40 protein-coding genes (1 of these 40 only partly in view) are annotated in these 51092 nt (G+C 46.8%); 21 read left to right on the top strand and 19 right to left on the bottom strand.

What is annotated here, in order from left to right:
- Nucleotides 1–216: 216 nt before the first annotated feature.
- Nucleotides 217–1098, bottom strand: coding sequence for a helix-turn-helix domain-containing protein (locus QUA13_RS03725; protein ID WP_172184721.1), 882 nt, complete (start codon nt 1096–1098; stop codon nt 217–219).
- Nucleotides 1095–1889: a pseudouridine synthase gene (locus tag QUA13_RS03720; RefSeq protein WP_333196719.1), complete on the bottom strand. Its 795-nt coding sequence runs from the start codon at nt 1887–1889 to the stop codon at nt 1095–1097. The genes QUA13_RS03725 and QUA13_RS03720 overlap by 4 nt, the downstream gene beginning before the upstream one ends.
- Before the next feature lie 598 nt (nt 1890–2487).
- Here QUA13_RS03720 and QUA13_RS03715 point away from each other — a divergent pair.
- Nucleotides 2488–3279 (top strand): DUF2993 domain-containing protein, encoded by a 792-nt coding sequence (locus QUA13_RS03715; protein ID WP_333196718.1) that lies wholly within the window; start codon nt 2488–2490, stop codon nt 3277–3279.
- Nucleotides 3280–3424: 145 nt separating this feature from the next.
- On the opposite strand, the gene QUA13_RS03710 is transcribed toward QUA13_RS03715, so the two are convergent.
- From QUA13_RS03710 to QUA13_RS03700, 3 genes are all read right to left on the bottom strand, one after another.
- Nucleotides 3425–4342, bottom strand: coding sequence for a phosphatidate cytidylyltransferase (locus QUA13_RS03710; RefSeq protein ID WP_333196715.1), 918 nt, complete (start codon nt 4340–4342; stop codon nt 3425–3427).
- 262 nt (nt 4343–4604) lie between these two features.
- Nucleotides 4605–5198: a precorrin-6Y C5,15-methyltransferase subunit CbiT gene (gene cbiT / locus QUA13_RS03705; protein WP_333196713.1), complete on the bottom strand. Its 594-nt coding sequence runs from the start codon at nt 5196–5198 to the stop codon at nt 4605–4607.
- 95 nt (nt 5199–5293) lie between these two features.
- Complete coding sequence (locus tag QUA13_RS03700) at nt 5294–6862, bottom strand: aminotransferase class I/II-fold pyridoxal phosphate-dependent enzyme (RefSeq protein ID WP_333196710.1); 1569 nt, start codon at nt 6860–6862, stop codon at nt 5294–5296.
- A gap of 361 nt (nt 6863–7223) precedes the next feature.
- Here QUA13_RS03700 and QUA13_RS03695 point away from each other — a divergent pair, with 361 nt between their 5' ends.
- A complete protein-coding gene (locus tag QUA13_RS03695; protein WP_172184733.1) occupies nt 7224–7472 on the top strand; it encodes a gamma-aminobutyric acid A receptor, epsilon-like protein in 249 nt (82 codons plus the stop codon).
- A gap of 133 nt (nt 7473–7605) precedes the next feature.
- Here QUA13_RS03695 and QUA13_RS03690 read toward each other — a convergent pair whose 3' ends face one another.
- Nucleotides 7606–7962, bottom strand: coding sequence for a hypothetical protein (locus QUA13_RS03690; protein WP_333196709.1), 357 nt, complete (start codon nt 7960–7962; stop codon nt 7606–7608).
- A gap of 121 nt (nt 7963–8083) precedes the next feature.
- On the opposite strand from QUA13_RS03690, the gene ychF reads away from it, so the two are divergent.
- A complete protein-coding gene (ychF, locus tag QUA13_RS03685) occupies nt 8084–9175 on the top strand; it encodes a redox-regulated ATPase YchF (protein WP_333189592.1) in 1092 nt (363 codons plus the stop codon).
- A gap of 21 nt (nt 9176–9196) precedes the next feature.
- Nucleotides 9197–9562, top strand: a complete 366-nt coding sequence (locus tag QUA13_RS03680; protein WP_333196707.1) for a phage holin family protein — start codon at nt 9197–9199, stop codon at nt 9560–9562.
- A gap of 151 nt (nt 9563–9713) precedes the next feature.
- Here the strand turns inward: QUA13_RS03680 and QUA13_RS03675 are convergent, their stop codons facing one another.
- The 3 genes from QUA13_RS03675 to QUA13_RS03665 form a co-directional block, all read right to left on the bottom strand.
- Nucleotides 9714–10145, bottom strand: coding sequence for an NUDIX domain-containing protein (locus QUA13_RS03675; RefSeq protein WP_333196705.1), 432 nt, complete (start codon nt 10143–10145; stop codon nt 9714–9716).
- A gap of 195 nt (nt 10146–10340) precedes the next feature.
- Complete coding sequence (locus tag QUA13_RS03670; protein WP_333196703.1) at nt 10341–10793, bottom strand: DUF3531 family protein; 453 nt, start codon at nt 10791–10793, stop codon at nt 10341–10343.
- 15 nt (nt 10794–10808) lie between these two features.
- Entirely contained in the window at nt 10809–11825 is a 1017-nt protein-coding gene (locus tag QUA13_RS03665; RefSeq protein ID WP_333196702.1) for a Sll0314/Alr1548 family TPR repeat-containing protein, read from the bottom strand.
- 381 nt (nt 11826–12206) lie between these two features.
- Here QUA13_RS03665 and QUA13_RS03660 point away from each other — a divergent pair, with 381 nt between their 5' ends.
- The 3 genes from QUA13_RS03660 to QUA13_RS03650 all read left to right on the top strand — a co-directional run bounded on the left by QUA13_RS03660 (nt 12207) and on the right by QUA13_RS03650 (nt 14542).
- Nucleotides 12207–12878 (top strand): energy-coupling factor ABC transporter ATP-binding protein, encoded by a 672-nt coding sequence (locus QUA13_RS03660; RefSeq protein WP_333196700.1) that lies wholly within the window; start codon nt 12207–12209, stop codon nt 12876–12878.
- Nucleotides 12879–12987: 109 nt separating this feature from the next.
- Nucleotides 12988–13731 (top strand): 16S rRNA (guanine(527)-N(7))-methyltransferase RsmG, encoded by a 744-nt coding sequence (gene rsmG, locus QUA13_RS03655; protein WP_333196698.1) that lies wholly within the window; start codon nt 12988–12990, stop codon nt 13729–13731.
- Nucleotides 13732–13756: 25 nt separating this feature from the next.
- Nucleotides 13757–14542 (top strand): SDR family oxidoreductase, encoded by a 786-nt coding sequence (locus QUA13_RS03650; protein ID WP_333196697.1) that lies wholly within the window; start codon nt 13757–13759, stop codon nt 14540–14542.
- Between the two features lie 168 nt (nt 14543–14710).
- Here QUA13_RS03650 and QUA13_RS03645 read toward each other — a convergent pair whose 3' ends face one another.
- Both QUA13_RS03645 and QUA13_RS03640 read right to left on the bottom strand, forming a co-directional pair.
- Nucleotides 14711–15466 carry a Fe-Mn family superoxide dismutase gene (locus QUA13_RS03645; protein WP_333196695.1) on the bottom strand — a complete coding sequence of 252 codons (756 nt, stop codon included), beginning with the start codon at nt 15464–15466 and terminating at the stop codon, nt 14711–14713.
- A 214-nt stretch (nt 15467–15680) separates the two neighbouring features.
- Entirely contained in the window at nt 15681–16865 is a 1185-nt protein-coding gene (locus QUA13_RS03640; protein WP_445242674.1) for an aldo/keto reductase, read from the bottom strand.
- Between QUA13_RS03640 and QUA13_RS03635 the strand changes: the two genes are divergently transcribed.
- Complete coding sequence (locus tag QUA13_RS03635; RefSeq protein WP_333196694.1) at nt 16825–16989, top strand: hypothetical protein; 165 nt, start codon at nt 16825–16827, stop codon at nt 16987–16989. The genes QUA13_RS03640 and QUA13_RS03635 overlap by 41 nt on opposite strands.
- A gap of 177 nt (nt 16990–17166) precedes the next feature.
- On the opposite strand, the gene rpiA is transcribed toward QUA13_RS03635, so the two are convergent.
- Complete coding sequence (rpiA, locus tag QUA13_RS03630; RefSeq protein WP_333189599.1) at nt 17167–17883, bottom strand: ribose-5-phosphate isomerase RpiA; 717 nt, start codon at nt 17881–17883, stop codon at nt 17167–17169.
- A gap of 39 nt (nt 17884–17922) precedes the next feature.
- Here rpiA and QUA13_RS03625 point away from each other — a divergent pair, with 39 nt between their 5' ends.
- Nucleotides 17923–22371 (top strand): tetratricopeptide repeat protein, encoded by a 4449-nt coding sequence (locus QUA13_RS03625; protein WP_333196693.1) that lies wholly within the window; start codon nt 17923–17925, stop codon nt 22369–22371.
- A 316-nt stretch (nt 22372–22687) separates the two neighbouring features.
- Here the strand turns inward: QUA13_RS03625 and QUA13_RS03620 are convergent, their stop codons facing one another.
- On the bottom strand, nt 22688–26659 hold the full coding sequence (locus tag QUA13_RS03620) for a PAS domain S-box protein (RefSeq protein WP_333196691.1): 3972 nt from the start codon (nt 26657–26659) through the stop codon (nt 22688–22690).
- Nucleotides 26660–26955: 296 nt separating this feature from the next.
- On the opposite strand from QUA13_RS03620, the gene QUA13_RS03615 reads away from it, so the two are divergent.
- Nucleotides 26956–28143 (top strand): anion transporter, encoded by a 1188-nt coding sequence (locus QUA13_RS03615; RefSeq protein ID WP_333196689.1) that lies wholly within the window; start codon nt 26956–26958, stop codon nt 28141–28143.
- A 180-nt stretch (nt 28144–28323) separates the two neighbouring features.
- Here the strand turns inward: QUA13_RS03615 and QUA13_RS03610 are convergent, their stop codons facing one another.
- Entirely contained in the window at nt 28324–32025 is a 3702-nt protein-coding gene (locus QUA13_RS03610; protein WP_333196687.1) for an alpha-mannosidase, read from the bottom strand.
- A 182-nt stretch (nt 32026–32207) separates the two neighbouring features.
- Between QUA13_RS03610 and QUA13_RS03605 the strand changes: the two genes are divergently transcribed.
- The 5 genes from QUA13_RS03605 (at nt 32208) to QUA13_RS03585 (ending at nt 38105) form a co-directional block, all read left to right on the top strand.
- Nucleotides 32208–34193 (top strand): hypothetical protein, encoded by a 1986-nt coding sequence (locus QUA13_RS03605; RefSeq protein WP_333196684.1) that lies wholly within the window; start codon nt 32208–32210, stop codon nt 34191–34193.
- A gap of 78 nt (nt 34194–34271) precedes the next feature.
- Nucleotides 34272–34388: a photosystem II reaction center protein I gene (locus QUA13_RS03600; RefSeq protein ID WP_039887172.1), complete on the top strand. Its 117-nt coding sequence runs from the start codon at nt 34272–34274 to the stop codon at nt 34386–34388.
- Between the two features lie 294 nt (nt 34389–34682).
- Nucleotides 34683–37205, top strand: coding sequence for a DUF3769 domain-containing protein (locus QUA13_RS03595; RefSeq protein ID WP_333196683.1), 2523 nt, complete (start codon nt 34683–34685; stop codon nt 37203–37205).
- A gap of 61 nt (nt 37206–37266) precedes the next feature.
- The gene (locus QUA13_RS03590) at nt 37267–37437 is read left to right on the top strand and encodes a hypothetical protein (protein ID WP_333196682.1); all 171 of its coding nucleotides are present in this window, start codon (nt 37267–37269) and stop codon (nt 37435–37437) included.
- Complete coding sequence (locus QUA13_RS03585; RefSeq protein ID WP_333196680.1) at nt 37434–38105, top strand: hypothetical protein; 672 nt, start codon at nt 37434–37436, stop codon at nt 38103–38105. Before QUA13_RS03590 ends, QUA13_RS03585 begins: the two co-directional genes overlap by 4 nt.
- A gap of 25 nt (nt 38106–38130) precedes the next feature.
- Here QUA13_RS03585 and QUA13_RS03580 read toward each other — a convergent pair whose 3' ends face one another.
- A complete protein-coding gene (locus tag QUA13_RS03580; protein WP_333196677.1) occupies nt 38131–38646 on the bottom strand; it encodes a phycobiliprotein lyase in 516 nt (171 codons plus the stop codon).
- A gap of 690 nt (nt 38647–39336) precedes the next feature.
- Between QUA13_RS03580 and QUA13_RS03575 the strand changes: the two genes are divergently transcribed.
- Nucleotides 39337–41583 carry a beta-propeller domain-containing protein gene (locus QUA13_RS03575; RefSeq protein WP_333196722.1) on the top strand — a complete coding sequence of 749 codons (2247 nt, stop codon included), beginning with the start codon at nt 39337–39339 and terminating at the stop codon, nt 41581–41583.
- Nucleotides 41584–41718: 135 nt separating this feature from the next.
- On the opposite strand, the gene QUA13_RS03570 is transcribed toward QUA13_RS03575, so the two are convergent.
- From QUA13_RS03570 to QUA13_RS03560, 3 genes are all read right to left on the bottom strand, one after another.
- On the bottom strand, nt 41719–42414 hold the full coding sequence (locus tag QUA13_RS03570) for a Uma2 family endonuclease (RefSeq protein ID WP_333196675.1): 696 nt from the start codon (nt 42412–42414) through the stop codon (nt 41719–41721).
- A 240-nt stretch (nt 42415–42654) separates the two neighbouring features.
- Nucleotides 42655–44064 carry a (Fe-S)-binding protein gene (locus QUA13_RS03565; RefSeq protein ID WP_333196672.1) on the bottom strand — a complete coding sequence of 470 codons (1410 nt, stop codon included), beginning with the start codon at nt 44062–44064 and terminating at the stop codon, nt 42655–42657.
- A gap of 294 nt (nt 44065–44358) precedes the next feature.
- A complete protein-coding gene (locus tag QUA13_RS03560) occupies nt 44359–45675 on the bottom strand; it encodes an FAD-binding oxidoreductase (RefSeq protein ID WP_333196670.1) in 1317 nt (438 codons plus the stop codon).
- 97 nt (nt 45676–45772) lie between these two features.
- On the opposite strand from QUA13_RS03560, the gene QUA13_RS03555 reads away from it, so the two are divergent.
- The 4 genes from QUA13_RS03555 (at nt 45773) to QUA13_RS03540 (ending at nt 49435) form a co-directional block, all read left to right on the top strand.
- Nucleotides 45773–47236: an ATPase domain-containing protein gene (locus tag QUA13_RS03555; protein ID WP_333196669.1), complete on the top strand. Its 1464-nt coding sequence runs from the start codon at nt 45773–45775 to the stop codon at nt 47234–47236.
- A 401-nt stretch (nt 47237–47637) separates the two neighbouring features.
- Nucleotides 47638–48009: a response regulator gene (locus QUA13_RS03550; protein ID WP_333196667.1), complete on the top strand. Its 372-nt coding sequence runs from the start codon at nt 47638–47640 to the stop codon at nt 48007–48009.
- Nucleotides 48006–49166 carry an ATP-binding protein gene (locus QUA13_RS03545; RefSeq protein WP_333196665.1) on the top strand — a complete coding sequence of 387 codons (1161 nt, stop codon included), beginning with the start codon at nt 48006–48008 and terminating at the stop codon, nt 49164–49166. The genes QUA13_RS03550 and QUA13_RS03545 overlap by 4 nt, the downstream gene beginning before the upstream one ends.
- Before the next feature lie 20 nt (nt 49167–49186).
- On the top strand, nt 49187–49435 hold the full coding sequence (locus QUA13_RS03540) for a DUF4079 domain-containing protein (RefSeq protein ID WP_333196664.1): 249 nt from the start codon (nt 49187–49189) through the stop codon (nt 49433–49435).
- 105 nt (nt 49436–49540) lie between these two features.
- Here the strand turns inward: QUA13_RS03540 and QUA13_RS03535 are convergent, their stop codons facing one another.
- On the bottom strand, nt 49541–50521 hold the full coding sequence (locus QUA13_RS03535) for a DALR anticodon-binding domain-containing protein (RefSeq protein ID WP_333196662.1): 981 nt from the start codon (nt 50519–50521) through the stop codon (nt 49541–49543).
- Nucleotides 50522–50877: 356 nt separating this feature from the next.
- On the opposite strand from QUA13_RS03535, the gene QUA13_RS03530 reads away from it, so the two are divergent.
- On the top strand, nt 50878–51092 hold the beginning of the coding sequence (locus QUA13_RS03530; protein WP_445242673.1) for a Crp/Fnr family transcriptional regulator. 619 nt of this gene lie beyond the right edge of the window; only the first 215 of its 834 coding nucleotides appear in the window; its start codon is at nt 50878–50880; its stop codon lies off the right edge, out of view.

Below are 51092 nucleotides of genomic sequence, written 5' to 3'. Positions count from 1 at the left end.
AAGCAGGGGGGCATCGCGGCAGGGGTTGTCTCTTTCATGGGTCATTTTTTAACGTTATATGCTTGCTATGTAAGCATATAACCTATTTTTATCCTATTTTATGTTTAAGTCCCGTTAATGGTAATTGGTAATTGGTAATGAGTGAATAAAGACGGACATTCTAATTAAAAGCCGTGGACTGCCAGCCATTACCTATTCCCGATTACCCATTAACACTTACCCTTCATTTTTTGGCGGTGTTGCAGGCTTGAGGTCGTCTGCTTTAAAAACTACTTCTTTGACGACTCCAGGGACTCCGAGTTGTTCGGCTTGTCCGTTATTGACGGCAACCATTACCCCGCCGGCGTTACCAGCTACAACTACCAATTGCTTTTGAGCCTGCCAGGTGCGTACAGTTCCTGAAGGCAAAATTCCCTCAAACTCTGTTTTGCCATCGACTTCAACCTGCATCCACGATTCGGCTTTAAAAGTGACGCTAACCATCACTGGTTTATTGCCAGATTTATCTAAATTTTGACCTGTTCTTGCTGCTTCCACAGCGGCGTAACTATCCGGTTTCTGATTTTGTGAGGCGCTCGATCCCTCAGCAGCTAAACGTGCTTGTTCTTGCTGGCCAAGCGCTAGTTCTTTGGCTCCCGCACCGTTTTTAGCGGTCACAGAACCGCCCATCAACTGAGATAAGACATTGACCGAACAGATAATTAGAAATGTGTAAAAGAGGTAGAGGTGCATCGGGCGCAACTGAGGCCCATCTTGCCAGGAGAGCTTGGTTCTCGATCGGGCTGGCGGTTCGATCGGGAAAAAGTCGGCAAACTGAGTTCCGTCCAAACCCATTGCTTCAGCGTAGCGCTTGATCAAACCCTGAGTGTAGACGGGTTCGGGAAGTTGGTCGAGTTGACCGTCTTCGATCGCTTGCAGCAGATTCCGCCGAATCATTGTTACCACAGCTACTTTGTCCAAACAAATCGACTGCTGTTCGCGGTACTGGCGGAGTTGAGCCCCAATTTCCGCTAGCTTCTTCTGAGCTGGTTCTGGCTCTTGGGAGTGCAGTTTCTTCTTAGTTGTTTTGAAGAATAAAAACAATAAATTCTTTGTCATATGCTGTGCTCCTGGGATTTTACTGGCACGCTTATTGATGTTAGGTTGACTAGATTCCATAAATAAATAATTTCCGAATCTTCTAGGGGTCGGTAGCAGCCCGGTGGCAATATTGGCAATTCGGGCCGCTGCAATTGAATCGGGCCGATCGCTGTGCGGTGCAGCCCCACCACGGGATATCCCAACTGCTCGGCTGTTCGCCGAATCTGTCGGTTCCTGCCTTCTGATAGAATGACTTCTAACAGAGTTTTGTCTCGCGCGCGATCGAGAACTCTCACTTTCGCGGGCAAAGTCTTTCTGCCTGACAAGATAATGCCGTGACGCCACGCTTCCAGTATGGGTTCCGGGGGATCGCCGAGCACCCAAACCTGATAAGTTTTGGCGATCGAGTGACGCGGATGGGTCAAACAAAATGTCAGCTTACCATCATTGGTGAGCAAGAGGGCACCGGTGGAATCTGCATCTAAGCGTCCTACGGGGTGGATGCCTTGACCCGAGCGCAGTTGGGGCGGCAGCAAGTCGAGAACTTTCGATCGGGCTCTGGGGTCGCTGCAAGTAGAAACGACGCCTGCCGGTTTATTGAGCAACAGATAAACCTGTGACGGTCGATCCGTTGGTTTTACCGAGACTCCATCGACTTCGATCAGATCCCGATCTGGATCTGCTTTTTCTCCTAAGCGAACAATATTGCCATTAACTCGGACTCGTCCAGCTACAATCATCTGTTCTGCAAGACGACGAGAGGCAATGCCCCACTGGGCGAGGATTTTTTGCAGCCTTTCATCTGACATGACGGGAGTGTGGAAACCCCCAACGAGCGAGCGGTGGGGGAGGAAACACGACAAGGTTAATTGATTAACCTTACTAGGAATGCTCAATTCCTGCTTGGGAATAAATTATAATCCTCGACCAATCCTTAGGGGGCGTTAGGCCCTGTAAGAATTGTCCTGATGGCATGACCCTGAATGTTGCGCAAAAACTACCAGGAAAAGACTCGCCGCAGGAACAGGCTTGCACCGTTGGTTTGCGACTGGTTTTAGAGGTGTGGGTCTGACCAGACCCTAAACCAACACTACCATAAATCCCGTACTGCTGGTTAAATTTATACGCTCGATCGCAAATTTTTCCTGGGGATCGCACAACTCGCGAACTAAGGAAAGATCCCAAGGGGGGAAAGGGTGATAATTTTTCTGCTTCTGGCGTTGCTGAGGCGAGATTTCTGCTTGGTTTTGGAGTTAATAGGAGTTGCGCTGATCAACCCGGTTTCTTATAAAAATAGGAGGTTTACGGCGATATATCTGTGAATCAAAGGGGTTTTTGAGGCCGGACGCGCAAGTTCTAGTTAAATTTCTGTGCTTGAATATTAAGGTTTATATTCTGAAATTATTTATGACTGTCGATCGAAACTCTCATCAATTTGACAATAGAGATGGCGCTGCTGGCTCTGGTGGGACTGTTAATCTCGGCGAAGATCCCGGGAGACCTTCGCCGAGTCAAGGCAGCCGGATCGCGAGCGCGGTACTGTCTCCGGCGGTGCAGTTGTGGCTGCGATCGCAAGTTCAGCAAGTGGACGACTTGAAGGTGAAAATTGAGGGAAGCGATCGACAAATCTTCAGCGGTGCGATCCCCAAAGTCACGGCTGCCGCTCGCGGTGCTGTGTATAAAGGACTACACCTAACAGATGTTGCGATAGAGGGCTGCGGCATTCGCATCAACCTCGGTCAAGCTCTCAAAGGCCAACCCCTGCGCCTCCTGGAATCCGTTCCCGTGGCAGGCGTTTTGAGGCTCAGTCAAGCGGATTTGAATGCGTCGCTGAAAGCGCCTTTGCTTGCTGATGCTTTAAGCGAATTTTTGCTGCCAATGCTGCCGCTGACAGATAGGGAACAGTCGCTGAAGTTGCAAAATTCGCAGATTGCTATTGAGGCGGGTTTTTTGACGCTTTCGGCGACAATTTTGCGCGCTGGCGGTAGGCAAATTCCTTTGGTATTGCGGACGGGTTTACGGATGGCTAGCGGTCGCGAATTGATGTTTGAAGCACCAGAAATCGAAATGGATGGAGAATTAAAGAGCAGTGATTTCAATGGTTTTAAAATTGATTTTGGACCGGAAGTTGAGATTGAAGAGTTGATTTTGAGTCCGGGGGAGATTGTTTGTCGGGGAGGAATTAGAGTTTTGCCTTAGTTAGTTAACAGTTGACTGTTGACTGTTGACTGTTGACTTTAACCTTCCACGCAGAGCTTGGGAATACATACCCCATTCCCAATTCCCAATTCCCAATGCCAAATTCCCCCTTCCCAATTCGCAATTCCCAATTCGCAATTCCCAATTAGCGAGCGATCAAGTAAGAGTCGATCGCGGGCAACAGTAAAGTGACAAAATAGTAGACTAGGGGCGCGGTAAAAACATAACTGTCGGTGCGATCGAGAATGCCGCCGTGACCGGGGATCAACTGCCCCGAATCCTTAACGCCGGCGTCTCGCTTCATCATCGACTCAGTTAAATCTCCCAACAAGCTAGCAACGCCAATCAACAGACCAAAAGCAGCCCCAGTATACGGCCACCCCGGCCAGTGTAAATACCAAGACCCAGCGGCGGCCACGGCGATGCTGCCGCAAACTCCAAATACGGCACCTTCAACGGTTTTTTTGGGGCTGATGTGGGACAGGCTAGTGCGACCGAAGAATTTGCCGACAAAATAAGCCCCAATGTCAGCGGCCCAGATGCAGAAGAAAGCCAGCAGCAGCGAAGTCAATCCTAAAGATATATGGCTGGAATTTGTCCAAGACGGGGACGGGTAAATGTTAACGGGCAAATTGCTTGCTACTGCTTGCGAAAGTTGGGTTGTAGCAAGATTGGCTGGGTCGAGGCCGACTCGCAGCCGTACCCAATAGCTGGGCAAATAACCGCCGTAGAACAATCCTAAAACTGAGGAGGCAATATCGGCGATCGTAGATAATTTAGGTTGGAATAACAGGTAGAAACAGATTAAGGTTCCCGCTAAGGGGAACATGGCATCTACGAGTTCCGGTGCTAGGGCGGCAGTAATTAATAGCCCTTGACTGACCGCTAAGGTAGTTTTGGCAGCGGGTGCAATGCCTTTAGCCCTGGCTAATTGAAAATATTCCAATTGACCTAGGTAGACGATGACTCCAAAGCCGAGGGTGAAGTACCATCCCCCCATAATAATCATTCCCAAAGCAAGGGCGATCGCAACTATTCCACTGAGGATACGAGACCAAGGCATAAATGAATTTCTCTTGCAGACGGCGGCGGGTCATTCGATTTTAGATTTTGGATTTTGGATTTTTCAAGAGCACGAGTTTCTCACTTGCACAGCTAACCCCCATCCCCAATCGGCGATCCAAAATCTCAAGTCAGGCGGTCAATCCAGCTATGGTCGCCCCTATTCTTAAGTATGAAGGTTAAGTGAACTTAAAAAAGATTAAGAATTACATAATTAATTCGTGTATCCCTGTCAAAATTCTTGTCATGCCTTCTTTTTCCTTCTAATCCAGCTTTTCGCCGCTGAGAATAAATATGGGATTGACGGCGGCAAAGGTTTGACTCAGACCGCGAGTCTCCAAGCGGTTGACGGCGGACTGGACTACTTCGATGTTGCGGACTTGCAACTCGGCGAATCCTTCGGAAAGGGCGTAAAGATTCTCTAAATTCGAGGCTGTGGCGACAACTCTACCGTGGGGTTGCAAGTACCGCCAGACTTCTTGGAGAATGGCTTTGATGGGGCGACCTCCTTCGATGCAGACTCGGTGGGGGGGTTGAGGCAGGTTTTCCAGGCATTCCGGGGCACTGCCTTCTATGACTTCTACGTTGTTGAGCTCGAATCGATCGCAATTTCTGCGAATCAAGCTTGCTACTTCTTCGTCCCTTTCGACGGCAATAATCCGACCTTTGGGACACAGCAAACCTGTTTCTACGGCGATCGTACCAGTACCTGCACCGAGGTCCCACACCACTGAATCTGCTTGCAGCCGCAGGTGAGAGATTAACAACAGTCGGACTTCTCGCTTACTCATGGGAATGCCCGGTAAACGTTCAAATAAGTCATCCGGGATGCCTGGAGTGACGTAGGGCCAAAGCATAGTTATATTTTTGATTTTTGATTGAAGCAAGACGACCGTTGGAACTGGTGGAAGAATTAGTAGAAATTCTGCCAATTTCCCCCAAGCCTTAATATTTACTGTCGCACAACCTTGAGAGTTTGGAGGTTTCTATCGCTACAACCTGTGATTTTTCCGCCGGCGGCAAGGATTTGTTGCAGGTAGTCAACGGCTGCTGGGGTAATAATTTCACCGGGCATCAGGACGGGTATTCCTGGGGGATAGGGACAGATGAGTTCGGCGCTGAGTCGATCGACTGCTTTGTCTGCGGGTACTGTTTCCGCTGGGAAAAAGAAGGCCTCGCGGGGGGAGAGGAGAGGGGGAGAGGGGGAGAGTGGGAGAGGGGGAGAGTGGGCAAATCTTCCATCGGACATCTTCCTTCTTCTCTCGGACTTCTTCTTTCGGACATCTTCCTTCTTCCTGACATCCGTTACATCCGTTACATCCGTTACATCCGTTGCCGAACTTCCTTCTTCCTTCTTCCTTCTTCCTTCTAAAAGAGTACAAGCTTTAACTAAATTGTCAATATCTAATTCTGTATTTCCCAGGCTGATAATAAATGTTAAATGTCGGGGCATGGGAAGTTCTGCGGTGACGGCGAGTTGAGAGTGCAGAATTTCATCGGCGGCAAATCCTGTAATTCCTAAATCGGATACTTTTACTGTTAGCCTAGTGCGGTCTAATGCTGCAAAACCCGGTGTATTTAACGGTTCTAAAACTGATAAGCCGGGAATAAGACTGATGCGCGATCGCGCTTTTTCTGCTAGATGTAAAGTTTGCCCCATTAACTCTTTGCCGTGGAGTGCGATTTGTTGGCGGGCTGCGTCTAGGGATGCTAATAATAAGTAACTCGGACTGGTAGATTGTACTAATTGCAATGCTCTATTTAATTTTTGGATATCTATGCGATCGCTCTTGACGTGAAGCATGGATGCTTGTGTCATTGCACCGAGGGTTTTGTGGATTGATTGTACAGTTAAATCGGCACCGGCTGATAGTGCTGGTTCTGGCAAGTTTGGATGAAAGTTAAAGTGCGCGCCGTGGGCTTCGTCTACTAATAACGGTATGTTGTATTGATGGGTAATTTGGGCGATCGCCCGCAAATCCCCGCACACGCCGTGATAGGTTGGGTAAACTATCATTACTGCTTGGGCGTCGGGATGTTGTTCTAGGGCTGCGGCTGTGGCTTCTGGGGTGATGCTGTTGGCAATATCCCATTCCTGGTTGTACTCTGGATTGACAAAAATTGGAATTGCACCGGATAAAATTAAACCTGAAATCGCCGAGGAGTGGATATTTCGAGGCAAGATAATTTTATCTCCTGGGCCGCAAGTCGCTAAGATCGCGGCGATAATTCCGCAAGTCGAACCGTTAGCCAAAAACCGAGTTGATTTTGCTCCAAATGCTGCTGCGGCTAAGTCTTGAGCTTCGGCAATTGCACCTTCTGGATTAAAGAGATTGTCTAATTCCGGCAATTCCGGCAAATCCGATCGAAATACTGCCGCACCGAATAAGTCAATTAGGGGTTGAGAGATTCCTTGTCCGCCTTTGTGTCCGGGGGCATAAAATGGGGCGTGCGGGTGATTTGTGCGATCGCGCAAGGCATTTAATAGAGGCGTTTGTTGTTGAGGGTTTGCTGGTGACACGCTTAATCCTGATTGCTGTATTTGATATCTAAGTAGAGCGATATGAAAAAACCATAATATCTTGTTATAGGGGCGGGTTGAGCCAATGTCTTTACTCTCACGCAGTTTCTTTCTGTACTCACGCGCCCTCGCCATCTAATGTTTATTTGTAACCACATACTTAGTTTAATACCAAAGGCATAATTTTTTCTGGAAGTAACAGTTAATTATAGTTATTTAGATAGATGTCTCCGCCGCAATCTTTAGTTTATAATTATGATATAGAACACTACCACAACTCAGTTATCTTTGTTATAAAATATAGCGAGTAGTTGCGAGCAAATGTTTTTGAAACACCTCTATTAGCGAGCAAAACACTAACATGATTTATCCCACTCCCGATCCATTTCCAGGCCCGCAGATTCCCAGCACCGAACCGGGGCTGCCGACTATACCCGCATCGCCACCAGTGCCGGGCCCTGTTCCCGAACCCATTCCCGGACCAGTACCGGAGCCGGTACCTGCACCAATTCCGCAGCCAATTCCCGAACCGGTGCCGGAAACTGTACCTTCGCCAATTCCTCAGACGGTGCCAGGGCCAATTCCTCAGACAATCCCTGAACCTATTTAAATTATGTTTTAGTCGATCGCGAAATTTAAGATTGTTTGTGAGGTTGATCGCAAAAACCGGGTTTCTCCAAAGTCCCCAATATTTTTGTTGAATATCAGACTTGAAAATACTCGGTTTTTGCCTAAATTATCAATTAATTGAAGTTGAGCGCAGTCTCTTTACAAAGGTCAACAGCCTCCAAATCAGTGGATTTGCCGTCAGAGTATTCGGCCCTGACATCGAAAACACAGCCCGCATCCGAGCCGCCGTAGTCAGCTTGATTCCACTCAAAATCTGCCTTTTCCCGATCGGCAATCGAGCCGTCTAGCTCGTTTTCTCCCCAAGTATCCTTATCGGGAGCAGAAATATAAACGGCTGTCATCGTCTTGCCGCTGTTGTTAATCACCGAAACTTTGACCATCTCAGCGAAAACGCTAGCTGCTGTCAGCGCTAACAGGGGCAGCGAGAGCCCCGCAGCGATCGTTACTTTGCTTAACAACTTGTTAATCATTTACCTATCTACCTCAAGTTAGATATTTATTCAAGCTTAGCTGTAGAAGTTAGAAGGGACAAGTCAGATATATTGCTATTTCTTATGATATTTTGATACAGTGATATGTTTCTAAATACCTATGCTCACCGCCGGAATTGTCGGATTGCCTAATGTTGGCAAATCTACCTTATTTAATGCTTTGGTTGCTAATGCCAAGGCGACTGCTGCTAATTTTCCTTTCTGTACGATCGAGCCAAATACCGGTATCGTGGCAGTGCCAGACGAACGGTTGAAGGTGCTGAGCAATATTTCCAATTCCGCGCAAACTGTGCCCACGCGGATGGAGTTTGTGGATATTGCGGGTTTGGTGAAGGGGGCGAGTCAGGGGGAAGGACTGGGAAATCAGTTTTTGTCTCACATTCGGGCTGTAGATGCGATCGTCCACGTTGTCCGCTGTTTTGACAATGATGATATCATTCACGTTGCCGGTTCTGTCGATCCCCAGCGAGATATTGACATTATCAATCTCGAATTAATTTTAGCAGATTTAGCTCAAATTGAACGCAGGCTCGATCGCACTCGCAAACTGGCCCGCAACAACAAGGAAGCTCAGGCCGAAGTGGATGTACTCGAAAAATTAGTCGCGGTTTTGAATGCGGGGAAACCAGCGCGGCAGTACAGTTTCACAGATGAAGAAGCTGAATTAGTTAAAGGTTTGGAATTACTGACCAACAAACCAATTATCTATGCTGCTAACGTATCTGATGACGATTTAGCAACAGGAAATAGCTATGTCGAACAAGTGCGGGAAGTAGCAACTAAAGAAAATGCTAAGGTTGTCATAGTTTCGGCGCAAGTTGAGTCAGAATTGGTGGAGTTATCCGAGGAAGAACGAACGGATTTCCTAGAATCTCTGGGAGTAAAAGAAGGTGGCTTGAAATCTTTGATTCGAGCTACTTACGAATTATTGGGTTTGCGGACTTATTTTACTAGCGGGCCGAAAGAAACTCGCGCTTGGACGATTATCGCGGGAATGCTAGCACCGCAAGCTGCGGGGGTGATTCACTCGGACTTTGAACGGGGTTTCATCCGGGCCGAAACTGTAGCATATGAAGATTTGGTTGCTACGGGCGCTATGAATGCGGCTAAGGAAAAAGGCTTAGTTCGCAGTGAAGGAAAAGAGTATATTGTACAAGAGGGGGATGTGCTGTTGTTCCGATTTAATGTTTAGCTTTTTTAAGGAGATGAACACATGGATATCGTTTCGCTGGCAATTGCTTGGCTGGTAACTTCGGTGAGCTTTTTTATTATTTCCAAGTTGCCCATAGGGGTGGACATTGACACTTTTGGAAAAGCGATGATTTCGGCTGCCGTTTTTGGATTGCTGAATGCTTTGGTGCGGCCGCTTTTTGTGGTTTTGGGTTTTCCATTTGTGTTGGTAACTTTTGGTTTGTTTATGATTTTGATTAATGCTGCTATCTTTGGATTGGCGGCTTGGCTTGTCGAAGGATTTCGCTTGCGGTGGGGAATTTGGAGTGCTTTGCTGGGGGCTATCGCCCTCGGTTTTATCAACTCTTTGCTCTATCAGGTGTTGAGTACGCTGCCTAGTGTAAGGTAGCTCCGGGTAATGCGGGGGGCGGAAGGAAGGGGCGGGTTTATTCATCCTGTTAGTTATCGCCAATATTTCAGGTGAAACCGGCCCCGACGGCAAATATTTTAGGTTTAATTCCTCCATATCAGGTATTTGTTTTTTGTTACTGGTTGAGTTATTAGCCTTCGCAGTAGTCGATAAATTTGTCTGGAACTAGGCGCAATTCGCCTGAGCGAAAGCGCTCGGTCGGCATCCAAAATGCAGTATGTTCCCCATCTCCGTCTGCAAAATCCAGACTCTCCAATTGATAAAATTTGGAATCGACAAAATCGCACTGGTATAGTTGTATTAATTCGTGTCCGGCTTGACCATTAAAAATAAAAAAATTTTCCAAACAAGCCAAATATTTGATATTTGTTAACTCGGCTTGAATTTCTTCTTGAAACTCTCTTTGCAAAGCGTCGATGCTGTGTTCTCCGAATTCTATGCCACCCCCCAGAGCTCGGTAAAACGTGTCTTGTTTGACCGGATCTTCGCATTCTGACACGAAAATGCGATCGCCCGATCGAATTAATCCTAAAACAATTACGCGAATTGTACCTTTTTGCATAATTAGTTATCAGTCATTAGTCATCAGTCATTAGTTATCAGTTAACTGGTTCCTAGGCTCTGCCTAGGAATCAATGTCCAGAGGCTCTGCCTCGCTTTCGGAGCAGCAAAATAGGAGGCAGAGCCTCCGGATATGCGTTACCAGGCAGAGCCTAGTAACGAGTAGAATCCGCCCCTAATGAGTAATGACTAATCACTAATTATCAGCAGCAAAAGCCTCTCGACGGCGAGTGTTGTCAACGGGCCAGTTTATATTTTCCCCACCAATAATGAGTTTTTCAATCGTTACGAATTCTTTGCTGAGTTGCTGGAAAACATTAATCAAAACATCGAGGCCAATTGCATCGCTAGTGCCCAAATCAAACCAGCAGCGAGCCCAAGAACCTTGATACTCCATTTCTCCCATATTGTGCATCAAAGCCATCATGCTTTGGTCGGCTAGATTAACATCGTAATTCATCTGACTGATATCTAAGCCTTCATCTTGAACTTGCAAATTTTCCGCATTAAATCCTCCGAGTTTTCCCAAGAAAAACCAAGAGTCAAACACTTCTTCAACATACTGTTTTTCACCGTTTGAAGGCACGTTGCTGAACTTCAGCCAAATCCAGAGGTCAAAGGGGTTAAACTCGCGAAACTCTACTTGCATAGTTTTTTGGTGTTTTTATAGTGGTGGTAAGGCTGTCGGCCCCCAGACTCCATCTGCATCTCTAATTTTATCGCGCATCGGGTCGCAGGCGCGAGATTGGCTGTCGAGACGGTTGCGGGTTCTGCACTGCTGAAAGAAGATTTCGGCTACTAAACTGCGCGGCAGTTGGTCGGGTTTTGCTAAGGCTGCGTCGAAGTTTTTTCGGGCTTCCTCAAGTAAGGTTTTGTTGCCGTCTTTCCCCTGGGATTGGGAAAACAAAATTTGTGCTTTTAGATAGAGAACTTCGGGATTATTTGGCGTTTCTGCTAGCGATTTGTTCGCAAATTCTAAAGCGCGATCGTACTTTTTCAAGTCTCGATAGCCTACTGCCATGCCGCGATAAGCTAAGTAGCGGGGAGAGGCTTTTTGTTCCAGTCTTTGAATGGCTTCGTTGGGGTTGGAAAAGGGCAGGTTTGTGGCTAGAATTAAGTCCATGTAGCCTTTAATCAGGTTAAGTTCGGGGTCGTTGGGCGCTATTTTATCGGCGGCCTCTAGGTATTGAAATACTACTCGCAATTTACTCAAAGCTTGGGGCGCGCCTTTGGCTGTTCCTTCTTTGGCTATAATGTGCGACCCTTCTAGAAAGTGACCTGCTGCTGTGTAGATGTTGCCGCGCAATGGATTAGTTTTAGTCAATTTTTCCCCGACTGCGCGAGTTTTTTGTGCGTAGGAATTCATCGAGTTTAAGTCCTGCTCGATGTATGAGAGGGAGGCTGCCATTGCATAGGCTAGCGGCTCGTTTGGTTCGGCTGATAGTGCTTGTTGAATTTGAGTTTTTGCTTGTTTGTAGTTTCCTTGCTGAAACATTGTTTTGAAAGCGGTTTCGGTGTTGGGGCCGATCGCCTGCGGGTTGCTGCTGCGAAAGGGATCGCCCGCTACTGCCGAGTTAATGCAGATGCTGAGGGCGATCGCTCCTGCACAGGCGATCGCCCGCACTGTCTGTTTAGAACTTAACATTTGCTTGCCCAGCGATGCTAAAGGGGTTTTCGTCATCGTCAATTCTCTCAATGGAATATACTGTAAACTATAAACAAGAGAGTTAAATTTTCAGACTCTCGGGTCGCGACCAAAAAAAGAGTTAAATTTGCTTGATTTTTTCTAGCTGTTGCGGTATATTTTAATAATGGAAGTGTGAGTTGTGATATATAAACGGACTGATTTCCATTATTAAAATATACCATGAAAAAACTGAAAAATCAAACGCCAATCCTGAAAAAAAGGAAATTTTTGTTAAGATTTATGTAAAATAATTGTGTGCGATAGGCAACAACCAGAAACAGCCTTAACTATTAATAGCACAAATCCGTTAAATCCGTTAAATCCCGTACACTGTTAGTTAGCGAACTTCCTTCTCCCCAATTACCAATTGCGTTAATGCTTTATCTAAAAAACTTAGTATATCATCCTACAGCCTGTCCGAATGCTATTCTGAAAAATATTAACTTAGAACTTCCCTCGCAGCAAATGGGGCTGATTGTCGGTCGCAGCGGTTCTGGCAAAAGTACGCTATTAGAAATATTAGCAGGTTTAGCAGAAAAAACTAGCGGCGACATCCGTTGGCGGGAACAAGAATTAACACCGGAACACTTGCAAGAGTTAGGAGGTTTAGTGTTCCAGTTTCCAGAAAGGCATTTTTGCGGAGGCACAATTTTAGAAGAATTGCGGCTGGGACATCCTGAATTGGGACAAGAACAAATTAACTCAGCAATGGCAGAAGTGGGGCTCGGACATTTGCCGCTGCGCGCTTCCCCCCACGCTTTGAGCGGCGGACAACAGCGGAGGGTAGCCCTGGCAGTGCAGTTAATTCGGCAGCCGCATTTGCTACTTTTGGACGAACCGACGGCGGGTTTGGATTGGTCGATGCGGCGGCAGTTGGTAAGCTTGTTGAGCAAGTTGAAAAGTCACTGGACTTTGTTGATTGTTACTCACGATGCTAGCGATTTGCTGAGCGTTGCTGACAGATTTTGGACTTTAGACCACGGGGATTTGCAGGAGGTCGATCGGGCTAAGTTAGAAGCTAAGGAAACGAGTTTTGTTAGTCATTAGTCATTAGTCATTAGTCATTAGTTAGTGCGGGCGGGCGGGTCGATCGCATTGTGAAGCATTTTTGGGCGAAGAGAATTTGCATAGTTTAGGAAAAAGTGGCAATAACAAGATGAATCAGATTACAATGCCTGTGCTACCGGAGATGAACGAGTTGTGGCAAAAAACGCTGAAGTGGCAGCCGGATGAGTCGCAGCAGCAACAATTTCAGCGGCTTTATGAGTTAATTGTCGAGGGAAATCGCTCCTTGAATTTAACTCGAATTACTGAGCCGATGGAGTTTTGGGAAAAACATTTGTGGGATTCTCTGCGGGGAATTGCGAGACTGCTGCCAGCTAATCACAATTCGGCGGAAAATCCAGAATTGGCCGCCGAGCCGGTACACAAAGCGATCGATATTGGGACGGGTGGGGGTTTTCCGGGTCTGCCGATCGCGATCGCCCTGCCGCAACTATCAGTTACTTTGCTCGATTCTACGCGCAAAAAAATTACTTTTTTGGAAACAGTTGTACCGTCTTTAGGGATAGAAAATGCTGCAACTTTGTTGGGCAGAGCCGATGAAATTGCGCGAGGGCCACAGCACAAACAAGCTTACGATCTAGCACTTCTCAGAGCAGTGGGAGCCGCTCCTGTCTGCGCTAAATGCGCGCTGCCTCTGCTGAAAAATGGCGGTTTGGCTGTACTTTACCGTGGGAATTGGACGGTGGAAGAAGAAACGGAGTTGCAAAGGGCGATCGAGCATTTGGGCGGTAAAGTTGAGTCAGTAGAAGCATTCACAACGCCGACGAGTCAGGGGGCGCGGCACTGCGTTTACTTGCGGAAAGTTGTACAGCAGTTCGAGCGTCCCGTGCGCTAGCTATAGCCGTTTTTCAATACTAACTATGCTTGCCAATAAGATTGCACTTGTCACAGGTAGCTCGAAAGGAATTGGTGCTGGCATCGCCCTTGAATTAGCCAAATCTGGTGCCGATATTTGTGTCAACTATTGCGATTCTCAAACATCGGCGCGAGAAATAGTCAACCAGATTCACTCTGTCGGCCGTCGCGCTATCGCAATTCAAGCAGATGTCTCACAGCGCGACCAAGTGGAAAGGATGGTCGATAGATGCGAGCAAGAACTCGGTCTAATCGATATTCTAGTAACAAATGCGATCGCTAGCGTCCGAAACACCTTGCTAGAAACTAAATTTGAGGATTTACAGCGGACACTAGAAATAGGGGTATACGGTGTATTTCACGTATGTCAAATAGTCGCCCGCCGTATGGTGGAAAGGAAGGCCCAAGGCTCGATTATCCATATCTCATCCCCCCACGCTCATTTTCCGTATAAGGGTGCGATTGACTACAACACCACCAAAGCAGCCTGTCATCACCTCGTTCTTTCTATGGCAAATGAACTGATGTGGCACAAAATTCGGGTCAACATTCTAGAGCCTGGGTGGACTGACACTCCGGGTGAGCGGCGCTGGTACAGCGACGAATTGCTTGAGTCGTTCAGCCACCGAATGCCTCTTGGCCGGATGGGCTTCCCGGAAGACTTAGGGAAAGCAGCAGTTTTCGTGGCATCTGATGCAGCTAGCTACATCACGGGCAGCGTGTTAAAGGTAGATGGTGGACTGTACATTGAGGGCAGCCCGAGTTTGACCGCAGAATTTCAAGATAAGTAGGTAGGCGGCATTAAACTGAACCATTTAACAGTATTTAAACAGGGCTAAGTCAGCCACGCTTAAGGCTCAGCATATTTTACAATCATTTACTTACTTAATTGTGTTTTACAGCGCCTACCTACTTAAAACAGAGTTTGTTATTGGAGTATAACAACAAACTTTGTTGAACTAGGCGCTCGCCTGTTCGTAGCGCTTGTTAATTTCCGCCCAATTAACAACATTCCACCAAGCTTTTAAGTAGTCGGCGCGCAGGTTTTGGTATTTGAGATAATAAGCGTGTTCCCAAACATCGTTACCCATAATTGGATAGTTGCCATCTATCAAAGGAGTGTCTTGATTGGCAGTAGTTGTAATCTCAAGTTTGCCGGCTTTATTGCGGACTAGCCAAACCCAACCGCTGCCAAAACGCTTGGCGCCGGCATCGTTAAATTTTGCTTTAAAATCGTCAACACTGCCGAAATTTTGCTTAATTGCTGTTGCAATTGCCCCTGTCGGTTCGCCGCCGCCGTTGGGAGTCATGATTGCCCAAAACATACTGTGATTTAGGTGTCCGCCGCCATTGTTGCGCACGGTTGTGCGAATATCTTCAGGCACTTTGCTCAAATCTCGCAGCATATTTTCCGCAGTGATATTTTTGAGTTGCGGATATTTGCTGACAGCATCGTTGAGGTTTTTAACGTAAGCGGCGTGGTGTTTGTCGTGGTGAAATTGCATTGTCCGCGCATCGATGTGCGGTTCTAAAGCATTGTATTCGTAAGGCAAAGGCGGAAGTGTAAAAGGCCCGGGAGTTTGGGCTATTTTTGGACTTTCTGCAACTGGACTTGCTTGCGATACATTATTTCCTGACGCTTGGCAAGCACCTGCGGTAATAGCTCCGACGGTGGCAGTCACCAAATACAAGAAATCTCGGCGTTTGAGAGTCATAAAAAATACCTAAGTGAATTATTAACTGTTTTATCTCAGATTGAAGCAAAATGGGAGCGAGTTGAGAAAAAAAGTTGAATCGCCCGAATGGATGAGACGGATGGGCGATGGTTGTGAGAGTTTCTCAAGTATAGGCTAATTGTGTGCGCGTAACTAACTCACGTGCTCCGGTTCCCCAACCCGGTTTCTGTCTCGAAACCGGGTTGTTTTTTGATTATTCTTGGGACAAGCGCTGGATGGCTTCGCCTCCAAAAAGCCGATCGGCTGCTTGAAGAATACCGGGAATTTTAGCAGCGTGGGGACTGTGGGCGAGAGGGCGGCGCAAGTCTAATTCATCGAGGCGATCGGCTTTTTGGCCCGGGAACCAGTGCCCCGCATTACCTAAGAGGTTGTAGCGCATCTTGCAATAGTCGATCGTATCGTAAGCCTGCGCCAAATTCCACAGCCACAGAATCACATAAATATTAATACCTCCGGGAGTATTTTCTATAGTTGGTAAACCGACGTGCCAAGTCTTAAACCAATCTTCTCCTAATTTATTAATTGCTGCATCTTCCAACCTGGCTAATATCGGTGGCAAAATTTCATCAGCTCTATCTAACAATTCTACAGCTTTCAGATGCTCGTTAAAATCTTCAGGTTTGGCTGCGCCTAAACTTAAAGTGTGTACTTGCGGATGCGACAAACAAAACAAATCATTAAACACCATCGGACTCAGCGGATAGCACAAGTCTACCAATTTTTGCGGCGGGCTGTAAAGTTGACCCCCTTTGTCGGAAGGACTGATAATAAAAACGCCCATATCGTGACGTTTAGCAGCTTCAATAGCCGGCCAATTAATTTGATTGATGTAGTACCAGTGCAAGTTAAGATAATCAAACTGATTAGTTTCAATGGTTTTGACAATCACATCCGTCGGGCCGTGAGTGGAAAAACCAATAAACTTAACTTTCCCTTCTGCTTGCAACTTTCTCGCCACATCCATGCAGCCGCCCGGACGCATAGACTCCTCTAGCAATTCCCACGTATTAATGCCGTGTAGCGACAGTAAATCGACGTATTCCAGTTGCAAATAAGCTAAGGATTTATCAAATTCTTCGCGAAACTCTTGGGAGTTCGGTTTGGGGCTAACTTTCGTTTGCACTATCAATTTTTCGCGGGGAAAATTCGGGAAAATAGATCCCAGTTGCATCTCAGAAGTGCCGTAACCGCGAGCGGTTTCTATGTGATTTATGCCGCATTCAACCGAGTAGCGAATCGTCGCTTCTAGATTTTGTTGATTGTCTGGGGGAATTTCATTGGCTGGCACGTCTTGCCATTTGTACTGATATCTCATGCCACCGCAGGAAAAGACGGGCATGGATAATTCTGTGCGACCGAATCTGCGATATTGCATCATTATAATCAAAGTCAAAGCTATAGCAGAAGGAAGTTCGGCAACGGATTATGTAACGGATGTAACGGATGTCAGGAAGAAGGAAGAAGGAAGAAGGAAGAAGGAAGAAGGAAGAAGGAAGATGTAACAATCGCAAGGGTTTCACTGATTAAGAACTTCTTAATAGTCTTGGCGGTTGCTATAGGGTAAGAAACCTTGTTTTTGGTATTTTTGCGGGTGGTAACTCCCATATTACAGCATTCTCTTGAACAGGCAAGATGCCTGTTCCACAAATAGTTTTTGACCACCAGCGGGCCAGTCTTGACTATTTAGAAATCTCCCGTACTACGGGTTTTCCGTCTTTGATTTCGCCGACTAAAACCAAATCTGTACAGTCTACAAACAAACCATTTTCTAACACACCGGGAATGTTATTCAAGCTTTTTTCCATTTCTCCGGGGTTGGCAATGTCATCAAATTTGACATCAATTACCATATTACCTTGATCGGTAATTACCGGGCCTGCTTTTTTTACGCCCATGCGGAGTTCGGGTTTGCCACCCAATTTTTCAATGGCGCGCATCACTGGTGTTAATGCCATCGGTATAACTTCGATGGGAACGCGAAAAGTCGAACCCAATTTATCAACCATTTTGGAACCGTCAACTACTACAATAAACTGAGTTGCGAGGTAATCGACTACTTTTTCGCGGGTGTGGGCTGCGCCACCGCCTTTAATTAAGTTGAGGTGGGGATCTACTTCATCAGCGCCGTCAATAGCAACATCAATTTTGTCAATTTCATCTAGTGTTGTCAGCGGTACTCCGTACTGTTTGGCTAACACTTCTGATTGAAAAGATGTCGGCACTCCTTTGATATCTTTGAGTTCACCTGATTTTATGCGATCGCCCAATGCTTGAATAGTATAAGCTGTAGTTGACCCCGTGCCGAGTCCGACAATCATACCAGATTTTACGCGATCGGCGGCAGCAAAGCCGACTTGCTGTTTCATCAATTTTACGGGATCTTGTTCTGTGGTCATGTTGGGTACTCCTCAATAGTTTTAAGATTATACCATTTAATGAAAATCGGATTTCTCGATACCTACACTTGGGATTACAAAATTGAAACTCCTTACTGCAAACCTTTGGGCGGCACTCAGTCGGCTATTTGTTACTTAGCCGAGGCGTTGGCAGCACAGGGAAACGAGGTATTTTTGCTCAACAATACTTCCGAGTCGGGGATGTCGCGCGGCGTTGATTGCAGGCGCAGGGTGGGGGACAAATCTAATTTAGAATTGCTGCGATCGCTCGATTTTTTAGTTATAGTCAATATAGTCGGCAAAGCACTGGAAGTTAAGCCGCTTTTGGGGGAACAAACTAAATTAATTTTGTGGATTCATAACGAACCGGGCTTTGTATTCCTCGAAAAGTTTAAGAATGAGCAAGAAATCAATGCTTGCGATGCCTTTGTATTTGTCAGCGACTGGCAGCGCGAGCAATTTCACCGGCGCTTTGGGATTGACTCCAATCGGAGTTGTATTTTAAGAAATGCGATCGCACCTTGTTTTGCTAACATTTTTGCCGATAACAGTTCTATCCTCTCTCATAAATCTCGACCGCCCATTTTAGCTTACACCAGCACTCCATTTCGCGGACTCGATATTTTGTTAAAAGTATTTCCCGAAATTCGTCAAGCTGTCCCCGGAACCAGATTAAAAGTATTTTCAAGCATGAAAGTACACCAAATAGACGACAATGATAACCAGCTTTTTTTCGGTCAACTTTACCGCCAGTGTCAGGAAACAGAAGGCGTCGAGTACGTCGGTTCCGTACCGCAACCCGAACTCGTCCGGCAACTGCGTTCAGTCGCGGTTTTAGCTTACCCGAATACCTATTTGGAAACCTCATCTATTGCCGTGATGGAGGCAATGGCCTGCGGTTGCCGGATTGTGACGAGTGAATTGGCAGCTTTGCCGGAAACAACGGCTGGATTTGCCCGTCTAGTTTCAATGTCAGGCGTGGAAAATTTTGCATCGATAACTAATTGGAAGCGGGCTGGTAAACCAGATTGGGAGGGATATACAAGGCGGTTTTTAGAGGCGATAGTCGGAGTTTTAAATGAGGGCACGGGTGCGGGCGGCGCAACTGCTGAAAATCATCTGAGACAGCAAGTAGAATATATAAATCGAGGGTGTACTTGGTCTGTGCGATCCCGACAGTGGGTAGAATGGCTGAATAGTATTACTGTACAACCTGTAAGAATGGCAGAGCAAATGATAACGGATTCGTTGGTGGATTTAGAAGCAGCTCAAGCTTATTTTGTCAAGGGAAATCGGCTGAAAGATGCAGGCAGGCTTGATGAGGCGATCGCAGATTACAAGAAAGCTTTAGAGTTTAACGGGGAAGATGTCGAATCTCACAAAAAGTTGGCGGAAGTTTATGTTTTGCAAGGAGAATTTGAAAGTGCGATCGCCTGTTGCAATCTCGCTCTTAAATTCAAACCAAATTTTGCTCCGGCTTATTTGACAATGGGCAATGCCCTGCACGCTCAAGACAAGCTCGAAATGGCAATTAAAGCTTATTTGCAAGCTTTAGAAATTCAGCCGAGATTTGCCGAAGCTAGCGCGAATCTCGGCAGTATGTATTACAAGTTAGGGCAATTGGAACAGGCAGCAAATTATTACCAAAAAGCTCTCGCCATTAATCCTAAATTGTGTTCGATTAATTTGATGCTGGGCAGCGTTTTGCAGCAGCAAGGAAAGTTAGATGCAGCAATTGCTTGCTATGAAAAAGTGCTGCAACTGCAACCGGGAGATGCCACCGCTGCTGAGAAACTATCGAGTTTGATCTCACAAAAAGAGCGGGAAACTACCGACAGCAAATTTATCGAATTAGAAACAGAATCAGAGGAACAGCAACCAGTATCTGTCAACAAAGATGAAGGCTACGGCTTGCAGCCTTCGAGCATAAATTTGCCGCCAGCACCAACCACTGAGACTTTAAATACTCCGTTTACAAACCCCGCCGAAGTTTCCGAACAAGTTACCTCGCTCAATGTTCCAGATAGCGGGCAAGTTGCCAATTTTCAAGAAGTAGAACCGTACAAAAAACTGGCAGAACAGTTTTTAGTTGAAGGTAAAATTAAAGAGGCGATCGCCGCGTGCCAGCAAGCGATCAAAATCCGACCAGATTTCATTCACGCTTACGTCACTTTAGGCAATGCTTTGCAAGCAGTAGGCAAAAATGAAGCTGCCATTCGTTCATATTCTCAAGCCCTAGAATTGCAGCCAAATTTTGCGGAAGTGCGGGCCAATATCGGCAGTATGTATTTCAAAATGGGGCGTTTGGAAGAAGCGATCGCCCATTACCAGCAAGCCATTGCCCTCAGTCCAGATTTAGCAGGAGCTCACTGGAATTTAGGGAAAGTATATCAGAAACACGGCAACATCGCAGCAGCGATCGCCTGTTTTAAAAGAACATCCGAACTCAACCCGCAGCTAGTCGGCGCAGACTTCCACTTTAACTTAGGTAATCGACTTTTCAGCGAAGGAAAGCGCGAGGAAGCCATCGAAAGCTACGAAAAAGCGATCGCCATTAAACCGGATTGGGCCGAAGCTTACGGTAACATCGGCAGCGCGCGATCGCAACAAGGCAATCTCGACGCCGCCATCGCTTACTATCAGAAAGCTGTAGCTTTAAAGCCGCAATTAGAAGTTTTGCACTTCAATATAGCCAACTCTTTTTTACAGCAAAACAAGTACGACGAAGCAATTACTAATTACCGCAATACTCTGAAAATCAAGCCCGATTGGCCGGAAGTTCACGCTAACCTCGGCAGTTGTTTTTCCATGCAGGGACGGCTGGAAGAAGCTTTAGCCAGCTATCAGCAAGCTTTGGCATTAAAACCGGATTGGGCAGAGGTTTACTGCCGCATGGGACACATTCAGAAACAAGATAAGCCGTTGGACGCGATCGCCAATTTTGAAAAGGCGATCCAATGCAACCCCAAATTCAGCGAAGCCCACCAACAACTGTGCGACTTGCTAAGCCATTCCACCAACCTTGCCGGAGCCCGCAATGTAGCCGACAAATACTGCGAAAACTGCGGCGATGTCGCCCCAATCATGTCAGCTACAGCCTACGTCTTTTCCTACCTGCAATCCGGTGTCAGCAAACAGGCTATTCAGAAACTCGAAGAAATCGAAAAACTCTGCTACGAAAAGGTGGAAAGCTTTAGCGTAATCGAACTAAAACTGCTCTACGAAATCTTCCTGTTTGCAGTTTCTCACCTGCGAGACAACCGCGAAAAAAATGCCAGTTTCTACAGACTAATTGCCAAAGAATACTACAAAAAAGCCGTCCCGCTGCGGCAGCAAATTAACAGAATCAAGCCAACCACTTACCAAATCAAACAACAGCCTTTAAAAATCGGCTTTCTTTCCAAACACTTCCGCCGCCACTCGGTAGGTTGGTGCAGCGAAGCTTTAATCCGCGAATTAAGCCGCATTACCCCCCACGTTCACCTTTACGTCACCGGGAAACTCAATCGAGATGAAGTTACGCAGCGGTTTGAAGAAATGGCGGGCAAGTTTTACTGGCCTAAAAAATATCCAAACGGCTTTGCTGATGGCGGCGAAATCTTCGCCGAAGTAGCGCAAGACAACTTGGATGTTTTGATAGACTTAGACTCGATGACAGTGCCAACAAATGTCGAAGTCTTATACCAATATCCTGCGGGAATTTGCGTTTCTTGGCTAGGATTCGACGCACCATACATTTCAGATAATCACTACTTTCTGTGCGACGAACACACTCACCCCCCTGGTGTTGAAAAAAATTACTTAGAACAGTTAGTGAGATTGCCTGTTTGTTCGGTAGCAATTGGCGAACTGCAAAGCATTCCTGTGAACCGAGAGGCGATTAGAAATGCTCTCGGAATTGGCTTGGATCAAATGACTTATCTGTGCGTTGCGCCAGGGAGAAAAACCAATCCCGAAATGGTACGAGCTCAAGTTAAAATCCTTAAGGAAGTACCAGAGAGTTGGTTAATCCGCAAAGGTCAAGGCGACCCCGATGTTATTCACAGCACTTACCGCGAAGAATGCGAAATTCAGGGAGTAGATTTTGCTCGGATTAAGTTTATAGGGCAAACCAGAAGTGAGGAAGAACACCGGGCTATTTATTATGTAGCCGACGTGCTTTTAGATTCCTATCCTTACAACGGGGGAACTCACAATTTAGAGGCTTTGTGGGCGAATTTGCCAGTGGTAACTCGATCTGGCGACCAATATCTTTCGCGGATGGGTTACGCTTTTATGAAAAGTGCAAATCTTGATGTTGGTGCGGCGTGGAGTTGGGAGGAATACACGCAGTTGGGAGTTAAGTTTGGCCGCGATGCGGGTTTGAGAAATGCGGTGAAAGAGCATTTAGTAAAATCTAAGCAGCCAGAACATCTCGCCCCTTTGTGGAATCCTAAAAAGTTGGCTGAGGATATGTATGAGGTGTTTCAAAAACTGTTAGCTAAATAGGTTAGTCAGTAGTCAGTAGTCAGTAGTTATTAGTCATTAGAAGGAAAAATTTCCGCATCTCCCACTCTTCTCCTCTTTCTGTGAAGTCTTGTAACAATTTTCGTGGAAATGCGTAAAAATTCCGCACCGAATCTGATTAATAGATAGCTAATTCATAGTACCGCGATCGCACTAACTTTATGCCAGTTAGGGCGATCGTTTTTTTAGTAATACCAGTTTCAAAAAAAGAATGCAACTGTAGACAAGCTCCAAACCAGCAGCTTCATCAGTAATTCCCAAATCTAAAATCTAAAATCTAAAATCTAAAATAACCTGACTACTCACTAATCGCGATCGCCACTCGATCTCGCCCGCCAGACTTAGCTCGATAAAGTGCCTTATCCGCCGCTTCAATCAGCATTTTCGGGGAATTTTGATTTTCCGAAACGCCCGCAACTCCCAAGCTGAGAGTCACGCAATCGCTGACAACAGACTTGATGTGGGGAATTGCCAAGGCTTTGACGCGGCTGCGGATTCCCTCAGCAACAGCCTGTGCAGCCACGATATCCGTATTTGGCAAAATTATCCCAAATTCCTCGCCGCCGTACCTAGCAGCCAAATAGAGGCGTTCTGCAGGTGCGTTCGTGCAAGCATCCCCGATCGCCCGCGCCACTTGCTGCAAACAAGCATCCCCGGCTTGGTGGCCGTAATTGTCGTTGTAAAGTTTAAAACAGTCAATGTCGCACATAATCAAAGATAGCGGTTCCGAAGAGCTAGACTGCTCCCATTCCCCGTTGATCACCTCATCAAACCGGCGGCGGTTAGCTAATTGAGTCAGACTGTCCAAATTCGCCAACGCGTCCAACCGCTGGTTAGCAGCAGCTAACTGTTGGTAAAGTAAAGATTGTTCGATCGCGATCGCCACTTGAGTGCCCAACTGACTCAGCAAATCCATGTCAAACTGCTGCCAATGGCGGGGTCCCGAACAGTGGTGGGCAATCAGCAAACCCCACAACTTCGGCACTTGACAAGAACCGTTACCTTCCCTAGGTTCCATTCCCTGCTGGACAATCGGCACTACCAAATTTGCCTTCACCTGACACGCCGCCAAAAAATTAAGGTGACACTCGCTCAAATTAGAAGCATGAACATCCTCTATGGCGCGAATGCGGCCCATTAAATACTGTCCGATGTAAGTATTAGCAAAACAGCAATCGTCAATTGGCACCCCCTTCAGTGGAATCCATCCTTCTCCAACTGACTCCACCACCACATCTCCGTTCCAGTCGGGTCGGAAGCGGAAAACCAGGACGCGATCGGTTGCCAAAAACTCCCGGACTTCCGCTACTGTAGTGTTGAGAATATCTTGGAGATCCAGAGAAGAACGGATGCGCGATTGAATCTGTGCGATCAGGCGTTCCCGTTCTATTTGTTGCCGCAGCGCTACTTGGGCTTGCTTACTTTTAGTAATGTCCCGACCTTCCGGCAGCAGCAATACTATTTTGCCAGTTTCATCCGCGACCGGTTTGAGAGAAAAATCAACAATTGCCGTCCGATTTGCACCTTGAAGTTCCACTTCGTAGCGAACAAATTCACCTTTTGCCGATCGAGAAATTGCATCTTGCAACTGTTCCCGAACTTCCTCAGAATCTCCCCACCACGGCAATAGCCAAAACGGTCTATTTGCCACATCCCGCAGCTTAATTCCCGCGAAATCCAGAGAAGTTCGGTTAGCTTCCAGCAGAGTGCCGTCCGGTTTCAACAAGCTCACAAATTGGAAAGAAGAATCAAAAATTGCCCGAAAGCGCCTTTGAGAATCTCCCAACATTGCCGTCACCTTTGCGCGAGAGGTAATATCGCGGAAGCGCCACACCCTGCCAATAATATTTTGTCCGACTCGAATCGGCTGCGTGTAGCGCTCAAAAGTGCGGCCGTCTTTAAATTCAATAATATCGCAGCCTTCGGACTCCGCATCGCTATAAATTTCTTTAACTCTCTGCAAAAAAGCGCTCGGATCTTTAACTTGCTTGGTGAGAAATGTTAGCCGCACCGTTCTATCCATTGAGTTTCTAACTTCTTCATAAATTCCCCACATTTGGACTAACTTTTCGTTAAAACTAATCAGTTCTCCGGCGGTAGTAACGGCGAGGATGCCGTCTGCCGTTGCTTCCAATGTAGCGTGCAGCAGAGAGCGCGATCGCTCTAATTCTGCTGCGATTAATTTGCGTTCCGTGAGGTTTCGCACTGCTTTCACCTGCACTAAACGACCTTCCCACAATACGAATTTGCTGCGCACATCAGCGGGAAAAGCAGTTCCGTCTCGCCTGAGAAAAATAGTTTCACAGACTGTATTGGTGGCTGCTGAAATCATTTGCGCCGCTTGTTTGTATGATTTCGGCGACAGCAGTTCCAGCAAGCTCATTCCCGCCATTTCCGCAGGTTCGTAACCGAACAGCTCGGCAAAATTGCTGCTGACGCTCAAAATTGTGTCGCGGTCAGCCACGGCAACTGCTTCAAAATAAGCTTCGGATTCAAGCAAGCTCGGTACTACTGTATTCCTGCCATTTTCGCGGCGGGAGTAGCTGTTGCTAATTAGCTGTTTCAATTGCATATTTGCCGAGTACAAAGCGGCCATAGCTTGCCGGTACAAGGCAGTACGTTTATCGACTTTTTCTGCGAGGCGATCGCGATATTCTCGCAGTTCTTTTTCCACTCGAATTAAATCAGTAATCTCTACTGCAAACACGATCACGCCAGCAACTTTACCTGTTTCGTCGCGGTAAGGTATTTTATCTGTCCGCACCCAGCATTTTTGACCCGAGACAGTTGGCAGCAGTTCGACTTTACCCTGTTTGGGAAGACCGGAATTGATTACTTCCAAATCTTCTAAATAATATTGCTCTGCTTCATCTGGATATATTTCATAAAAAGATTTACCTTCTAATTGAGCTGCGGGCAAACCTCTCGATGCAGCGGCAGCTTGATTAATTCGCAGCAGGCGGCTTTCGGTATCTTTGTACCAAATCATCGCCGGCACGGAATCAAAAATAATTTGCTGTTCTTGTTGCTGCCGGCGCAGTTCTGCTTCTGCTTGTTTTCTTTTAATTATTTCTTGTTGCAGTTTTTGGTTGGCTTTTTTTAGTTCAGCAGTGCGTCTTTCTACTCTTTCTTCTAGTTGGTCGTAGTATTTGGTCAGCAAGTTTTGCTGCTGTTCGCGTCGCATTGCTTCTAATTTAAAGCTTTCGCTAACTGACAAACTTGACGATACAAAATCTGCTAATATTTGGGTAAATTCCTGTTCTTCTTCCGTCCAATCGCCGTCAGAACCGTGGCGTTCGGCGCTGACTATTCCCAACCTTTGACCTGCCAGCACAATCGGTACGTTTAACAGGGAAGTCGTGGTGCCGCGATCGGCAAAATAAGGACCGACAAGTTCTCGCGTTCTCGGGTCATTTTCTGCTGCCACAGTTGCGATCGCACTTGCGGAGCTTAAAGCTTGAAAATATGCCGGACAGTCGGCGGCTGTGATGATTATTTGTACGGAATGGAGTTTAGTATTTTGTTCGTAAAGGTCGATGCAGTGAAGATGCGTTTTGTCTTCGCCGTACAGCCAAATACTGGCTCGATCGCAGTTGACAATACTGACAGCAGTTTCTGTTACTTCGCGGATGAATCCTTCTAGATTGTGGCGTTGTTTAAGTTGACTTTTGGCTAATTTTGCGATCGCCCAAGTTGGACTGCGCCAATTTTCTCTCTGTTTGGGCGGCACCGATAGCCTAGATGGCTGCGAAGCGGTTTTAATTTCTTCGCAAACTAACAGTACAGCCGGCAGTTGGAAATTGGCAATTGAGCGACCATTGGTATTTTCCTCTATTTTCCAGTCAACCGCAAGCATTGCGCGCGCGGTTGCTTTTACCGCGATAATCCTGCCGTCTTTGCAAGTCAAATTACCTTCCCAACAGGCAACTTTTGGAGTTGCCGTACCGTTTTCCGGCTGGGCCAATCCGGCAAATTCTGCCTGCATTTGCCCTTGCTCTTGGCAGTAAAATATGTTAAAAATTGAATGACAAATTAATTCCTGCGATTTGTATACGAGGCGAGACTCGCCGAATTGATTGAGCGAAAAAATTCTTCCCAAAGCGTCTAGGACGAAGTAAATGCCAGGAAAATTGTCGTAGAGAGTTAGATACCAATCCTGTTCGACTTGTTGACCGTACGAAAGTTTGGCTGCCGCGAGCTCGCCCTCCGTGTCGGTTAAGTGAGAATTGTTGGTTTCTGGGTTGCTTGAATTACTTTTTTTAGCAAACACTTTTAGCTTAACTCGACTGTAATTAATTTTACTTTCTGGAATTTAACTTTCTTGTGAAACTAAATTAAACCTGTTGTTTGAAAAAAGTTACAAGTTGTAATAAATTTACAACTTGTCCAGCACCCTGCTTTTCGCTTCCCAATGCAACCACTTTGTTTGTTTGTAGTTGGTAGACCGTCTGCCGGCGATATTTCCCGCTAGTTGCAATGCCAGCAGGTTTAGCTGCAATTACCCGGTCTGTACTTTTAGCATCCCAGACAATCGAAAAAAACGGCAATCAATGGTTTTAAGTATATATGATAACACTCAAATACCTAGTATTGGGACTGACTTACTTGGGATTCGGTTTGGGATATTTGCCGGGACTGCGGATGAACCGGGCGGCGATCGCCATTGTTGGGTCAGCTTTGGCAGTGGTTTTGGGGATACTCAACCTCAAAACTGCTTGGGAGGCGATCGACCCAGGTACGATCGTTTTTTTGCTGGGAATGATGATCGTTAATTCGGCTTTGGGAGCATCCGGTTTTTTTCAACTCGCTTTGGAGTTTTTAACTCGCTTTACTCGTTCTCCTTTCGGCATTATGGTGGCCGTTACTTTTGGCAGCGGCATTCTATCGGCATTTTTTCTTAACGACACTACTGCTATTTTGCTCGCCCCTTTAACACTGAGTCTGACTCGCTCTTTGTCTCTCAATCCTATCCCTTATCTTTTAGCTTTAGCCGGAGGAACTAATTTAGGTTCGGTAGCGACTGTGAGTGGGAATCCGCAAAATATTCTCGTCGGTTCTTTTTCGGGAATTAGTTATTTAGAATTTGCCCGCTCTCTCGCACCGGTAGCTTTAATTTGTTTGCTGGTTCAAGTAGCTTGGCTGTGGTTGCTTTATCCAGAAGTGCGTTCTTGCAAATCTTTGCCGGAGGTTCCCCAAGTCCGCTATCGATTGTTCAAGCCTTTACTAGCAAAAAGTTTGTGGGTGACAGCAGGACTTTTAGTAGCTTTTTTGGCGGGAGCACCTTTAGCAGAATCTGCTTGGATAGCTGCCAGTGTATTGTTAATTACTAGGCGCGTCAAGTCCGATCGCATTTTGCAAGGCGTTGACTGGAATTTGCTAGTAATGTTTGCGGGATTGTTTGTGGTTACTAAAGCAACTCAACAACTGGGTTTGTTGGACAATTTAACTAATTTGACTGGTACGCCGCTGAGTTTGTTGGGAGTAACGGTAATTCTTTCTAACTTAATTTCTAACGTACCCGCGGTGTTAGTTCTGCAATCGGTGATTGTCAAAACAGATACACAAGCTTGGCTTTTGTTGGCGGCGGGTTCTACTCTGGCGGGGAATTTAACTTTGTTGGGTTCTGTGGCTAATTTAATTGTAGCTGAAGTTGCAGGGAAATCAGGCGATCGGCTGACTTTTAAGGAACATTTGCGGTTCGGGCTGCCGCTGACTTTAGTTACTTTGGGAATAGCTTTTTTTTGGCTCTATTAAAAGGCGATAATTCGGGCAGGATCGTGCTCGTACAATTAAATTTTAGCCTCACGCTTTTACCTGTGCCCACTGGATGTGTTTTCCATGAACCGCAGAGGGCGCACAGGGGAGATGATAACAGAATAGATGAGAGCGAAAGAGGTAGGTTGAGAAATCTTTGCAGATTTCGGTATAAAGTCTTTAGGTCTCTGTTTGGCGCACAACTGAAAAACTCGCGATTTTCCAAAGCTCTATCTTAAATCCTCGTCCTTCGGGCAACTTTTCAGACAAATTGGCAGGTCGTTCTAACAAATCTACTGCCTCTACAATTTCTAATCCCAAATCACTCTTGAATTCTAACACAGTCTCTTTCCCCTCTGATTCGCAACACCGCAAAATCCACACATTAGAATCGTCTTCCGATTGTTTGAAAGCCATCAAAACTAAATTGTCGGCGGACAAATCCAAGAACTTGCCAACTGCCGGCAGAGTCTTGCGGTCATTTTTCTCTAACTTGGGTAACACCTTTACTAGCAGCGGCAAATTCAACTCGTAGCCGCGCCGAACTGTGCCGGCCTCTTGCCAATTTCCAGCATGGGGATAGACTGCACAAGTAAATTCCGAAACTCCTACATCTGCTTGTTCATCCGGCCAAGTCGAACCCCGAAGCAAAGTCAGCCGAATTCGATTCGGTTGAAGGTCGCAACCGTATTTGCAATCGTTGAGCAAACTCACTCCAAAGCCGTCATTGCTGATATCAGTCCAGCGCAAAATCGGCACTTCCCATTTGGCTTTTTCGGCGGGTGTTTGCGGCTTGGTTGTGCGTGCGATCGCACCGCCGGGAATTTCGCAAGTTGCAAAATCTGCTTCTACATTTAACCCAAAGGCTGCTTTTACTAAAACGTGAGTTTCTTGCCAATCTGCAACTGTCTTGATTTTCAGCAGTGGCGAACCTATTTCTACTATATAATCTTGGCAAAACTCCGATTTGCAAATTTGTCGGACTACGCGCAAACTCTGCCGTATTTGTCCCTGCTCTACCCAAGAAATATCTTTGAGTATCGGCGTTGGTAGTTGATGTTTTTCATAATTTGGATCGATATTCCAAGCATCCCAATATTGACCGCTGTCTTGAAATGCTTGCAGTTGATTGCCGCCTGCTGCATTCAGGACTTCTCTGTTATTTACTTTATCCCAAATGCTGGATAAATCCCCGGTTTGTCCGTCTACTGTTGCCCGAATAAATTCATTTTCTAAAACCATTTCTGCGGCTGCAAAAAGCGTTTCTTGACCAGGTGTGTTTTTCTGTGCTATACCGTATGTAAGTTTTGATAACTCTGTCTTTTTTTCGGTTTCTGGACTTGCGAAGGCATTATCTACAGTTTGAGCGTCTTCGCGACACAGCCAAAACACCCGGTAGCCAACGGCGGGCAGATTATTTGCCCAGAATAACAGTGTAGATTGCGATTGGAGTCGATCGCCCCTGACAATCTGCGACACCAGTGGCTGTCCTGAAAAATCGTAAATTTGCCAACCTGAATCAGCCACATCGGGAAGCGGTACGGCGACAACCTCAGAGCGCGACCAATTGAGAGTATTGAAAATCAAAATCGGTTGAGCGTCGGGCTGCGGAGGATTTGGCAGAGAAATTTGAGCCGAGATTGCATCCAAAGATTTTAGCAGGATTTCGCGACAAGTGCGATCGACCCCGACCCATCCTAGATTAGCATCCGCGTAAACTTGGGCGATCGCAGAACCGGGCAAAATATCGTGAAACTGGTTAAACAAAATTTGTTTCCAAGCAGATTCTAATTCTGATTTCGGATAAACTGCACCAGTACAAATCGTTGCCAGCGAAGACAGCAACTCCGCTTGGTAGAGCAATTCTTCGCAGCGGCGGTTTTGGCGTTTTTGGTCGGCGCGAGTCGTGTAGCAACCCCGGTGGAATTCTAAATAAAGTTCGTCTTTCCAAACGGGAAGAGTTTTGAGTTGTGAGATCGGAGGATTTGCATCCTTCATTGCCGACAATTTGGAAAATTCTAGCGCCCCCAAATTCTCCTGATTGTCCGATTCGGGAACATCACTTTCTGGCCTAGTTGTCGCAACTTCTGGCAAAAACTGACTCTCAATCAAAGACAAATAATCAACCGCTTTCGCAAACTCCAACCTCGGGAAAAAAGGCGACATTTTCCAGCGTTTCGCCACCTCCAACATATCACGAGTGGGCCCGCCGCCGTGGTCGCCAACCCCAGGCAACCAAAGAGCATCTTGCAAACCAGTCTTAACTTGCCAGTCAAAAGCATAACTTGCCATTTTCACAGATTCTATGCCTTCACCAATTGGAGGAGACATCATACTAAAAATTTTAGTACCGTCCAACCCTTCCCACCAAAACGCACCGTGGGGAAATTCCGTTGTATCATTCCAACGCAACTTTTGCGTCACAAAATAGTCAACTCCGCCTTGCCGCAAAATCTGAGGTAATTGCCACCCAAAACCGAAAGTATCCGGTAGCCAAGCCACCCGCATCAATTCCCCAAATTTTTCTTTTGCATAACGCTGTCCGTAAAAAACTTGCCGCACCATTGATTCAGCGGAAATCAAGTTTAAATCTGGTTCTACCCACATCCCGCCGACAACTTCCCAGCAACCCGCCGCCACCTGTTTTTTAATCGCTGCAAATAAGTCCGGGCGATGTTCTTCCATCCAAGCATAAAGCGCCGGAGTTGAATGGCAGAAAATCAAATCGGGAAACTCCGATTGCAATTTCAATACCGACTCAAAAGTTCGCTTTGCCGCTTCCCAAGTTTCCGGGACAGGCCACAGCCAAGCTAAGTCTAAATGAGCGTGACCGACCAAATAAATTTTACCTGTATATATAGATGTTCGATCGCCACTTTCTCCTATATATATAGATGTAGCTTTGCTATTTTCTCCAACCTCAAAAACCTCATCTTTTCTTCCTCCCTCTGCGGCCTCTGCGGCTTCTGCGTTTCCCTCATCTAAATCCCCAGAAAAAGATGTCAGAGCTACACTTTCTCCTATATATATAGATGTAGCGTTGCCGCTTTCTCCAACCTCAACAACCGCATCTTTTCTTCCTCTCTCTGTCGTTTCTGCGACCTCTGCGTTTCCCTCATCTAAATCCCCAGAAAAAGCCCGCAGATATCCCAGTAAATTGTGCCGCAAAACAGACAGCGAGCGATCGAACTTTTCGCGATCGCTCACCGCCGACCAATCAATCAAACCAAGGGCCAAATCAATCTCAGATTTCAGCGTTTCCCCCTTGACAAACATGGGGCGATTTGCTATTGTTTCAGTGGAGAGGTATTGGGAATTTACAATTTCTAAATTTCGACTTAGCGAATTTTGCAAAATCTCTAATTCGGCAGCAACAAAACCCGGATCGAAACAAGAAGAGTCAGCAGCTTCGTACAAACAAATCGATCGCACTAAAGCACCGCTATCGTGACCCGGACTTACCAACCGCAAAATAACTAAAAATTCATCTCCGGGATTGGCCGACGAACTCAACAAAACTCGATCGGCAAAATCAAATAAATCTCCCTGTCCGACTAACTCGCCGTTGACAAAAATTTGAGCATCTTCTGCCCACCAAGTCAAACCCAGCAGCAACCGCAAACCAACCACAGGATAGCCGTGCAAACTGTCAGGAATTACAAATTGCTGGCCCAAATACAAAACTTGTTTCCCCGACGGCCACGCAATATGTCCTTTGCCGTTAAGTTCGGCAACAGGGCTGTTACAAATATTTACCGAAGAGACAACCGAGTCAGAATCGCAGTACCTCCAGCCAGACTGAACCTCCACTTGGCTGAGGCGGCGCAACTTCTCGACAGTGGCAGAAATATTGTTGCTAGCAGGTGACACAGAAGCGCTCATATTTCGCTAAAATAGGAATTGTGTATTAATCAAAGATCGGATTGAACCGCGAAGACGCAAAGGACGCGAAGAAATAAAGGTTTCAGAGGGTTTGAAGCTGCGATTAAGATCTCGCTTTGATTTTACAGCAATATTCAGCAATTCCGGCGCGAATCAAAAATCTGAATTCAATAATAAAACTTATGTCCAACGGTTACTACGGCCCCTACCAAAGCCGACTATTAAATTTTATATCGAAACAGTCCCGCCAAGTTGCCGACAATTGCGATCGAACTTGGCGTCAAATTAAAGAAGCAACTCTCACCGCCACCCAAATTCTGCTTTATCCAGCTTATTTGCTGGTGCAAAGTTCCCGAATGCTGGGCCGACAGTTGCGGGAATCAAGCCAAAAAGTAGATTTACCGGAACTGCAAGAATTTAGCGGCGACGAAAACCCCGATTTGCAACAAAATTGGTATCAGGGGGAAACTTCCGAGGAAAGTTCGATCGCCGAAATTTTGCACCTAGCCGAAAATTTGCTAAACTCGTCGCAAACTGCGAAAACTTTAGCCAGCTTCCCGCTGTTAATTAATCAGGGAAATACTGCTAACGATTTACATCCGGCAATCAATTTGAGCGGACAAATCGCAAAGCATCAAACCACTTCCGTCTTAGAACACCCGCTTGCTAAAACTGAATTAAAACCGCAACCGAAAGTTGAGGGAATTGCCAGTTTTATCCCAGCCCGCACTTTAGTATTGGTCGGAAAAGAAAATCAGATATTAGATATTTTGACACCCGAACAGCAGGAAATGCTCGAAGGTCGCATAACTTGGGAAATTGCCAACACTGGGCCCGAACGGCGGGAAATTACCCAAAAAGAATTAAAATTTAATCTCGGTTTGGAGTCAGCGGCCAAAAAAGCGCAGTTGCCGCCGATGCGTCGTTTTTGGGAATTGATGGCATGGCTTCAGACGAGCCCGGTTGCTTTGAAAAGAAATCAGTTTGGAGAATCAATCCTCGCAGTTAAAAAATCGATCGACCGCAATACAATCCTAGTCCAAACAGCCCGCGCGCAGATCGAAGCAAAAACCGCACAGCAGTCAATTGCGGCATCGAATTCGATCGACTACAATACCCCAAAACTAGAAACTAATTTTAACAGCAAGTTCGATCGACCCCCTACTCCTCTCTCCTTTGTTACATTACTCGATCGCGCCGCCGTCAACCTCGAAGAATTAACCCTACCGCCAGCGGCAAAAACAATCGCCGCACCCACAGAAGCCCCCGGAGTAAAAATTAATACATCCGGCACAGACGCCAATTTAGATTTGTCCGCCCGCGAAATCCTCGAAAAATACGCTCGAAACATCGAAGGAATTATTTGGTCGTCAGTAGACCACCTCCTCGGCAAAGAAACAGCAGCAAGTGATAATACGGAAAAAGCAGTTGCTATTCAGTATTCTTTGAAACAGCGACAAGAACAAGAAAACACGCAAAAAAGCCCAGAGGTCGATCGGCCGTGGCTGAACTGGCAAGACTTATTCGGGGAAGCAGCACCGCAGCATTTAATCGAGGGCAGTTCCGAACCCGAGGCAGCAGCTCAAAGTCTGGTAGCACAAGCTATCCCAAAAGTCAAGCAGGAAATTGCAGAAGAAGGAGAATTGCCAGAAGGTCGATCAACCGCAGTCTCAATATCCCCTTACCCCGAAGCACTTCACCGCCTGCTAGGGCAGCTAAAACAGAGCTTGCTGGCAAAAAGCCCAAAAAGTCAACCCCAAACAGCATCTGATTTATCTGATTTAGCAGTTACTCAAAAAAATAGCTCTGCACTCGCAGCAGAATCAACCCCAGGGCGCGCGCCGGAAACCCAAGTGCCAAAAAACACCAACCCGAACACCCGACAAAACAGCCAATCCCCAGCAGCAATCACCGCGCAAACCAGCAGATACACCCCCGCAACCCCCGCCGCAGCCGAACCAAAAAATCAGAGCGCAGGCGTCCAACCCGAGGGCGAATACTTAGAAACAAAAGCAGAATCGATGGGATACATTAAGCACCCGCTAGAACAAGTGCTCGAATGGCTCGATCGAGTCATGCTGCGACTAGAAAACATTGCGGAGCAACTCTGGAATTGGGCAAAAATCAACTTGCCAAAAATCCTCAAAAGCAAAGAGAAAATTGACTAATCTTTAGCTTATGATAAAAAAGTTGCCGCAACAGCAGCAAATCAGCTCAGTATTATGCCATCTTTGGAGACTCCCACAGTGCTAACCCTCAAAATCGTAGTTAATGTAGTTGTTTTATTTTTTGTTTCCCTGTTCATCTTTGGATTTTTGTCCAATGACCCAGCCCGGAACCCCAACCGCAGAGACATGGAATAAACAAGTTATCTCTGCCGCTTGCTGGGGGGCACGCCACCGCAGCCCCCTAGCAAGCCCGCAAACCCGCAAAAATTAGTCGAAAAAAACTTGACCTCGCACCAGCAGCGAGGTTATCTTGTGGCGGAAGCAAGTTCTGAAAGCAGCCATATTCCGGCGCGCCAAAGCCACTGCAAATTTTAGATGTCAGATTAATGTCTAAACAGTTGCCTTTTAGATGCAAAAATTTTCAATAATTTGCACCCTATAAAATCTAAAATCTAAAATCTAAAATCGGATGACTTACCTGTTGTAACTATGCCCTATCCGGTACCGCCGCCAGAACCCTCTGCCATCATCTACATCGCAAAGCCAAAAAAAGTCGCCCTCACTGTGGCGATCGGCGATGGAGACACCCGCAGCAACCCCGCAGAAATACCGGAACCAAGCCCAGATATCGTTCAGCCAGAACCCACACCGGCCCCAGCAGCACCCGCAGCCACACTCCTCGGCACTACCCCAGCCACCGACCGGCCTCCAGAAATCGCCGACCCCCTAGCGGAAGTGGAACGCGGCGAGGCAGTGGTGGGATTTCAGCGTCGGTTTCCTGTGGGAGAACCCAAAACTGCGGAAACTCCGAAAGATTCCTCGTTTACTGCTTACCAATTGGGTTCGGTAGAAAATGCCATTGCCATTCGCAATAGGAAACGAACCGCAGAGGCACAGAAACAACAGGAGAGGAATCTTGTCGGAAAGCAGGAAAGTTGGTATCAGGCCCAAGGCCGGCAGTTAGAAGATAACTCTCCCGAACCTGCTGAAATTCCCGTTCCAGAACCCGCGCCAGAACCAGCACCCAGCGGGCAACAGCAGTTCGACATTCCAACTCCGGGAACGACGCCCGTACCGCCGCCTCGGCCGCAGCCGCGACCTAAACCAGCGGCGCCGGGAGTCCGCACTGCGCCTTCTCAGCGGACGGTGCCGTTTCCGGTGAGTCCGGCCGATACTATTGAAATTAAGGCCGACCGCCAAGAATTCGACGACAAGCAGCAAATTGTCACGGCAGTTGGTAATGTCGTTGTGCGGTTCCGGCAAACTGTGATTGATGCCGATCGGGCGATCGTCAACTTAGTCACCCGCCAAGTGGTAGCATCCGGCAATGTCGCCTATACCCGCGGCCAACAAGTAGTACGCGGGCAGCAGATGGAGTTCAATCTCGGCCTCAACAGCGGCGCAGTCGAACAAGCCAGCGGCGAAATATTCCTGCCCGCAGCAGGTAGCGAATTGACCCCCACACTGCCGACAGATATCAGTGCTGGGACGATTCTGGAACAGCCGCTGAGCGATCGAATTACCAGCCAGCAGCCCGTGCGCGGAGTCAAATCCCCCGGCGCTGCTACAGTGACTATCGGCGGCGGCGGACAGTTAGCAGCCCCCCAAGTGGTCGGCGCCGTCAACCGCGTCCGCTTTGAAGCAGAACGCATCGAACTGCTGCCAGACGGCGCGAGGGTAGCAACGAACATTCGGATTACTAACGACCCGTTTTCCCCGCCGGAATTTGAATACAGGGCCCGGAGGGCGACGATTAGAAGGATTTCGCCCACGGCTGAGGAATTGGTCACAACTCAACCCCGCTTGGTGTTCGACAACCGCGTGAAAATACCCGTGTATCCCCGCAGGCAAGTGTTTGACAGCCGGCAGCAAAACGGCCCGTGTTTGACTTTTGGTTACGACGGGGGGGACAGAGGCGGTTTGTATGCCGAGTGCGGTTTGGAGGTGTTGCAAAACGGGCCGGTGCGGCTGACCCTGACGCCCCAAATTTACCTGCAGCGGCTCGTGGCAGAGAACGGCGGTAATCCGTTTTCTCCCGACAGCTACGGGCTGAAAGCGAGGTTGCGCGCTAGTCTCGGCCCGCGCACCAGCCTGGACGGATCGGCAATATTTTTGAGTTTTGAAAATTTCCCGAATTTGCCGGAAGACAGCTTTCGGGGCAATTTGCGCCTGCGGCAGTTGATCGGCACTCACTCTCTGGCAGCAGAATATAGTTACCGCGATCGGCTGTTTAACGGTTCTCTGGGCTATCAAACCGTGCAGAGCAGCCTCGGGGCAGTCCTCACTTCCCCAGTCATCCAACTCGGAGGCACTGGCATCAATCTCAGCTACCAAGCCGGGTATCAATTTATCAATGCTGACACCGATCGAGCAGACTTGCTCGAACCAGTGCGGGAAAACAACCGCGTCGATTTGGGCCGTTCCCAACTCAGCTTTGCCTTGAGTCGCGGCTTCAACCTGTGGGAGGGCGAACCGCTGCCCCGCACTCCCACCCAGGGTTTGAGGTATACGCGGACGCCAGTTGTTCCTTTCTTGCAACTAGCCCTGGGACTCCGGGGAGTTGGCACTTATTACAGCAGCGGCGATCGACAAAATTCCCTCGCCGGCAGTGTCGGCATTCAAGGGCAGTTCGGTCATTTCTCCCGCCCTTTCCTCGATTACACTGGGTTTAACGTGACTTATACCCAGGTGGGGCGCGACGGTATCTCGCCGTTTTTATTCGATCGCTTAGTAGATTTGAGAGTCCTGTCTTTTGGACTTGTCCAGCAAGTTTACGGAGGGTTTCGAGTCGGATTTCAAAGTGCTATTAATTTAGAAAGCGGGGAAGCAATCAGTACGAATTACACTGTAGAATACAGCCGTCGCAGCTACGCAATTATTTTGCGTTTTAATCCTGAGCGTCAAGTCGGCAGCCTGACTTTTAGAATTAGCGACTTCAACTGGAATGGGACTCCCCAACCTTTTTCCGGGGACGCGCGAACTGTAGAAGGAGGCGTGCGTTTATCCGATTAATTCAATTGGGTAATCGGTAATGGGTAATTGGTAATGGATAATGGATAATGGGTAATTGGTAATGGATAATTGGGAATTCTTCCTTACTATTCGTTACATTCGTTACATCCGTTACATCCGTTGCCGAACTTTTTCGCTCAACATCCATCCGTTAAATCAGTTAACTCCCGATTCACTGCGCGTTGCCGAACTTCCTTCTTCCTTCAAAATCCAAATTCCCAAGTTCCCATGACAGAAGTGACCGCAATATCTGCACAAGCAGCGGCTCTGCTGGTTCACTACGGTTTTGACCTAGGTGGCAAAAAAGCCGAGAAATTGGCGGGTGAATGGCTGACCAAGTATCCCGGCTATTGGCTGCGTTTAGCAGTGGTTGAAGCGCTTTATCAAGGGCGCTACAAGGCTGTTTCTGTGGGACAGCTATTGAGTATGTGGCATCGGATCGGTCAACCTCTCTATCATTTCAATCGCGAGTTTGAACGCTTGGTCTGCAATAATTTTCCTCAAAGTTTAACCGGGGAAAGTGCTGCTCAAATGCCACAGGAAGATATACTTTTATCGAACCCGGAATCGGAATTTAGTGCCGCAGAGTTAGATTTTCGCGGGCCGTCAGAGGCGCAACTTGACGTGGCGCTTCATGCAGAAGTCCCGAACACAGATGGCGAGGAAACAGGAAAATTGCCCGCAGCCGACGATCGCACAAAAGAAAATACAGAATTTGTAGTATATGAAGATGTGGCTGTTACCGCCCTCGCCGATCGAGCCGAAGCTGAACACAAATTAGCGGACAAACCTGTGGCAAAATCATTCCCAGTTGTCAAACACACTGATTTTCATACCAAGTTAAAAGCGATTGCCAGAGAAGGCCGAAGAAAGAAGGGAGAAAGCAGAAATAGAGTGTAAACTTTGGGAACTAGATAGTTATTTGTCACTTTTCATTTTGGGCACTTCCTCCCATCCGAATTTCCGAACAAAAAGAGGCTTGTTCGGTACCGTTAGCTTGCTTAACAACGCTAGTCCGCAGCCGCAAATTGGGCATTAGATACCACAGCCTTTCTTCGGCATGGAGAGTGTCTGATTCTGTAATCAATGTCAGCACGTCGTCGCCCATCACGTAGCGGCTGTTACCCTTGTCTTGCAACACTTTGCCTTCGCTGGGATTGTCGGGATTTGGTACGATCGCTAGTATGGTAGAACCGATTTGTTTAGCTTTGTCGCGATCGGAAATACCGTCCCAAGTAATCCGAACGCTGGTTAGCCCAGTTGAGGCCGGGTTAATGGAGTGTGCTTGGCAAAGTTTGACGACTGCTGCATCGCTAGCTGTCAGTATTTCTATTTTGAGGTCGGATTTACCTGCCTGCAATTTCCCAGAATTGAGATTGTGTACGGTGCGCTGGGAAAACCATTTGCCTGCACTTAACTCGAAAAACTCGATAACATCCATGAAATTTGTCTCTAAAGTCAATACTGCCTTATTTGCGATCGCCACTTGCGCGCTATGGAGTCAGAAACCCGGTTTCTTCCTACCTACCTAGCGGTCAAACCAATGATTTTGTTGAGAAACCCGGTTTAACAGTGCAAGTTCTATTCTATATTTTAGAGGAAGGGGGCGCGCCTGCAAAGCTTTCTGAGAGCTTTGGCGAAGCAGATTGCAGATATGGTTGAGGTACGAATCCCAACCAGGGTGACATCTGCCTCGCTGATGCGGCCCCATTGACAGAAAATTAGAGCATCCAGAATCGTGTTTCTTTAAAAAAGCCTTGTTCCCACATCAAATAGGATTGCGATACCTGAAAATTTTTAGCTTGAGTTTGTTTATCGATCGACAATCATCGCCCAAAGACCGGCTATGTAAAGAAAGACAACGATATATGTCAGCTTTTGTCGATCGATCGGTTAATTGGGCGTTGCTGAGTTGAATTATATTGGCAGCGATTGATTATAATCGCACTCCTTGAAAATTCTCAAAGCAGACTCAGACTCAAAAACCAGCAATTCATCGAACCATAACCAAACCAAGGACAGCAGACCCTAGCACATAGCATTCAAATATGTCATGCTAAGTCAAGAGAAAAGATTCTCGATCGGGTTTCCAGCAGGGTGCAGCTAGCGATCGCATACATTTAAAAAAGACATCCACAAATTCATGAGCGAGTTTACACAAGGGCTGGATAAAATGCAGCCTGCAGAACAGAGACACTATTTAGGAATCTTGCCAAGTCAGCTAGCAGCGACTTCAGACTCCGAGAAATTATACAGCTTACTAACAGATTACAATTTTATTGAAGCCAAGCTGTCAGCATCCGGAGTACAGGCGCTAATAGAAGATTACGATTTAGCAACAAGTCCCGATATAATTACCTCAGACCAAAAAGGCGACCAACTCCAATTAATCCAAGAAGCAATTCGTCTGTCTGCCCACATTCTAGCCAAAGACAAAACCCAACTAGCCACGCAACTAATTGCCCGCTTGATGCGCTTTGAAAGTCCAGAAATTCAAGCACTGCTAGCACAAGCAAAACACCAAAAAAGCCCCTGGCTGCGACCGCTAACGCCAAGCTTTACTCCTCCCGGCGGGAGATTGCTGCGCACCCTCACCGGACATACAGATTGGGTACAAGCTGTAGCAATCACCCCCGACGGCAAGCGGGCAATTTCTGCCTCCTCCGACCACACTCTCAAAATTTGGCACTTAGAAACAGGCGAAGAACTTTCAACCCTCGAAGGTCATCTTACCTACGTCAATGCTGTAGCTGTCACGCCCGATGGCACTAAAGTAATTTCCGGTTCTTGGGACAATACTATTAAAATTTGGGATTTAGAAACTGGACAAGAAATATTTACCTTTGCAGGCGATACTTTTGCGGTAGAAGCAGTAGCAGTAACTCCCGACGGCAAGCGAGTAATTTCTGGTTCTTGGGACGGCAGCATAAAAGTTTGGAATTTGACAACCAGGGACGTAATTTTTAACTTCAAAGGTCACAGCAGTTTTGTCCAGTCCGTAGCAGTAACTCCTGATAGCAAACGGTTGATTTCTGGGTCTGGAGACAACAGCATAAAAGTCTGGAACCTAGAAACGGGAAAAGAACTTTTTACTCTCACCGGTCATGCAGATTGGGTAAAAAGTGTAGCAGTTACTCCCGACGGCGAACAAATAATTTCCGGCAGTTATGACGGAACTGTTCAAGTCTGGAGTTTGTCAGAAAGAAAGCAACTTTTCACTTTAGGAAAACACGCCAGTTTCGTTCAAGCTGTGGCAGTCACTCCCGACGGCAAACGAGTAATTTCAGCTTCCGGCGACAAAACGCTCAAAGTTTGGAATCTGGAAACAAAAGAAGAACTTTTCACTTTTACCAATCACATCGCCCCAGTGAATGCTGTGGCTGTTACCCCCGACGGCCAGCGGATAGTTTCTGGTTCCTCTGACAAAAATCTCAAAGTTTGGCACTTAGAGATAGGAAAAGAAAATTTATCATTTGCAGGTCACCATGACTGGGTAAATGCTGTAGCAGTGACGGCGGACGGTACGAAAGCGATTTCCGGTTCAGGAGACAACAGCATTAAAGTCTGGGACCTCAAAGACGGACAGGAAATTTTTACTATTCCCGGTCATAAAGATTGGGTAAAAGCGATCGCCATAACAGCGGATAGCAAGCGAGTAATTTCGGGTTCCGGCGACAAAACTGTGAAAGTTTGGAATCTAGAAACCGGACACGAAATCTTTACTTTCACTGGTCATACGGACTGGGTAAATTCTGTGGCAGTGACGGCAGACGGAACGATGGCGATTTCCGGTTCTGGAGACACAACTATTAAAGTTTGGAGTTTAGACACAGGAGAGGAACTTTTTACTTTATCAGGTCATGAGGACGGGATAAAAGCTGTGGCAGTTACTCCTGACAGCAAGCGGATTATTTCGGCTTCCGGCGACAAAACTCTGAAAGTTTGGAGTTTGGGGAAAGAAAATAATATTTTGGCAAATGTCTGGAATTTAGCCGTCAAACATCTACTTTTCACCCTCAAAGGTCATGAGAGTTTTGTGAATGCTGTGGCAGTTACAACCGATGGCAAATGGGCGATTTCGGGCGGGCGAGAAAAGAATCTTAAAGTTTGGGATTTGTCAAGTAGAAAAGAAATTTTTACTTTGGTAGGTCATGAAGATTCGATAACATCTGTAGCGACTGTGGGAAATAGGGCGATTTCAGTTTCGGATGACAATACTCTCAAAGTTTGGGATTTGTTAAGTCGAAAAGTAGTTGCTAGTTTCAGGGGAGATAGTGCGTTGAAAGCTTGTGCTATTGCACCGGATGGAGTGACAATTGTGGCGGCGGAAGCTTCAGGACAGGTGCATTTTTTGAGGTTAGAAGAGGGGGAAAAATAACCTACGTGTAGGGACACGGCATTGCCGCGTCCTTACAAATATAATGTGAAATTAACGGGGTTTGATATTAATTATGAGGGTGCGCAGTCCGCACCTTACTTAATGTAGCCCGATCGCTCTTTTCCCCAGTCTAGTTTACAGTTGTTCCGGGTCAATTCCCATAGATCGCAGTCTTTCTGCCAGTACAGCAGCCCGCTGTTCGGCTTGTTCTGCCCGCAGCCGTTCTTGTTCTGCCCGCTGTTCGGCTTGTTCCAAGCTGCGAGAAACCTCCTCATAACTTGTAAACGGTTCGCCGTCAGGGCGATAAATTTGCAACTCTTCACCCGACAAATCAAAGCGAATTCCCAGTCGGGGGCTGACCCAATTTTCGATCGCATCAATTACGTCCAAACGCCCCTGTGAACGAATCCAACCGCTGAAATCGTTGCGTTCCGGGTCGTACAGGTAATATTCCTCTACCCCGTGGCGATCGTAGAATACCTGTTTTTTATTCATTTCTGTTAGCCTGTTGCCGGGAGAAAGAATTTCAAACACTACTTGCGGCGCGATATTTTCTTCTTCCCACTGTTTGTAAGAACCCCTATCTCCTTTCGGTCTGCCGAAGACTACCATCACATCCGGGCCGACGCGAATCTTGTTATCTCCTTCGACGGGATACCACAGCAAATCGCCCGCGACAAATACATTTGGGTCATCGGCAAAAAGCCACGCTAAATTTTGTTGGATGATGAGTATCCAGCGAAATTGTTTAGTATTGTCTGACATTGGTTGGCCGTCGCTGTCGGGGTAAATTACATCAGGTTTTTGAGGAGACTTGAGTTGAGTTACCATAACTGTTGTCCGGGGTTAGGGACTGTTAAATTTAATTTTAGCTTGTGGGAAATGTCAGAAGTGCGATTCCCTGCGGGATAGCTACGCCGCGCGTACTTTGTCAATACAATAACCTATTCCTCTTTCTCATTCTTCTGCCCCCTGTGTGGAACAGGCGTCCCGCCTGTGAATTTCTGCGGTTCATTAAAAAACATCTCACTCAGCATCGAAAATAGGGCGGACACCGCCCGCCCTACAAAACTACTTCCTCAGCAACTTAACCCCGCGAATCGAATAATCCAAAAGCTCAATTGGGTGCATCAAAGTAACTTCCTTTCCCTGCAACTCCAAATGCTTCTTAATTTGCAAAGAACAACCCGGATTAGAAGAAGCAATCAACTCCGCCCCAGTATTCAGCAAATTCTCCACCTTTTGCACTCCCAATTCATCAGCAACCTCCGGCTGAAGCATATTGTAAACCCCCGCACTCCCACAGCACAAAGCCGCATCCACAGGCTCTTTTAACTTCACCCCCGGAATTTGTTGCAGCAACTGACGCGGCTGCAAACTAATCTTTTGCCCGTGCAACAAATGACAAGCATCCTGATACACAATTGTCAAATCTCCGTCAATCAAAGGATTGAGTTTTGCCGTAATTCCCGCACTTGCTAAAAACTCTTGCACGTCCTTCACATTAGCAGCAAATTTTTCAGCTTTCTCCCGATATTGCGGGTCATCTGCTAAAATGTGACCGTATTCTTTCAAAGTGTGGCCGCACCCAGCAGCGTTGATAATAACAAAATCAACGCCAGTATTTTCAAAGCTATCAATCATTTGTCTCGCCAAAGATTTCGCCTGTTCCGCTTGCCCTTGGTGTTCCGGCAAAGCAGCACAGCATCCCTGACTTTTCGGAATTACAACCTCGCAACCGTTAGCCGTCAAAACTCGCACCGTAGCTTCATTAACTGGCGAAAATAACAGCCGCTGCACGCAGCCTAAAATCACGCCGACTCGATAGCGTTTTTCGCCTTGTGCCGGAATTACCTCTGGCAAATTATCCCGGAAAGAATCAACAGTAACTTTCGGCAAAATTGATTCCATCGCGGCCAAGCGGGGAAATACTTTTTTCAGCAAACCTGTTTTGCGGACAAGTTTTGGCAGTCCTAATTTTTGATAAATAAACAGCGGTACAAGCAAAGGCCGCAATCTGTGAGGATAAGGGAAGAGATTAAAAATCAGAGTGCGAATTACATTATCTGAAAAAGTGCGTTCCTGATTTCTAGTAACTTGGTGGCGAGTTGCGGAAATTAACTTGTCGTATTGAACTCCAGACGGACAAGCTGTAACGCAGGCTAAACAGCCCAAACAAGTATCGAAATGCTGCGAGGTTGCTTCATTTAATGGTGCGTCGCCTTCGTTGATTGCATCCATTAAATAAATGCGACCTCTGGGGGAATCCATTTCTTTGCCGAGTACCCGATAACTCGGACAAGTTGATAAGCAAAAACCGCAGTGTACGCAAGTATCGATTAATTTCGGGTCGGGCGGATTCTTGGGGTCGAAACCCGGTATTTCGAGGGTTTGTAAGTGGGGATTTTGTGCTAAAAAATTGCTTTCTTTGGCGGGTTTTAACTCGTCGCTGGGAACGGGAGATTTTTCTGAAGTTTGCATATATGGAAGAAGGAAGAGGGAAGAAGGAAGAAGGAAGGAGGAAGGAGGAAGAAGAAAAAAATTTAGTTATCTAGGAGAGAAGTCAAAAGCAATCGACCGCATGGATAAAGTGCAATTAAGAACCTCCTAAACGTGCCAAGAAAAACTTCTCTTCTTTTCTCTTCCTTTGCAGTCTAGCGCTAACGCGCCGCTTCGCTAAAGCGACGAAAGCGGTTCGTTAAAAAACAAATCTGGTTCACAAGTGAATTAGACCGGGATGCAATAAAAACAGAACTCCGGACTACAAAGTTTAAACTAAATACCACTTATAAAACGATGGGGACTCAAAATATTTTCCGGGTCAAACTGCTGTTTAATCCGGCGCATTAAATCGATCGCACTTCCAGTATAGCCCCAAACATCTAACTGTTGCTTGATGTCGGTCGGCGCTGCTAAAACAGTCAGAAAACCGCCTTTCGCTTCGCACCCTCTGCGTACCTGCAACAGCGTTTGGGCCGTCGCATTCTCAAACCGCAAAACCCCCAAACCGCTGCCTGCATGAATCCAAGCGTCCTGTACCGGCAATTCGTTAATGGCCGTTACAGCTTCCGACGGTCTGATTCCTATTTTGCAAATAATTGCCGACTTTGTGCCAGAATTCCACATTGTTTCTGGCAATCTTTGCCATAACTGATGCTCATCATTGTCGCAGCAGCTACTGCCTTGCAAACCCAACTTTTCGCCAACTTCCAGCAAGCGGGCTGATTGTTGTTTAACACTTTCTGCGATACTTTGAAATCTGACGATTAATCCCGAACCCTTTCCTAAGCCTAATTTTGCGACTAATTCAGGTGACAGCAAATCGATCGCACTTGGTGTCAAAGCAGAGGATAATAAGATTTGAGCGGTTTGGGACAAAGCATTAGTTTGCCCTGTCAGCACTACGGTTCCCGAGGATTCAGGCAGCGGATAAACTCGGAAAGTTACTTGACTGATGATACCCAATGTGCCGTAAGCACCAGTAAACAGTTTCATCAAGTCGTAACCGGCGACATTTTTAACAACTCGACCTCCGGCTACGGCAATTTTACCGTCCGATCGCACAAAGGTTATTCCCAACAGCAAATCGCGAACCCCGCGATAGCGATGCCGCAAGGAACCCGCATCAGCAGTAGCGATAATTCCGCCCAAAGTTGCCTGTTGCGGATACGCCGGATCGATCGGCAAAAATTGACCTGCTGCGGCTAAAATTTGCTGCAAATCGGCAAACTTCATCCCCGCTTCCGCAGTCACTGTTAAATCGCCCACAGCGTGTTCTACAAGCCGATTGAGGCGCGAAGTGCTGACAGCAATATTAACTCCCTTAACTAAACCGCCCCAATCAAGTTTGCTGCCACTGCCGCAAGGCAAGACTGCACAGCGATTTTGCCCAGCCCAAGCAATCACAGCCGCCAGTTCTTCCTGAGTATTCGGGTAAACGGTACAATCTATTTTCGTGCCCGGGGCAACTGCTTTTTCTATCCGTTCTTGCCAAAATACCTCTGTGTACTGCGGCATACAGATTCCAGCAGTGCCGACAATACTTTCTAATTCTTGTGTGCTAACGTAATTTTCGGTAGAAAAAGATTTCATGAAGGTTATCAGACGCCCGGTAAAAAAAATCATCAAAACACTGCGTAAAACCATTAAATATTAATACGGGCCCGATATTCAAAACATGAAAAAACAAATGTCTCAAAACCGACTTTCTCTGGGAATTACCGGTCTCAACGAAGTGATTGGCGGCGGCCTGATTCCTCAACGCTCTTATCTGGTGCGCGGCGGCCCGGGTACTGGCAAGACTACACTGGGCTTTCACTTTTTGGCAGCAGGTGTGGCTCTGGGAGAAACGCCCCTGTTTATTACTTTAGGAGAACCGGAAGCGCAATTGCGCGCCAATGCCGAAACTCTCGGTTTTGATATTGAAGCGATGGCGTTCCTCGATTTGAGCCCATCCTCAGAATTTTTTACAGAAGTTCAGACTTATGATATTTTCTCGCCCTCGGAGGTGGAGCGAGAACCGACTACACAAAAGATTATCGAGCGAGTCCAAGCTGTCAAGCCACAACGGGTGTTTTTGGACGCCATCACTCAATTTCGCTACTTAGCTGCGGATGAGTTTCAGTTTCGCAAGCAAGTTTTGTCTTTTCTGCGGTTTTTGGTGGAAGGGGGGGCGACGGTGGTGTTCACGTCAGAAGGCACTTCAAGTGCTCCCGATGACGATTTGCAATTCATCAGCGACGGAGTAATTTATTTAGAACTGCGCCCTGAAGGACGCACCCTGACTGTCACCAAGCTGCGAGGCTCCAACTTCCGCAGCGGCCGCCATTCGCTGCGCCTGACTGAGGCTGGTATGGAGGTATTTCCGCGACTGCTTCCGGACAACTTTCAACAGGATTTTGTTGCTGAAGCGATTTCTGCTGGGGTTCCAGAAATCGACGAACTACTGCACGGGGGAGTGGAACGGGGGACTGTGACGGTGATTAGCGGGCCTAGCGGCGTGGGTAAAACGACGGTGGGGATTCAGTTTATGAAGGAAGCCGCAGGAAGGGGGGAGCGATCTGTAGTTTACATTTTTGAGGAGTCAAGTTCTACTCTGCTGCAGCGCTGCGAATCAGTTAACATCCCTGTTGCGGCGATGATGGGGCAAGGAAGTCTTTCGGTGATACCTGTGGAACCTTTGCTGTACTCGCCGGATCAGTTTGCCTGTATGGTACGCCACGAGGTGGAGGAGGAAAAGACGCGGATTGTGATGATTGACAGTATTTCTGGCTATAAGCTTTCGATGCAGGGGCAAGATTTGGTGAACAATTTGCACGCTTTGTGCAAGTATCTCAAGAATATGGGAGTCACCGTTATCTTGATTAATGAGGTAGAAGCTCTTAGCGGAGATTTTCGGCTGACCGAGATCGGGATTAGCTATTTGGCGGATAATCTTCTGTTTATACGTTATCTGGAACGCCAACTGCATAATAGGACAGAAATCCGCAAGGCGATCGGAGTAATTAAAAAACGAGTCAGCAATTTCGAGAGAACTTTGCGAGAACTCGAGATTACTCGCTACGGCATCAAAGTCAGCAAACCGATACGGGGGCTGCGCGGCATTTTGAGTTCGGCGCCGGTGTGGATTGAGGATGAACCGGATGAAGATTGAATCGGGGCTTGTAGTGCTGTTTTTGGGCAATTGGAGCTAATTTTGCAGTCGTGAATCAAATTAGTAGGGTGCGCACCGCGCACCTCACCACTAGCCTCTGTCCTGGAAAACTTAAATATATTGGTAAATTTGTGTATTTTTCGACTTTTATCGTAGTGTAGTTTTCAATTCTATGAAATACAGTAGGGTCAAAGGACACGCGGTCGTGTCCTTTACCCCTACTGTATTTCACTCAACTGAAAACCGATGTAATCCCTCGCCGAAAAGTAAGCTAATACCAGATAAAAAAACTCCAACTTTATGCACGATCCAAACCCATATACAATCAGTCATTCCCTATTCTTCAATTCTTTAATCTAAAATCTAAAATAGTAGAAGCCGTATTGAAAGGAAGCTGATAGATGACTGAAAACTCAATAATTTTAGCGGTTGACCGCAATCACCGAAACTTGGAACTATTAGCACAATTTCTCAACAAAGAAGGATACCAGATGATCGCAGCTTATAGTTTTGAAGAGGTTGTACAAGCTATCAGTCAGCCTGCTAGGATCGGAATGGCTTTAGTAGATATTTCTGGTTTCGACCGCCGGATTTGGGACTGCTGCGAACACCTGCGAAATCACCAAATCCCTTTTCTGATACTCTCGCCCAAACAAAGCGCTGCCATTCAGCACGAAAGCCTCTGCCACGGTGCTCGGAATATGTTAGTAAAACCTTTGATCGTTAGAGATTTGCTGGGAATTGTTCACAGCTTGCTAGGAGAACTTGCGTGAGTCAAATTTTATTACTTGTCGAACAGAAAGAAAATCGCCGCCTGTTATTAGAATGGCTAGCTGTTTACTATGAGGTATTGCTGCCACACTCAACAGAAAATAGTGAGGAGTTTTTACCATTTAATCAATCCTTTGACCTGGCGATAATTGACGGTATTTCGCTGAAACGCCACTGGCAATGGGTTGCCGCCCAAAAACAGGCAGAACACCCGGTATGCTTGCCTTTCCTTTTGATTACATCCCGAGCGGATGTAGGGATGGCAACGCAATTTATTTGGCAAAGTATTGACGATTTGATTATCGCTCCGATCGAGAAAATAGAATTGCAAGCGCGGGTGGAGATTTTGCTGCGATCGCGCCAGTTGTCTTTAACTCTCAAATTGTCTCACGACCAACTCGATCGCACTCTGCAAACAGCCCAAGAACTCAACGAGATGAAAACATCTTTGCTGTACATGATTGCCCATGATGTTCGCAATCCTTTGAATTTCATCATCGGCACTACACAACTTCTTACCAAGTACAAGTTGACATTAACAGAGGAGAAAACACAAGAACTGTTAGACAAAACTCAAGCAGCCGCCAAAGGTATCGATCAGTTATTAGACGATGTTCTGCTGCTCGGCCGTGTTGAGTCAGGACAAGCCGGGTTTTGCTTGGTACCGCTAGACTTAGCAAAGTTTTGTAATGAGTTGGTAGTGGAATTTCAGAACAGCCTGAAGTTGAAACCTCAAACCGATCCGGTGACGCTGATTTTTGTGAATCACAGTCAATCGGCGATCGCGTGTTTGGAGGTAAGCTTGCTCCGGCGCATTCTGGGCAATTTGCTGTCAAATGCTATTAAGTATTCTCCTCCAAATACCGAAGTAATTTTTGAATTCAAACTTACTGAAACTGAGGCTATCTTTTCGATCCAGGATGCAGGAATTGGCATACCTGTTGCAGACCAAGAACGGCTGTTTGATTCGTTTTATCGGGCTAAAAATGTCGGTCGCATTCCCGGTACTGGACTGGGGCTGAGCATTGTTAAAAAATGCGTTGACTTGCACGGTGGCGAAATTACTTTAATCAGTGAAGAAGGCGTCGGCAGTACATTTACAGTAACGCTGCCGATCGCAAAAATTGAACAAGATCAACTCTCGCCTGCAACGCCTTAAAACTAGATGCAGGCATTTTATTGGGATTTCAAGACGGGATTTTTCGCAGGGATGATGAATGGCTGGTTGCTCATTTTTATTACAACATCGATGGGACGCTTTTGAGGGTTTTTTCGCGGGCAATTGCAGCGGAAATTTATCATGCTCGATCGCACCGCTGGCGGAAAATTCACAATGTTTTAAACTGCATCGTGCTGCTGCTATTTCTCTGTCAAAGAGTAACGGGTTATCGCTATTTGTTGGACATTTGTTTAAGCTGGCAAAAATAACTCATTTATCAATGCGATTTCAAAAATAAAACTTGTCGAAAACAGCGCCAAATACAGTAAAATCCTTTATTTTATGTTCGTTATTACTTTTTTATACTGACTAATTCAAAGTTCTAAAGGAGCAATAGCGTTAAACAAATTTTCTAGGATAAATCGCAGCAAAGATTGAGTTGCTAATATTAAACCCAATCGAGCTTGGGCGAGTTTGGGCTGTTCTATTTTAACTTCTCCCCAAATTCGGCACTGGCTGTAAAAAATCTGAAATGCTTCGCTCAAACTATTGGCTAATTTGAAATAATTGACAGGTTGTTCGCGGTTTGTCACCTCAAAATTAGGATATAAATTGTCTAGCACTGTTAAGAGTTGGGATATTAAACGGCGTTCTGCTGGATGCACTAACCGCAGTCGATCGCCCTCGTCAATCCAAGGAATAGGATTTGGACTCGCCAGCGACCAAATTGGTGGCGCTGTAGCGACATCCGGCTGCGCGATCGAAATTATGCGCTCGCGGTGGGCCATTCGCAGCAAGGAACAGCAGCGCGCGTGGCTGTACTGAATGGGAAACAGCCGATCGGCTGACACAACAGGAGATAATATTCGAGATTCTGGAACTGGGAGGTTTGTTTGAGCTAAACGCTGCAACCAGACGGCTAAACCTGCATCAGTCAATTCCAGCTCAATAATTCCCGCCGGCGCGACTTTAACGGCGAAATCTGGGTAGCACAGCGGTTGGAGAGTTTCGGCCAACTGTGCCGCGATTGTCTGCGGTGTCTGCTGCCAAGTTTTAGCCAATTTCAGGGCGATCGCAGACACGTACAGCACCCGCGCGCTATCTTTACTCCGATTTAACGGAAATATTGCACCATTCTCAATAAGCTTTTTATGGGCGGGCAGGATGCCTGTGAAGCGAGAAAATTCATCTCTTGTGGAACGGGCATCTTGCCCGTTCTTGAGAATGGTGCAACCTATGAGATTTAACGGAATTTCCCCTAGTGTCCCCTGCTGGCCGATCGCGCTTTGGAACCTTGAAAGCAAGAAACACTTCACTGTAACTTCCGGGCACTGCGAGAGATTTGCTGTATCCATATCGGCTCATCCTGCGGTAATAGCAACGATCGACTGTTACCACTTGCACTGTTCTTGTACGTTAAACTGCTGATGTCACAGATGGGCGATCGGCTGCCCCGGGCGGGGCTACATCGAATTCATCTGCTTTCTAGCGATTTTTGGGCTAAATATACAATAATTTACGACAAATTTTTTGCTGAATTCTACCATTTTGATGTATTTTTTGCTACATTGAATCTTTCGGTAAAACTAAGAAAAGTCTGCACAGTTAATAAGCGTGCAAGCTCGATCGGGGATGGGTGGTCTCACTTTGTATCGCACTGCTGGCAGAAGCTGTTTTTCTCACTGATTAAATATATCCCAGAGCCTCACCTATGCAATCAACTTCCACACCTCTAGAGACTATCGATCGACCTTTTATCACTTGGCAGCGAATTATCGACTGGGCCCAGGAACACTACCGCTGCCGGACTTTTAGCAAAGATGAGCGGATTCCCGCAAGACCCGGACTGCTGTATTTAGTCCAGAAAGGTTCTGTGCGACTCGTAGGTAGCGCTCAAGTTAGCGCTGCGACGGGGAAATCGAAATC

This window comes from Microcoleus sp. S28C3, from assembly GCF_036700785.1.
Taxonomy (GTDB): domain Bacteria; phylum Cyanobacteriota; class Cyanobacteriia; order Cyanobacteriales; family Microcoleaceae; genus Microcoleus; species Microcoleus asticus.
Note: the sequence above shows the minus strand (reverse complement) of the source record. Positions and strands in the feature narration are given on the sequence as shown.

Excerpts from the sequence above, each read along its gene's own strand:
- QUA13_RS03725 (WP_172184721.1), bottom strand. The coding sequence starts at position 1,098 with ATGACAAAGAATTTATTGTTTTTATTCTTCAAAACAACTAAGAAGAAA.
- QUA13_RS03720 (WP_333196719.1), bottom strand. The coding sequence starts at position 1,889 with ATGTCAGATGAAAGGCTGCAAAAAATCCTCGCCCAGTGGGGCATTGCC.
- QUA13_RS03715 (WP_333196718.1), top strand. The coding sequence starts at position 2,488 with ATGACTGTCGATCGAAACTCTCATCAATTTGACAATAGAGATGGCGCT.
- QUA13_RS03710 (WP_333196715.1), bottom strand. The coding sequence starts at position 4,342 with ATGCCTTGGTCTCGTATCCTCAGTGGAATAGTTGCGATCGCCCTTGCT.
- cbiT (WP_333196713.1), bottom strand. The coding sequence starts at position 5,198 with ATGCTTTGGCCCTACGTCACTCCAGGCATCCCGGATGACTTATTTGAA.
- QUA13_RS03695 (WP_172184733.1), top strand. The coding sequence starts at position 7,224 with ATGATTTATCCCACTCCCGATCCATTTCCAGGCCCGCAGATTCCCAGC.
- QUA13_RS03690 (WP_333196709.1), bottom strand. The coding sequence starts at position 7,962 with ATGATTAACAAGTTGTTAAGCAAAGTAACGATCGCTGCGGGGCTCTCG.
- ychF (WP_333189592.1), top strand. The coding sequence starts at position 8,084 with ATGCTCACCGCCGGAATTGTCGGATTGCCTAATGTTGGCAAATCTACC.
- QUA13_RS03680 (WP_333196707.1), top strand. The coding sequence starts at position 9,197 with ATGGATATCGTTTCGCTGGCAATTGCTTGGCTGGTAACTTCGGTGAGC.
- QUA13_RS03675 (WP_333196705.1), bottom strand. The coding sequence starts at position 10,145 with ATGCAAAAAGGTACAATTCGCGTAATTGTTTTAGGATTAATTCGATCG.
- QUA13_RS03670 (WP_333196703.1), bottom strand. The coding sequence starts at position 10,793 with ATGCAAGTAGAGTTTCGCGAGTTTAACCCCTTTGACCTCTGGATTTGG.
- QUA13_RS03665 (WP_333196702.1), bottom strand. The coding sequence starts at position 11,825 with ATGACGAAAACCCCTTTAGCATCGCTGGGCAAGCAAATGTTAAGTTCT.
- QUA13_RS03660 (WP_333196700.1), top strand. The coding sequence starts at position 12,207 with ATGCTTTATCTAAAAAACTTAGTATATCATCCTACAGCCTGTCCGAAT.
- rsmG (WP_333196698.1), top strand. The coding sequence starts at position 12,988 with ATGAATCAGATTACAATGCCTGTGCTACCGGAGATGAACGAGTTGTGG.
- QUA13_RS03650 (WP_333196697.1), top strand. The coding sequence starts at position 13,757 with ATGCTTGCCAATAAGATTGCACTTGTCACAGGTAGCTCGAAAGGAATT.
- QUA13_RS03645 (WP_333196695.1), bottom strand. The coding sequence starts at position 15,466 with ATGACTCTCAAACGCCGAGATTTCTTGTATTTGGTGACTGCCACCGTC.
- QUA13_RS03635 (WP_333196694.1), top strand. The coding sequence starts at position 16,825 with ATGGATAATTCTGTGCGACCGAATCTGCGATATTGCATCATTATAATC.
- QUA13_RS03640 (WP_445242674.1), bottom strand. The coding sequence starts at position 16,865 with ATGATGCAATATCGCAGATTCGGTCGCACAGAATTATCCATGCCCGTC.
- rpiA (WP_333189599.1), bottom strand. The coding sequence starts at position 17,883 with ATGACCACAGAACAAGATCCCGTAAAATTGATGAAACAGCAAGTCGGC.
- QUA13_RS03625 (WP_333196693.1), top strand. The coding sequence starts at position 17,923 with ATGAAAATCGGATTTCTCGATACCTACACTTGGGATTACAAAATTGAA.
- QUA13_RS03615 (WP_333196689.1), top strand. The coding sequence starts at position 26,956 with ATGATAACACTCAAATACCTAGTATTGGGACTGACTTACTTGGGATTC.
- QUA13_RS03610 (WP_333196687.1), bottom strand. The coding sequence starts at position 32,025 with ATGAGCGCTTCTGTGTCACCTGCTAGCAACAATATTTCTGCCACTGTC.
- QUA13_RS03605 (WP_333196684.1), top strand. The coding sequence starts at position 32,208 with ATGTCCAACGGTTACTACGGCCCCTACCAAAGCCGACTATTAAATTTT.
- QUA13_RS03595 (WP_333196683.1), top strand. The coding sequence starts at position 34,683 with ATGCCCTATCCGGTACCGCCGCCAGAACCCTCTGCCATCATCTACATC.
- QUA13_RS03590 (WP_333196682.1), top strand. The coding sequence starts at position 37,267 with ATGGATAATTGGGAATTCTTCCTTACTATTCGTTACATTCGTTACATC.
- QUA13_RS03585 (WP_333196680.1), top strand. The coding sequence starts at position 37,434 with ATGACAGAAGTGACCGCAATATCTGCACAAGCAGCGGCTCTGCTGGTT.
- QUA13_RS03580 (WP_333196677.1), bottom strand. The coding sequence starts at position 38,646 with ATGGATGTTATCGAGTTTTTCGAGTTAAGTGCAGGCAAATGGTTTTCC.
- QUA13_RS03570 (WP_333196675.1), bottom strand. The coding sequence starts at position 42,414 with ATGGTAACTCAACTCAAGTCTCCTCAAAAACCTGATGTAATTTACCCC.
- QUA13_RS03565 (WP_333196672.1), bottom strand. The coding sequence starts at position 44,064 with ATGCAAACTTCAGAAAAATCTCCCGTTCCCAGCGACGAGTTAAAACCC.
- QUA13_RS03560 (WP_333196670.1), bottom strand. The coding sequence starts at position 45,675 with ATGAAATCTTTTTCTACCGAAAATTACGTTAGCACACAAGAATTAGAA.
- QUA13_RS03555 (WP_333196669.1), top strand. The coding sequence starts at position 45,773 with ATGTCTCAAAACCGACTTTCTCTGGGAATTACCGGTCTCAACGAAGTG.
- QUA13_RS03550 (WP_333196667.1), top strand. The coding sequence starts at position 47,638 with ATGACTGAAAACTCAATAATTTTAGCGGTTGACCGCAATCACCGAAAC.
- QUA13_RS03535 (WP_333196662.1), bottom strand. The coding sequence starts at position 50,521 with ATGGATACAGCAAATCTCTCGCAGTGCCCGGAAGTTACAGTGAAGTGT.